Origin of the sequence: Croceifilum oryzae (assembly GCF_030814315.1) — a bacterium.
GTDB classification, from domain to species: Bacteria; Bacillota; Bacilli; order Thermoactinomycetales; family Thermoactinomycetaceae; genus Baia; species Baia oryzae.
Window position 1 is genome coordinate 1 of record NZ_JAUSUV010000017.1, and the last position, 56,918, is coordinate 56,918.

Genomic DNA, 56,918 nt, shown 5'->3' on the forward strand with positions numbered 1-56,918 from the left:
TCTGCCTTTGGCTTATCGCCTTCTGGCTTGTCTGCCTTTGGCTTATCGCCTTCTGGCTTGTCTGCCTTTGGTTTATCGCCTTCCGGCTTGTCTGCCTTTGGCTTATCGCCTTCTGGCTTGTCTGCCTTTGGCTTATCGCCTTCTGGCTTGTCTGCCTTTGGTTTATCGCCTTCCGGCTTGTCTGCCTTTGGCTTATCGCCTTCTGGCTTGTCTGCCTTTGGCTTATCGCCTTCTGGCTTGTCTGCCTTTGGCTTATCGCCTTCCGGCTTGTCTGCCTTTGGCTTATCGCCTTCCGGCTTGTCTGCCTTTGGCTTATCTGCCTTTGGCTTATCGCCTTCCGGCTTGTCTGCTGGCTTCGTAATTGGAATGAATGGTAATTCTGGATCTGGTTTCATAACCACAATCGGTTCACGATCTGGCTTTGTAACTACAACCGCTGGTTTTGGATCTTGCTTAACTGGCGGTTCTGGAGTTACAGGTGGTTTGTGTTCAACTGGTACTGGTTTTGGTTCCGGCTTAATTGGTGCTGCTACTGGAGTCACAGGTTTAGGTTCAACTGGTACTGGTTGCTGAGGATCAAAAAAACCTGCTTCAACATTACCTGTGTTAGCTCCTTCTCTACCACTACCACCAATAAATGCCAATATATCGTCCTGTGAGCCTGTATTAGCTTTCGAAGGCACTTGAGCTACTTCGATATCTTTGCTTGGATTGCTGTGGTTTCCATCCGTTTCCATCTTTCCTAATGCAATAGCTACCTTGCTCGATGAATCCGATTTTGAGTGGTCTACACGATCTTCAATTTGCCGAAAATCATCCTCGTTCAATTTACTATTATCATCAGTTGTAACGGGTGTAGTTCCAGTTTCGGTATTCGTATCAGTTGGAGTTGTTTGAGCAACAGTTGTTTTTTCCTGATCTTTGTTTGGATTCGGAACACCAGCTGCATCCTTGCTACCCGAACAACCAGCAAGTGCAATCAAAGACACCGCTGCAACAGATATGGTTCCTAATTTTTTGTAGGACTTCCGAAACTCTTCTTGAAACCGTATCATTTCATTATTTTTCTCCAAGAAACTCCATCTCCCTTTGTCTCTAAAATAACTTTCAATATCTCTTTGAAAATCCACTATCACCTCCCTGGTAAACTACCTGAGAGATTTCCATCATTTCACTACCCATCTTTAGAAACAAGCTTTTGCCAACAGGAAGATAACAGAGAGATTGATGGTTTTTATCAGTCTCAATCCATTTACCCTCGCTATTCTGATATACATATACCCCGATTAGACTCTTATACAACTGAATCTCCTCCTGAGTACCCACCAATCCAGTAATAACATGATTCTGCAAGTTACTAAGTAGCGCTTCTACTTTATCTTTTGATAGATTAACATGCAATTGACTAAGGTTTTGAATCACCAAGCTAACTTGGATCTTATGCGAAGCACATAACGGCAACATATCTGATAGTTGACTGTAGTCTATATAGTAAGGACTCTCATCAAAAATCAAATGAATAGAGTTCCTTCTTACGGGTACGTCTTCGCTTAAAACTTCCATAAGAAGACTTGATATAGCCTCTTTGAGATAAGAGCTCTCTATTCTGTTCATAGGTATTCCGATGTAATAGAACACCTTATCGTTCCTTGACTGTCTAAAGATCTCTTCAAGGATTTCCTTCACTTGATTAGGATTTTCAAATTGGTAACCATCATGAAAATCAAATGAGATGACTTGATAGCCTTGTTTTTCCTTGATTTCTTTGGTTATATCAAATATTTCTCCATGACCAAAAACAATGAGGGAACGCTTCTGTTCAAATACGATATTAGGAATCACATATGTAGTCGTCTTACCAGAACCCGGACCGCCGTTTACTAATGTATGCCCTTGATGATTCCCATCCAATGTGATCAATCTAGAGCTTATTTCATCCCATCCTAAAATCAATCCTGATGCACCCGTATCTGCAAAGTCATCTTGATCCACTTGAGCTATATCGCCTAATAGTCTCAAGGTAACGGAGAGATTTGTCCAAACCGTTTTCTTAACTCGATCATCCATCACATTGAAAGCGTCTGATGGAAAAAACAGTAGTTGATCAATATTGTCAGGTTTACTCCATTCGTATAATGCAACCTTCATATCTTCAAAGGTACCGATCTCTCCACGTTTTGACAGATGATCCATCACCTCTGACAACAACATTTTTTCATTTACAATCCAAAAACTATTATTGTCTCTATCATCAGAGGCATAAATCATATCAATCCAATTTTGATATGTACTCATCCGGTGTCTCCTCCCCGATCCAGTAGCTGAAATGGACAAAGCTTAGATTCCTGGCCATTCCCCAAATCACCTATTATGATTTCATTCTCTGGGAATTCATTTACACTCCAAAAGGAGTTTGATTCCGTCTCGTCCATAAATTACACACCTCTCTTTATATAAATACATTGTAAATCAATAACGTAAGAGTTTCAATTATATATTAACTTTTGTTTCTTCTTCATCTTCTTCCAATTCAAGTAAGTACTTATCTAGATCTTCGCTGTCATAAAACTTTTCATCCTCATCTTGATCAAGCTCTAAAACCTCTCCATCACCATCATCCTCTGCTTCTAACGCCTCTTCTTGTTTGGGGGCAATGGAAAGCTGATTCTGTAATTGATCCATGTGTTCGTCCAGCTGCTGTTGCTCTGGACTCATTACTTCCTCTATTTCCTCATTTTGATCATCATCTTCGCTTGAAATGTTCGATAAATCCGTAACTAGAGTATCTACAGCCGATAGTACTTGTTGAATATCTGTTGTATCTCCTATTATCCGGTCAACCTTTTCCATATTTTGAGTGATTTGATCGAACAATGAAAGCGGCTCAACTGATTCCCCAAAACCAATCATGTCTTCTAAAGTCAACTTTTGATCTTCTTGTAGCGGTAAACCATCACGTTCTCGTAAAAATTCAAAGCGACTAACCTGCATATCCTCGGTCAATATACCTTGAAAAAATTCAAATTGAAACGCCTTATTAAGTTTCATAGGGTACTTTCCACTAACTAATAATATTCCTTCCTTTTCGTCCATACGTTCCAGCTCATCTGCGGTGAATAGGCTACGTCCACTATAGTTTTGTGAAGTAGAGTCGCTTCCACCCTGATTGCTCTTTGATGAAGAAGTAGATCGTGTTTCAACCGTTGTCTGTCCAATCAGCTTCGAAAAATAGTTGGCTGTCAGGTGATCTCCAACCCCTAGTAGATAGCGCAGCGAACAGTTCCCAATGATTGACTCTGCTTTTTCCTTGTTATACTTATCAATCAATTGCCCTAACGATTGGACAATCGTGCTCGCACTAATACCATAGCTCCGACATGTAGCAAGTATTTCTTCATAGTTTGGTATTCTACCTAAGTTTGGAAACTCATCTAGGAATAGATTTACTTTGACGGGAAGCTTGTTAAAGTTGAGATCTGCCACTTCGTACAAACGTTGGAACAATTGTGAGAAAAATGTACTGATTAGTGGTTCCCATGTTGAATCGGCCACGGGCAAGATACAATATACAATCATTTTTTCTTTACCAATGTCATCAAGCAAAAAATCACTGGTCTTCATAAAACTACGTACATCAGGACCATTAAACTTAGATAGAGTCATTGCTAGAGAAACAAAAATACTGCCTCTCACTTTATCCTCGGCCATCTTAACATCTAGGTATGATTGGTAGGCCGCATGGTCTTCACCTTCTGGATGATTTTCAGCCAATTCATCAAAAAAGGCATCCATTTCTTCTCTGGTTTGTCCATGTGTCGTTAAGATTTTTCTTACATTTGCCATATTTGCATCCTCTGGACATTCCTTTTTCACGTATAAGAGAAGCGTTTTTAGTAATGCAACTTCTGCTTTTATCCAAAAAGGATCTCCTCCATTTCGACTTTCAGAAGAGTTCTTTACGACAGTATTAGCAACTTGTTCTGCCTGAATCTCCCTATCTAGATAGTCCAACGGATTATATCGGTCTGAATACAACATGTTTTTGAAGTTGATAACCTTTACTTTATAACCTTGGGCCATTTTTAGCCGGGCTGTGTCCTCCATGATTTCGCCTTTGGGGTCCGTGACTACTATACTTCGTTCCTTCTCATGAATGATATTTGTCAAAATATAGGACTGTGTCTTCCCTGCTCCAGGAGAACCCACAATAAAAACATTCCGATTTGGTATTTTCGTTTTCTCGTGAAGGATTACTGGCTTGTTATCTATTAGACCAAATATTAAACCGGGTTTATTCTCTAAATTCTTCTGTGGAGTTTGATTCCAAGTCCGTTTGACAAAAGCTCTATTGTTAAAAACTTCGTTAGGGTAGGCTAATCTAGCTGTACCAAAAGCACCATAGGCGGCATCAGTACGATATTTCCCCTTACCCGTTAACACCTTATAGAGTTTGACTACACAGAGAACATATAGGATAGGAGTTACGTACTGCAATGATACAAACACAGGTTCTTTCAATGCTGATTGGATGATATCAATGGGATGTTTCATCTCCAACAAAACGTTATCAATCGACTCAATTTCATTGATACGAGGAACCCAAACAATGATCGTTCCTATAACCCATTCAAATACAGCTAGGAATATTAACCCGATCAGGGAAGCTCCTACTACCTGCTTTTTTGTTTCTTTCAAACGAGTTAGCATTCTCCATTCAGCTCCTTCTTCAAATCATCTTTACTCCTCTGGTCTAGCGACCACGCCCGTACCCCTTGCCTCTTCTTTCCGATCTACGTTTCTGTTCTTCCGCAGCTCGATCCAACTCTGACTTTCCATGTCTGGTATCTGACATGAGAGTACGGATCCCTTGCGACAACTCATTGACTAGTACATCAGATGTGATCGTCATTGGTTGATATGATGAGTCCTTAGAAGATGAATCATTTGAGGTTCGATCCAAAATCTCTTGTGGAGATACAACACGTCCCTCTTGTTCGTTCAGGGTCAATAGTTGATGAGCGGTCTTAGGTTCAATCGAATCCGCCCAAGTCTCACCAGGGTACTGTTTTCTAATCTCTTCGATCATTGCTTTCTCCACAACAGAAAGTGTCGTTTTGAGCTTCTTCATCCGTTCTACAATAACACCACGCTCTTTCGTGATCTCACTCATACCTCTTGCAAATTCCTTGGGATCACTCACTTTGATTGAAGCTAACTCCTGTTCATGACGATTTAATTTTCTGATCCAGTTGACTAAGAAGCGGTTGTCCTTGAGCAATTTTTGATACTGTTCCAAAACTGGAACAGGCGAGGCTTTTTCCGATTCTGTCCTATCTTTCAAGAAAGACTCTATCTGATCTACAGGCACTATCACCCCGGTTCGGCGATACTCATTCACCAGTAAGTGGACCTCTAGTGGCTTATAGTCACTTAGACGAGCATGAGCATCATGCGAATAGATCACTTTTGCTTCGTCTAAAGTCATGTCCTCCAGCATTTTAATGGCTATATTTGTCTTCTCAAGCCCTTCTTGGATATAACCTTTTTGCTTTTCTATCTTTTCTTTTCCTTGTTTAGCTGCCATTGCACGTTGCTTAAACTCTTCTTTGAAATCGCCTGTTGTAAAGCCAAGTTTGGCCAGCTGATCAACAGTGTCCTCTCCAGCTTGGTACTGCTTGTATAGTTCTCTTGCTGATTTTAGCTGAGATATCTCTTGCTTCAATTCAGCTTCTGTCTTATTAAGCACTTTCCCCCAACGCTCAACGGATGAACGGCATTCTATTGCCACACCTAAATCAACATTAGTTGTTTTCATTCGTTTTTGAATGAAGACGACTGATGTCTTTTCTACATCATTGAGCTGGTCCCACGTTCCGGATCTCTCTAGTTGATAGCGGATATTAGACTTGCGCTCCTCGATCTTTTTCTCCAAGGAAATGATAGTTGCTTCGCCTTGCTGAATCTCTTTCGCTATCTTCCGATTAAGCTTCTGAATCCCGGCATTTATGCGGCCGTACTTCGTCACAGGACGATATTTTTCCCCTGACATAGATGATTCCTCTAAAGCCTTTTTCTCCATCAAATGATCGGATGAGCCTATGTGCTTAGTCGGGACTAGATCCAGTCCTTGCTTCGAATAGCTTCTATGGTCAATGCGTGTTGCTACATGGCCAGCAAGTCCCAAAGCACGATTCGCATAGATCGCCCATTGTCCACGAACATCAACTAGTGAGTCTGAATCTTTTACAAAACCTCTGCCATTGAAGGAATGTGATTTTCCTCTATTGGCGAATTGCGGATTCCAACTCCGATTTTTCAGACCAAACCCACTTTCAGAAACATCTCGCATCGTAAGCATCACATGAAAATGAGGGTTATTAAGATCGTCCCGATGGATCGCTACATCAGCGATCATTCCTTGCGAAACAAACGTATCCGTGACAAACTCTTCAACAAGAATTCTTTGTTCTTCATTAGTCAGTTCTCTAGGTAGAGCAATGTTCATTTCTCTAGCGAGTTGTGAGTCTACTCTCTTCTCAACCCGTTCAACTTCATTCCAAAGTTGCTCTCTATCATACGCCCAAATAGGAGCATGTTTTGGAGCAAGGATAAAGGCTTCGGGAGGTGTGAGTCGTTGGTAGTTTTTCACCTCTCCAGAGTCCTCATCTAATAGCTTCTCACCTGAACGATATGCAGCCATAGCGACTGCATTTTGTCCTTTTCCTCTAGACACTATTTGCATTGATAAATGATAGATAGCCAACTTTCACACCTCCCATATTTTCAAATTCGAATCTGCAAACTTTACACGATCATGCTAACCCCTGTGGGAAAAACAAATTTCTAAAATGGCATGTAGCGAATAGCGAAAATGGATATTTTAGAAACCACCGATCCAGAGATCGGTTCGCACGACATTGCATAGCAATGTATAAGTGCGCCCTGTCGAAGTTCTACAGGGAAATTATACCCCGAAAACTCTTCTTTGTCACTTAGCTTGACCTTGAAGTTATTTTTTTCTATTATCATCTTAAGGATACTGGACTTCGGTTACTTGGGGGACGAAAAATATGGATGAACGTGTCGAGGAAAAGAAACAAAAACCAAGCAAAATTCAACAACTAGAAAAACAGCTAGAGGATAACTTTAAAGAACTTGATGATGCGAAAAAAAAAGTTGTTACTGCTAAGAAGCAGGTTAAAAAAACACAGCATTTAATTTCCGAAGAAAAAAGAAAGCAAGAGACTAAACTTAAAATTGAAGTGGGAGCAATCCTGATGAAATCGTTAGGGGTAAAAACGAAAGATGATGCCCTCAAAGTAGGATATAAATATGGTCCAGTTGTCAAAAATGATGAATCATTAAATCTCCCCTCTTCCGATGAATGATCAAAAAAAATAGAGATCCCTGACAGCATTCAAGTGCCAGGAATCTCTATTTTTTATCGTGAGAAAACTTCTCTATCTATCGTTTCTTCTACTACAATTTCAACTTCCTTTGTTGATTTTTCCAAGGCTTGTAATAGATCATCCATCTTATTATTTGACGCAAAGTCTCTTAGTTTATCGATTCCTTTTTCTGTTACAGTCTCGGCAGCTAGTCCAATACTAACCGCTTCCGCTAGAGATAGCTTCTTCATGTCCATACTGGGATATTGAGCTTTTAGATCCGTCTTTACTTGTGCTTCCAGCTTCTTCTCTGCACCCTCTATCTGCATCAATCGATCCTTTACGATCCCTTTACGACCCTCTAGGTTAGCTTTCAGCTGCTTATACTCCTCTGGATTAACCTCACCATTCGATCTGCCTTTCTCTAGCTTTGCAAAATTCTTATTGATCTCGTTTTCTGCCTCTCTCAATTCCATCTTGATCTCTTTGATATCCTCGGAAGTGATCTCAGCTTGTTTCAATAGCGACCCTCTAGAGAGTGTGACCGATCGCTCTATTTTTATCTGTAATCTCTCCCGGTACACTTCCTCTACAGGTCTCCCTTCCCGTTTTGCAACTTTTTGAACTTCTTTTAGCGTTTTAAGGACATCGTCCGGGCTGAGAGAACGATAATACTGTAATGCCTCCAATCGACCACGCATTTCTAAGCCAACATTAAGATCCTTTGGCTCAATTACCACATCTTTTGTTTGCTCCGGGTTCGAAAAGACAATGTTCCCTTCTTGGATTTTCTTAAAGCTAAAGACCTCTCCCTCTCTCTCAAACGAAAGGTTTTGGTGATGGAAATCTCGCTCCAAACCATCTTTCATTTCTGCAACAGCTTGCGTATGTGTAGACTCTCCATTACTATGAAGTGAGGTATTTTCTGCTCCTACTTCTACTACTTTATCTGGCTCTTTTTCTTTTGGTACTGTTGGTGATACTTCTACTTGCGGATCCGCTGGCACTAAGCTATGACCTTCCAATTCCTTTGCTAGTTGTTTTTCAAGAGCATCAAGTGCTTGATTATGAAGTTGTATCAAATCCTTTTCATTCTGAATAGCCTTCTCGCCACGTTGATAAAATGCTTTTGCAAGCTCATCTATCACTCCTGAAATACCTTGTCCTAGCTGTTGACCTATTTTCGACATTATATTTCTCATCTCTCTTTCTCTTTATATATTTATAATGTAATTACATAATACTTTGAGGTGTAAAGGGATTCAATCCCCAGATATCGTAATATTTGAAGTTGGATAAACATGTCACAACTTAAAATAAAATAAAGGAGAATCCATTCAATGGCCACCACCACACTTGTTTCTTTTAGGCTAACAGAAGATGCCTATGCCGTTCTGGTACGATTTTCACAGCAACTAGGTACATCAAAAGCCAAGATTGTTTCCTTTATCTTATACGATGCATTAATGAAAAAAAAACTATCTCCAGAGGAACTACTAGAAATGGTTAACATCATGAGAGATAAGCCTTTTAGGAAAGGAAATACACCCTATATGATTTCTACAGAGGTTCTTAAAGTAGTAGAAGACCTCCGAAAAATAGATGAAAAAGCAGGAAAGAACAGAAATCAATTCATTGGATGGATTCTTTCATATCACCTTGAGCTACTTTACGAAAAATCAAAAAAAAAAAGTGATGGTCAACTCTTATCAAAGGAAGACCTCACTCCAGTATCACTTTCACCCCATCTAAGTAAATCGTTAAAGTCACGTATGTACCAATATATCAAAAAGTATAATCTGACTATACATCTACTACTCATTGATATTTTACATATTGAGAAAATACAAGCAAATTTCGACTTAGATATTTTCTTTCAAGAGATTTTGATGAAAAAAAACGAAGTAGAAGATCCTCCTCCAGCCAGAGAACAGTGCACAACAAAACTTCCATTTTTCCTCAACAAAGAATTGAATGATTCGCCACTTTCTCTATCAGGAATGATAGAAATCTATATTGAGAGATATTTGGAAATGTTTTCTGACCTCCAATAAAAAATCAACCCCCTGCCCCCAATCATGGGGGGACTATCGCTCGCCGCTTGGCACCCCTTCCCATTAGAGGGAAGGTGAGGCATGAGCTTTTTTGGCTGATTCTACTTTGGAAAGGGTCTGCGCCAAGGGAAACCGCCTTGCCTTGATCGCTATTGCGAGGCTCCAGGAGAATTTTTGAGTAAATACATCTCAAAATTTCCCCTTTCACCCCCTTCTCCAAATAAGGAAACTCCCCTTACTAACTGTTGAAATTCACATTTCCATTGATTAACCACCATCCTCATCAGTTTCTTCATCAACATATCTCCAAAACAAGGGAAATTGCCGCCTTTGCTTCCTTCTCTTAACTCCGTATTTCTCAACCCTAGAAAGTTGCTTGCTGATCAACTCTTGGTTTGTATTTTGAGTATTTAGTGCAGCTGCTAGTTGCGCTTGTACCTCACTGAACTGTTGTTGCAGAGACTGAATCTCTTGTTGCGACTGTTGCTTATAGGACTCAATCTCTTGTTGTGACTGTTGCTTATAGGACTCAATCTCTTGATTTTGATGTTCTTTCAAAAGCTCGATCTCTTGTCTATAAAAGCGCTCTTGTCTTTCTTGGGAATTGTCTATTCTACTGTTTACATCCATAAAGGCGGTATCTAAATAGGTCCGAAGTCCTTGCATTGATTGAGCAAGTGTCACAAGTGTACCTTTTCTTTCATCTGGTAAAGTCAGGAACATCTCATGATTTTCGGACAAATAATTTTGAACTTGTTCTCTAGTACATCTATTGCCATCACTGGAAGAATACATGTTTTTGATAATTTCCAAAACAAAGATTGCTGATTCATGCACATAGATCCGATTGTTGCCTGTGCCCTCCCTCTTATGCTTAATATAGATACCATGCCATGATATGTAATTAGTAAGAGTTCGAGAAGTCACTCCACATCGCATTGTCACCTTTGTCGAATTCAACCATTCACTCTCCAAGCAAAAAACCTCCTCCTTTTTCATCACATCGACTATTGATATAATTCTCAATTCGAAGTCAATTCTCCTTTGTAGAGTTATAGATTGTTTCGAACTCGGTTCTCTGATTCCACCCGGTTTTCTGCTTCTTTTCCAGAATTCCACCCCGTTCGTTTCTTGGTCATTTCGTCTGAGTGATACAATTTTTATTTCCCCCTTTTTTCTAAAGGGGTATAGGCAGTTTCGAACTCGGTTCTCTGATTCCACCCAGTTTTCTGCTTCTTTTCCAGAATTCCACCGTTCGTTTCTTAGTAATTTCGCCTGAGTCGTACAATCTTCATTTTACCCTTTGTTTTCAAGGGATATAGACCAGTTTCGAATTCATTTCTCCATTTCCACTCGCTTAACTGCTTCAATTCCATAATTCCACTATTCATTTCTTAGTTATTTCGCATGAGTGGTACTTGTTGACTTAATTACTATAGGTCGTTTCTTAGTCATTTCTCAAAGCGGAAACGAGCTATTTTTCCCCTTTTATTTGCAATGGATGTAGACGGTTTCGAATTCGGTTCTTCGTTTCCACTTATCTTTTTCTTAACTTATCAAATCTCTAAAATATCTAGGTTTTATCTACGTTTACATTTTTGTATACAAATATATTGCATTTGTAAACATTTTTGTATACAATGAATTTTAGTAAGGAAAATCGAAGCTAAGGGGATTTGAAACATGTTTAAATCTATATTTAAAGAAGATTCCAACTTCAAAGCAATGAATGTTGATTCCCTACGAATTCCATTTTTGCCTGTAACAGCTGACTTGGGTTTCAACACTAGCAAATTCATTTTTGAAGGGGATCGTTATCGTGATCTTCCAAGTTTGATAGCTACATACGACAAACCCATTGGAGACGATGGTCTTTCTTCTCCAACAGGGAGTATATGGGACTGGTTGAAAGTTCAGGTGTATTCACCTGCAATCGATAAAAAGTTGGCCGGAAAAGGCATTGCTATTGGAAAAGCTGCGTATGGGTTTGATTCAACACACGATCCTCAACCATACGGCAACAAGTACAAGGATGACAATCATACTGTCATTTTACTAGCAAGTATTGCAGCGGATGCTCTTGAACATGGCGCTGCTTATCATAGTGGAGAAGTAAAACAGAAAGACGCTACAGGCACAGAAAGAAAGTATCAGAAATACGAAGTGAAAGCATTCCTAAGTACATTTCTTCCTATGCGTGAATTTAAAGACATAGCAAAGCGTGAGTCATTCATTAAAAAATTCACTACCGGAGTTCACAGGGTACAGTTCTTCAATACTGTTTCGTCCCATTCCGACAAGATAGTAGAAATCATGTTTCTAGACCATGTGGAACTGAATCCAGAAGGATTAGGGAATCATGTTAGATTGAAATTCAACATGGACGGATCAGAGACAGATAATCATTATGTGAATAATATTCATGTCATTGGTGATTTAGGTGGCGGAACATTAGATGAAGCCTATATGCGTGGCAGTTATTGTGATCCGGACAAATCAGAGGGAAGAGACATTGGAGTCAATGAATTGCTGAAAATCATTAGAAAAGAGATTGAAACCAGCGAGAAGTTTCGGCGCTTTAAATTCAGTAATTTATCAGAGGTCAACGACATGATTCTTGCTGGTCTTGGGATTACAAAGAAATCAATAGCTGATCTAGATGAGAACTACTTATTTGTAAACAAAAAGCAAGAAAACCTTTTACAAAAAAGTATGCAACATCTAAAAAATGAGTTTAGCAAGAAACTGCCCCAACAAGAAGTAGGTAAATACTTTATTAGTTGGTATGGAGAGCCCCACGATGTAACTCCAATTGTGGAAAAGGAATTGACCAAGTTCTGCGAATTCCGGTTATTCCCGATTATTCGAGACCGTTTAATTCACAGTCCAGAAGTGGTCGCCTATACTCTAAGTGGCGGAACTGCTGTTTTGGTACAAGAAGAATTAACCAAGATCAATAATGAACTCGAAAAAGCGTTCCCTATCTACTTTACAGATCGTCATACCAGTTACTGGGGTCTTGTTGAGGCCGGAGATATCTTGGGGGCTACATATCGAGCAGAAAATAATTTGCTACTCCCAGAAGAGATGGAAGAGGATTAGGAAAAGTTTAATACAAGAAAAGCCCCCGTAATGGGGTTTTTCGCTTCCAAGGAGGGTGGAAACGTGTCAGGAGAGACGAAGCAATACAGCCCTGGTGATGTCATCACTATCCGAACAAAAAAAGACACACCCACATTTATTATGTCCCTCATCAACGATACTAAAGCACAGGGAGGGACCGGGGCGTTATTAGATCATCTGATTTCTTCTATGAAACAAACGGGAGTAAATCAAAAGAAAGGAATCTATCTTCCGCTTCCTCCGGGAGTAACACAAGAAGAAATAGGGCAAATTGAAGACAATGAGCCACTAATGAACCTGATTGCTAACATCATCAAAACTTCAATCTCATTAGATAGCCCACTTCAATTCCCTATCAATCATGCGATTAAAGGCAATGAAGAAGCTACTACTAAGTTAATAGCAGTAGAGGGAGAGGCGACAGCTCCTTCGCCACCCCCTTCATTACCTATGCAACAAGAGGCCGCAAAGAAGCCACCTAGAGCTAAAGCTAAACGAATGTCCGCTTTGAAATCTAGCGGACTAACCGATTTAAAGAATTCCTTTAATCAACCATCTCCATAGGAAACAGATGAATGGGAAACGCTAAGGTAGAGACATTTTATGATCTCCTAACCATTAGCGTTTTTCTGTTTTTACATTGGGTGAGAAAAAAGAAAGCTAAACATTGACACCCAAATTAAAAAGAATACTAGAATACTATGGTATACTCTAGTAATATCAATGGGTATACTTTATACTATAGAAAACCCCTTGAAAATAAAGGAGTATACTAAAGTATACCAGTATTCTAAAGTATACTTTACGAAATTGGAGGGTCTATAATGGATAAAAACCAAAACAATGATATTGATAACGGAACAAAGGTTGTTCCACATTCAACGAAAGTTTACGAGAAGGATAAAACATATTTTGATAATCTCCATGTAACAGAAGGGGGAACTCATGCAGGTACGCTTGAAGTCCTAGTGAATGCCCATAAAGAAGCACAAAGAAAGGATGCACTCTCTAAGATTAAAAATCTCTCTACGGTTAAACATCATTTGAAACGGCTAGAGGAGATTTATATTTCTAGTGCAGAAGAACTTCTCGATAAAGACCAGATGCATCAAGTGGAGTTGGAACTTCTCAAAGAGCAACTGAAAGATGCAAAGCTCCGCTCTCAAGAAGCTATAGAAAGTAGAGATCAGGTGCTAGAAGAAACAAAATTGGAGATAGATAGAGTACGAACCGAAGCTATGGAACAAATCGAATTAGCCGAAAAAACGGTTGAGGATACAATAGCTACAACCGGAAAAACAGTTGCTGAAACTCAACAACAACTGGATCGAATGGAACGATTAGCCCAACTCCAGGAACAAGAAGCCAATCGTGCCAAGGAAAAAGCAGATTCCCTAGAAAAGAAAGCTCTTCAAGCTGATCAGCTTGAAGAAGAACTGGAGCAAGCAAAGCTTCATATCATCCAATTAAACCAAGATCTACAGGCCTTACAATTGGAGAAAGATAGAGAGATTTCTGATATTACACGCCAATTCGAGGCAGAAAAGGAACTCTCTCAAGAGAGATGCCGTTTGGCTACAGAAGGAGCCAAACTTGAAGCAGAACAAAAGGCATCAAGTGATATTGATCATCTACGCAACGAAATTGCCCAACTCAAAGAAGAAAAATCAGTCCTGTCCTATCGTGTTATGGAATTAGAACATAGAGGTAAAGAAAAATAAACAAAAGAAGGTAAGCGACACCTGGAGAGTTTTTTTCGCAGCTCGTCGCTTACCTCTTTATTTGTTTTTTGGTTTCCGACAAATGACTTGATCCAACTCCAAGTCATATAACGCCATAATCTTTTCAAAAACACTGGTTTGGATAGGAAAAGTATCAGTCCAGATTTGTTCCACTACCTTTTCAGAAGAGCCTTTGATTTCTCCACTTTCAAGGCTGTTATCCATTTCCTCTGGCATTTTCTTTCGAATCACCTGACTTAACTTCAACTTAAATCCTAAGCTTTCTGCATATAGTAATAACTTCTCTATTACATCCGATCTAATAGGAAAGTTATCATCTCGAATCTTATGGATCGTCGTCCAGGAAAGCGATGCTTTCTCCAGAAGATCTTTCTTAGTCACTCCACAGTCTTCCATCCAAGTACGAAATGGTTCGAAAGTCAGTTGAGTTACAGGACCAATTTCACTTTCCATATCAAGCCTTTGTAATGCTTGGATTTCTTGCTCATTTTCATTTGGATATTGATCCATTGACCACTTACGAAACGGCTCAAAAGTCAACTCGGAACCTATTTTCCTAGTAACATTAATTGGTTTAGGTGGTGGCGGACCAAAAGATTCTAAAAGCATTTTTCTGTCTAACTGATCTCTAAATTGAACGACTTGGTCTAACTCCAAATCGAACATGATCATCAATTTTTCTAAGATATCTGTTCTAATCGGAAATACATCATTCCAAATCTTTTCGATCGGATTTTTACCTATTTTGGTGATTTTATCTTCATTACCTAGTCGATAAGAAGTGGCAGCTATTTCTTCTGGTGTTTTTTTTCGTACTATCTGACTCAAATTGAGGTTAGATCCTCTTCCTTTTGCAAAGAGATATAATTTATCAATCGTATCAGATTTAAACGGAAAATCGTCCGATCCAATCTTCTCTAACGTTGTCCACGAAAATCCCACTTCCTGTTGAATATCCGTCATAGTCAAATTACAACTTTTCAACCAACTACGAAACGGCTCAAAAGTCAATTGCGACTCGAGTAAAAATCCGCTTTCCCTTATTATATCTTGCTTATTTATCCTATTGAGAGGATGTTGTTTTTGCCATTCAAACCAAAGACGGAACGGTTCAAATGTAAGCTGCGAGTCGTATATATTTCTTCCTTTTATTCTTCCTGTTACTTTATCATCTATCATCTAAGGTTCTTCCTTTGTATTTATCATTTTTTGGATCGATCAAAAATACGTGGACTTTAATAACAATATACTATAATCCACCATAGAGAAGGAAGAGGTAGAGGGATGACAGCCCCTCCTACCTCTTCTGTTAATAAACATATTAAACTCATCCTTCAATCCCTGTACATATAGTAGATACCACTCAACCAGTGGCTCTAGTTGCCTCTAGTTCGTCTTTTATCGGTTGTACCCATATCTCCTCACTAGACATCAGCCAATCTGTCTGTCTAGTTGCCAACAGCGTCCTCAACATTGTTTCTGCTATCGCCCTAGCAGCAGCTGGCGGTACCGCATTCCCGATTCTTTCTCGCCAGCGCTGCTCACTTTTTCCCGAAAGCTCTAATGGTCTCCCATTGATACTAGTAGGGAATCCCTGTAGTGCCGCAAGCTCCAAGGTTGTGAGGGGTCTGTGCCAATTCCCATCCTCACTCAAGATGATCCAGTTCCCACTCTCGTTTAACCGGGGAATCCTTGGATCAGCCACTGCACAAGTTGATGCGTGAACGTCAGCTGATCCTGTCACCGTACTAGCCACTTGGTCCCATGCCAGAACACCATATGTTCCAGACCTTGGTCGACATCCTAACCTTGGGTCATTGATACAAATTGCCCCATTGTTTGGTCGGAATGATCCAGTAACCGTATTAGCAGGCTCATTCCATCTCGAAACTTTGTAGATAGTTCCATGTGTACCAGACTTGAACCCTGTAGATAGTGGGACAAGCCCATATTTTTCATAATCCACACTCTCTAAATCTCGCCAATCCTTACCGGGGCGGATGAGGGCCAGTCTTATCCAAGTTTTCAATTGAAGTCTTGGAACTTTGTGCATCTTACCACCGGCTACACCATCGGGAATTGGCAGGCTTTCTAATACATCTCCCACAGCTTTCATTGGCTTTGAAGGGGGATGGTACACAAAACTATCTACTTTTCTCGCATTACGTGCAATCAATAGATAACGTTTCCTAGTCTGTGCTAATCCTCCAATACTACCACAATCATGAAAGCCATCGGATACCTCATAGCCATGTCTTTTTAATAGTTTTTTGATCTTATCCAACAGATCTTTCCCACGAGTCGTAATTCGAGGCACATTTTCAAATAAGATCAAGCTAGGTAAATCATCCTCAAATGCTTCTAAGGTTAGCTTAATCCCCCTAATCGTCAGCTTTGATAAAGCTCGATATTTTCGGGTTTTAGCTCTGTCTTTACCAAGCAGTCCCGAAAAAGACTTGCACGGGGCCGAGGTAAATACGATATCGGGGTACACACCGTCTGTTGCATCCAGTAGATCGGACGGTTTTACCTCATTCCAGTCGGTTCCCGGTTCCTCTCCATGAAAATCTACATACTGGCCTTTTGAAAACAAATCCATTTGAACACTTGGCGCACCTGTGATTATCTCAAAATCCTCACATGCTTCTGGATCATTATCAATGCCCACAATGGTTTCGATCCGCCCAACGACTCCCCTATATTCCTCCCTAGCTTCCTGGAAACCAAGAGCTCCGCCTCCGATTCCGCAAAAGAGGTGCAGCGCTTTATATGTTGTGGTCATTTTATGTGCTCCTCCTATTTACCACCGATCATCATCCTCGATGCTATCCACAATTCCACTGTCTAGATATGCCCAAAAATCCCTTGGCTTTTCTAGTCCAATCATCTCTTTTGAAGAAAGAGAAATCAGCCTACCACGTTCATTGATCAGCTTCATGGCCTGACCTTTTTTTCTGGTTCGAGAATAAATTTGATCATAGTGGACTCCATTTTTCCAAACAAATAGCTGAGGTTTGTACTTTTTAGATAGAAAAAAGCCCAAGGGATACCATTCCATTCGTTGCGCTCGTTGCGCCTCTTCAATCAAAACCGACCGACGACGAGCGCATACATCGCAGAATCCCCGTAGATTTATGACCTTTGTATATTTGTTTGGACACCGACAGCAATACTCACTGTCATGATTGTGAATCAAATATACGTGATGATTAATCCGTAATTTGTGCGTGGATCCATCACTCCACTCCTCATAGAATGGAATAGGCGGCGGCTCCTGGTCTTCTTCCTCATCTTCTGACGCAACCCACTTTTGTAATCCTCTTTCAATCAATGGGAATCGCTCAATCATCATCATAAGCCACTTCATATTCTCTTTCGGACTCCTCCACCTTAATAATAAGATCGGCTGGATAGTACTTATCTTGTTCCTGTATGCCTTTCACTTTCATGCATACTCCTCGTTTTCTAAAACGCTCAACAAGCTTCATATAGTTAACCTTGGGATCCCAAATAAAAGGGATTACTTTTCCATTTTTTAAATACAGATATCCAATTGACTCGCCGGATTTGACGGCCCGTTTGATTTCTTGCTCATAGATGTTTTGCTTTATGAAGCACTCCGTACAAAGATTCTTTGTTCCTCGACGAACTCTGCCTATACGTTCTCGGCAGCGGCATAACGCCTCTTCACGATCATAAACAAGTGGCGGTTCTGTCTCTTGCTTCGGTCTACTGATCTCAACACTTTCGAAATTATCTAAGTACTCATCGGCTTCCTTTTCGTCTTGGAGGTATTCATGCATTGCCTTGGACTGACTACCGTAGTTCAATCACTTCACGCTCCAATACTTGCTTGATGATCTTGGAATCTACGTCCAGCATCTTAGAAAGAGAAGGGATTCCGAATTCCCTAGATCGAGGACGATAGGCCCACCGGATGAACTCAATATCACTAGAAGACAAGGGGAAGGAATCCTCTGTCAATTCCTCTCGTAGCCTTCGTTCCTTGATCGGACTCCAGATGAAATCTTGATGATGGAGATAAAAAGATAAATTATCAATACGATTGTTACTTCGATCACCATCAACATGTCTCACGGGGCGATCTGGATCTTGAATAGCCTCTGGAAAAAAACTAAACGCAACAAGCCGATTCACATAATGCCTTTTTCCTTTTCCGTTTTTATGTAGAGTGATGTACTCTGTACCATTTTTGCGTATGGGGTTTGGTTTGAGAAACATCTCCGGAAAAGCTCGACGATTGCCATAACGATCTGTTCCCACTCGTTTTTTTCTCATGATATCTCCCCAACTACTGACCTGGTATAGATCTTCATATTGAGGAATATCTCTCCAAATTTCTCTCATATTTTTTACTAGACTCATTGAAAATTCTATCAAGATGAAGGCCCCCTCTCTCTTAACTCAACCTCCCCTGATTTACAGGAGATTCTTCCATTTGAAAGGTAGTGTAGGCAGAGGAGGTAAGTTGAATTCTCATAGATATTAAAACTTACAAAAAGTAAGTCGAGGGGACCCAATACGCATAGGGGACCTCCCCACCGACGGTTTTTTATGAAAAAAAGCAATTATTTAGCAAAAAATTGAAAAAACGACCATAGCTTGGGTGTTGATCATATATTCTCTTACTCATCCTGTGGTAGTATAGAAGGGTGATCTGGTGGGCAAACCAGATCACTATTTTGGGATATCCAATCTTCGAGGGTTTCTGGAGTGGCTTCGGCCGCACACAGAAACTCTTTTATTTTATCGGCTGTCTCAAAATCTAGTTGAACGACGTTCCTCATCTCTTTTCCTCGCTTCCCGTGCAGTATTCAATTCACAAAAGCGATAGGGACACACCCATACACTCCAATAGATCTGATACAGATCTGTTCCGCAAGATGAACATTTCCTATCGTTCACATCATTTCCCCCATTCCATCATTGGCTAGTGGGCCCAGAATACATGATCCAATTAAGTTCCCACAATTCTTACACCGAAAATCAATCCCACCATCTGATCTAACTTCTTCTTGCCATTTGTAATCTTTCGGAGCATGACGACGACAGATCTGGCATATAGCTGGATTGACTTTCCTTCCATCTGCTAGACATCTGATCGTCTGGCCCGTGTAATCATGATAAGGCTTTAGACAGCTCCAACAGACAAGGGCCTTCCGCCGTAAACCTGACTCGCTGACTTCTTTGGAATGCGTGGCCTTATTCGTCTGACACTCCTCACATATTTTCATGTAGGCTCTCCTTCTCAATGGTCTCGATCAATTTATCAAGAGCATCGTTGGTTAACCATGCAACTTCGTAGCAAAAATCAAGGAAATTATTCCATTCTGCTGATTCTTTCGAATGCACATATGCCCTTTTTCCAAGTCGCCTTGCTTGGTAGTATGGAACGGTACCATTCAGTTCATCTAAATTCTCTGATTTACAACACGGACAGGTTGCATACTCTACAGGTTCCCATCTTGCCCAGTCTTCCAAGTCATTCATTTTTGCTCCTACGACATACTTCATTTCATAGGATTCACATTCAATTGAAATCTCACGATATATCATCTTCACTGCCATAATTAACAACCTCCTAAGCGACACTCTTGATCCGACGGGCGTTCTTTTGTTGAGTGCGTTCGGCACAATCTTTTAATCTCTCCATCTTTTCTTCATCGCTCATCATCAACCATTCACTAGCTACTTTAATAACCATGTTTTCAACCTCCTTATATCTTAATTCTACATTATAAAGGGTAATAAGTCAACTATATTATAAAATAAATTGTAGTATATGAACCTGGCTCCTAAATTAAAAAGCCAGGCTTTAAAGTCATGGTATTCATGGGTTAGAAACTGCCTTCCATTTTTAAGCACCTTTAGAGTAATCTTTAGAATAATTAGACATATACTCGCAATCTATTTCGCTTTGTGGCTTTTCAATAACTAGTAGACGAGAGTTAACCCCGGTTGGCCTATCAGACGCTCTAAATGTGTTAGGGGGTAAGGGGACCGAATACCCTTCATTTTGTTCTAAGAATTCCCTGAACTCTCTTGATATGTTATCTTGTCGGAAAAAAGGTCCTTCGCTTGATAGAGCAACTATTTTTCCGCCTTGCTTCAAAAGTTTATATGCGTGTCTGATATGTTGCACATCTAATCCACTTTCAAAAGGGGGGTTCATGATGATCCGATCATATATGTTCTTCTCTTGGAACTGGAGGAAGTCTTGTCCAACTAGTCTATGTCCCTTCTGTTCTAGAAGGTCACGCAGTCTATAGTTGATTTCAATGACATCAATCTCTGCACCCGTCTCAAGTAAATCGTCAGCAATATGACCAGATCCAGCAGACGGCTCCAGAACCCTCATAGAAGGCTCAATATCCGCTTCTTCTATCATTTGATTCACGATCGTTTTTGGAGTTGGAAAATAACTAGGTATTTTAGTTTGGGCTACTTCCTTTTCTTTCATCTTGATTTGATCTATTCGCCTTTGTTCAACGCTCTTTTGAGTACCGTTCACATGGGCCATAAACTCGATTAATACATTTCTATAATCCTCATCCGTTTGTATCCCCAACGACTCTAAACGCTTCCTTTCCATGAGAAAGCCGTGGATCCGTTCAGATACATATTTAGACTCTCTATGTTTCTTCCCTAGAGAAAGCAATCTTGCCATCTGGCTCCGCACTGGTAACAAGTCAATATAGTCCTGGTTGCTTAATCCTACATAGTAGGACATGACTTTATCATAATCTTCTCTGCTATTATTACTCCCTAACACCTTATCCAAATCGCCCAAGAAGTCCCTTAGGATATAAGAACAGCACTCAAAACTAGGCATTTTTGTATATGTCATAATTTCTTCCATCATCAATTCTCTTTCTTCCGTGTCCCTATAGCTATTGTGTTGCTCACTGTAGTAATATGAACTCTTTTTTTGATCCATCAAACGTTTGATCCTATTCCCCTCTCTAATCAAGGTTTCTACTTGAGTTCGGTTTTTGATCTTTTTCAAGTAGATTGCTGTTCCATCTTCAATAGATTCCGCAATTGACAGTGTGACCTTCTTTAGACGTTCAAAACGATCTGCTTCTACTAACATGCCAGCAGCTATAGTCAATCTTCTATGTGTATTTGTCATGCGATCCGGTGAGCGTAGATGCTGTATCTTTTCATTCAGGCTTTCGGCTAAATTCCTAAGTTTTTGTGTTTGCTTTGTACTTGTCAACTTACAACACCTCTTCTGTAACATCTTTATATTGTTTGTTTCTATATTCTTATTCTACACTAAAGAGGGTAATATGTCAACCATAAATAAAGATTATGCCATATAATATAAAAGATCACCTATTCAGAATAGGTGATCTTAGGGTCTATAATCACAGCCCCACAACTAGTTTATTTAGAACTTGACTGGCTTTTCTTTCCATCTCCGTGCGAGAGTCTGCATTGAGGGTCTGCGATGCTAAGGTAAGAGCCTGAACCACATGGAATGCCGTGTTTCCCCGTTCTCTATCGAATGATTCATGAATGATTCCCGTAAGCTTTTGACTATATTTGTTATCTTTTGCTATTTGATCAATAACATCATATGGATTTTCGATCTCGGTTTCCTTTGCTTTCAATAAATCGTTAATCATATTGTCACCCAATTTTAAAGCTTTTCCGATTGCTCCAGTTACTCTATTACTGATTTCATCATGATTTAAATAAATATGACGTTGCTGGAATACATCACCGTTCGTATCCCAACCCATCAAACCATTAGTACAAATCATCCTGTACACCATTGGAGTAATCCTAATCGAGCTTTTCCCTACCTCTGAGTTCATCATATGAAAGCCAACTCTATGAATATCAGGTGCTCCATTTGTTAGCTTTCCTACGCTTGTAGTGAGATCGGGAAACGTAACTCGTAGATGACAGCCCGTATCCCCTCTGTTCCACATCTCGATTTCGTAATCCTTATTAAACTTGGCTAACACATCATCCAAAATGTTTAAAATCTCTATATCATCAAACGGTACATATTTATCACTCATGATGCCTCTGACGACTCCAGGCGATCCATCCCTAGACCTCATCGTTCTGAGCATCCAATCTTCATCAGAAGAAAGCTCCTTGATCCAGTGATTCGCATTAACCGCTTTCAGTTCTGGTGGACACTGTCTAAAGTATTTAGATGGTATGTTTGTCTTTTGAGCAAATTGTCCAGTCGCCCATTCATTTAAAACATATCCGTCAATCTTATTGCTGGATCTATCATATATAAAACCATCTTCATGAAACATGAGATTCCTTGCTGGAATAATTAAATCTTCTTTTCTAGTTGACTCGTTTTCTAACCTAGTTAAAATGTGATGAAGTTCATTTGTGTTGTTCTTTACTTGTAGTTGAGTATTCATGATTAAAATCATCTCCTCTGTTGTCTATACCCTTATTCTACACTATAGAGGGTAAAATATCAACTCTTTAATTAATGTTATGCTATTCAGAAATAAATAACCTACTTATATAAAGGAAAAGAAATATCTATAGTAATAAAAGAAATATCGTTTTTAAGTTGACTAATTACCCTCTATAGTGTAGAATAAGGGTATAAGGATGACACGATGCTTTGAGCGGAGTGAGCCATGACCCCAACGGGCGAGCCACCTAGATCCGAAAGGTACGCCAAGACGAGCGATGCATCACACACTTAGGAGATGATATATATGGATACTACATTCACACTTGATAAAAACAATAAATTGGTTGTTATAACGTTTCCGGAAGGGGCTGTGCTTGGGAATGCGTCATCATATGAGGTGACACACTGGAGGAATGGAGAGGTCTGTTATGACCACACCAGGGGGACGGCTGCACGTTTCGATTCCATTACCCAAGTAATTGATTTTGCTATCTACTTCAATAATACATTCAGGGGAGACAATGAGATGGAGTACAAAACATATGATGGTTGGATGGCCTCGTCACACGATTTGCAAGAATATCTCAAGGTGGGGGACCTTGTTGATGAAAAGATGGAGGACCATTTCACAGACATATTACCACCAGCCTTTATGTCCTCCTTTATTATTCAAATGGGCGAGCCTTATTCTTGGGTTAGTGGTGAAAATACATATTCAACCCTCAAATGGACTCTAAACGGTTGGATGTACTGCGGACACTGCCACATAGGAAAAACAGAAGAGCCAAGTTAACGGCTCTCCTGGGCTTTGGACGATGTACTATCTGAACTAAAAGAGGACGTAAAGGCATGACAGGAAGAGAGCTGTTATTAATTAGCAGCTCTCTCTTATTTTATTTCATATAAAAAATGCCGGCTGAATTAATAATAAAGTTGACTAATTACCCTTTATAGTGTAGAATAAGGATATAAGGTAATACATATGAAAGGGTGATTAGGTTGAAAGAAATACAACAATTTTACAACAACGGTAGCATTTCCTACGACATACCTAGACTTGGTACAAAATTTAACGACGAATTGTATTTCGAGAGATACGAGGTCACAGGTTCTGTGAAAATTACGATTCCAACTAAATTAAAGGGACGTAAAGGAACATTTGTCGGTAGACACTTAGAATACGAATCCCGTAATTGTTTTTACTTTGGTTGGTACGTTTATTGGGTTAAAGCAAGTACATTTGAAAAAATATGTAGGGAGGTTTCCTGATGAATGAGTACGGTGACGTGAATTACGTGAAATGGCAGGAATCGGAGAAAAAAGCGTATATACAGGAATTAGCCAAATCAAGAATCGGGCTGTATTTATGGCAACGTAGGAGAGAAGACCCTGATTGTACAAAACGTCTAGTTGAGTATGCAACACATCTAGAAAAATCAATCATCAAGAGCCAAATACAGGCAGAAGATATGCGCTATGCAAGTGAACAAAAAATGAGGGAGCTTGAACGTGACGATACCTTAGTGACAAAGGTTTTAGATGAGGTGGAGGCAATTTTTAAAAGGAGGTATAAATTTTGAACTATTTAGCGGAAAAGGAAACGTACCGGATTCTACAATCTGACAAAGGGAATGTATTTGTAGATGTACGTTCCTATGGAGAATTTCACAGAGTAGCCATCGTTTTTAAAACACTTGAAGAAGCTCAGACACATGTGGATGACATAAAAGATAGTGGGTTTATGGATGAACCTTATGAGAAACTTGTAAAAGAGTTTGCTGAATCTGAAATAGCACAGAAGATGTACAGAAAAGCCAAACGGGATAAGTTTAAAAAACGTTTCGTATGGTATGTAGGATCATTTGACGAACACGACAAGATTAAATATTTCATTCAGGAAAACCATGCTGTACGTCCTGAACTACTTGCAATACCTGAATACATGGAACTAGACGAAGCGAATCAAAAGGAATACAGGTACTGTGAATTCTTAGATGATGTACGGAAGGAGCTAACGAAATGACAGAGGATACGAAGGTTCTGATTTGTACCGATGACGATAAGTGCCAAACGCACAATTACCGTATAACGTACACTAGACGCGAACGTTGGGGAAACAGAAAAACCATTACCTATTATGGGCGTGTTTGGCGTGATTCTGATTGTTCAAACCTTGATTCGTACTATGAAGACGGTAACGAAGAAGATGTATTATCTTACGTATACGATTTGTTGGAAGAAATGTGTTATATGGACACAGAACATGAAGACACAACCGTTATTGACATCGAAAAGGTGGAGCTCCCTATCATGTACGACATTGAGTACTCTTTACGAGAAGAGAAATATATTGTACATACAAAATCAGATGGTAATTGGCACAAGTTAGAAGATACATTTACAACGTTTGCAGAGGCGAGAGAACGCATAAAAAAGATGGGTATTGTTTGAGTCTCATAAAGAAGGAACCATACATGACAGATCACACTAGGGAGAGCTGTTAATTAACATGCTCTCTCCTGTTTATTTTATATAAAAATGCTAATTAAATTAATTATATAGTTGACATTTTACCCTTTATACTATAGAATAAAGATATAAGATAACACTTAGGAGGAACAAAAACATGAACCATACAAACAAAACTTTTATCCAAACTGGAAGCTCATCTGATGCACAGGAATTAGGTTATGCCGTTTATAGCGGAAAATCCGAGCATACATGTATTGACCTGAGCCAAAAACCGAATCACACATTATCGGTGAAGCTATCAAATGGAGAGTTTGTTACTCTTTCATTTACTCAACCGCATCTGAACGGCGGTAATCTTGATATTATGTATCATGGAGATCTGAATTTAAATACAGTTACTTTTCGTGATGATAACGATGGAGTCAAACATCCAAAGTATGTGGCAGACAAAGGTAATACTTGTTTGGTTAGCTTTGAAGCTGCTGAAAGAGAGTAAAGGAGGAGCTGTTGGAAGATGATTCTAGCACGAAAAATCAGGATGAAACCTAATGAATTCCAACTTCAACAACTCTGGCAATCCGTTGGAACGGCAAGATGGGTATATAACTGGGCACTAACCAGACAAGAAGAGAATTATCAGCAAGGTGGAAAGTTCTTGTTAGATGGTTTTCTCCGTAAGGAGATCACCCTGATGAAGCAGACAGAGGAGTTTGCTTGGTTGAAACAGGTGTCTAACAATGTTGCCAAGCAAGCAGTTAAAGATCTCTGCATCGCCTATAAGAAGTTTTTTGACAGACTGGCAGACAAACCTAGATTTAAAAATCGTAGACATTCCAAACCATCTTTCTACCATGATACAGATAAGATCAAATTCAAACATGATTCTGTGAAAATCGAGAAAATCGGTTGGATTTCGTTAGCAGAACATGGGAGAATCCCAAACGATGCGAAGGTTAGTAATCCTCGAATTAGCTTTGACGGCAAGTATTGGTACTTGTCTGTTGGGATCGAAGAGCCAGAGCAAACGATAGAGCTTACCGAGAGTTTGGGTATTGATGTGGGCATCAAAGACCTAGCGGTCTGCTCCAATGGGATGATATTTAAGAACATCAATAAGACTCACACAGTACGTAAGGCAGAGAAACACCTTCGGCGGTTGCAACGTAAAGTTTCTCGCAAATATGAGATGAACAAGGAGGGAAGCCGTTTCGTCAAAACGTGCAACATACAAAAACTTGAGAAAAGAATCCGCATCCTACATCGGCGATTAACTGGTATACGAGATAATCACATCCATCAAACGACCACTTCGATTGTGAAAACCAAGCCTTCGAGGATCGTAATGGAAACCTTGAACATCAAAGGCATGATGAAAAATCGGCACTTATCAAAGGCGATTGCAAACCAGAAACTAGCTGAATTCATTCGTCAAATCGCTTATAAATGTGCGAAATACGGCATTGAATTCATTCAGGCTGATAAGTGGTTTCCATCATCGAAAACCTGTTCATCTTGTGGTTGTAAGAAAGCAAAGCTATCTTTATCGGAACGAGTTTTCCATTGTGATTATTGTGGAGAATCCGTAGATAGAGACCTTAACGCTTCTATCAATCTATCTTGTTATGAATTCGCACATGTCACCTAACGACTATGCGAATATGTAGGATTCGTTGCATCCGAATTTACGCCTGTGGAGTGTTATAGCAAACGAAAGTAGCTTCGGCGAAATCGGACACATTGAATCAGGAAGCAAACAGAATTTTATAGAGTTTTGGCAACGGAGAAGATGATTTCTCTCAAAATGAGCTAGACTATTTTAACCAATGCAAAGAAAAATTGAATATCGAAAGAAATTTAACCCTTCGATCTATACATCTATTAAAGCCGAGTCAAAAAGATAGCTAACATTTTGGAGAAGGGGGTGAAAGGGGAAATTTTGAGATGCTTTTACTCAAAAATTCTCCTTTCGCCTCGTAGATCAAGCCAAGGTGTTTTTCCTGGGCGCAGACCCTTTTCAAAGTAGAACCAGCCAAAAAAGCTCATGCCTCACCTTCCCTCTAATGGGAAGGGGTGCCAAGCGGCGAGCGATAGTCCCCCCATGATTGGGGGCTAGGGGGCTGATCTTTTATCTTTTCTCTATTCCTTTTGTTGGTATACTTGTTGAATAATCTAAATTAAGGAGCGTATCAAAATGATCACCATTCTCGCCGAAAAACCCGATCAAGGACGGAAATTAGCCGCTCCATTTCGCCATAAAAAAGAGCAATCGTTTATCCAGATAGAACCATGTTCACAGTTCCCTAAAGGCGCTAAGGTCATCTGGGCAATTGGCCACCTATGCAAGTTGCAAGATCCTAAAAAATACAACCCTGATTGGGAGAAATGGAATCTAGAATCGCTACCTATTATTCCAGAGAAATTTCAATACCAAATGGCAGAAGGAAAAAGTAGCCACTTCAAAGCAATCAAGGACCATCTAAAAACTGCTCAAGAGATCATTATAGCTACGGATCCGGCCCGTGAAGGGGAGTACATTGCAAGAGTCATCATCCAGATGGCCGGAGTTCCTAAAACAACATCTATTAAGCGATTTTGGTGTTCCAGTCTTACAGAGAGTGCCATCAAAAAGGGATTTGAAAACCTGCGTCCTGGTGAGGAGACAAAACCTCTTTATTACGAAGCCAAGGCCCGATCTGAAAGTGATTGGATAGTCGGGATTAATAGTAGTCGTGTGTATACGCTTCTAATGAGGAGAAGAGGCATTCCTGAAGCGTTTTCTACAGGCCGGGTACAAACACCCCTCTTAACACTCATTCGGGGCAGAGAAGAGGAAATAGAGCGCTTTAAAGCAGAACCTTTCTGGGAATTAGAAGCCATCTTTGCTTTCAGTCAACACAAGTTCAAAGGGAAGCACCAAACACGTTTTTCTGAAAAAGAAAAGGCAGCAACCATCCTACACGAAATCCAAGGAAAGAACGGCATTGTAACGAGTGTAAATACTGAGCTCAAAACTACCAAACCGCCTATGTTTCATAGTCTTTCTACTCTACAAACAAAGCTTAATAGAAAACATAAGTTAGCACCTGCTAAGGTACTAGAGTTAGCCCAATCCTTATATGAGAGAGGATACATTTCATACCCACGTTCTGACTCACAACATGTTACTGTGGCTGAGGCTTCTACTTTTCCAGGGATCCTTAACAGCCTAAAATCATGCTACAAATCCCTACTGAATAGTAACTTGAAGGACATCAGTGGCGAGAAACGATATGTAGATGAAAAGAAAGTGAGCGATCACTATGCCATTATTCCGACAGACCAGATTCCTGATCTAGACAAGCTTTCTCCAGATGAGAAAAAAACATATGATGAAATCGCTCGCTCATTGATTGCTGCTCATTATCCAGATCACAAATTCAACCAGACCACAGTCATTACCAATATTGAAAAATACGAGTTTAAGACAACAGGAAAGCAAGTCGTGGTGAATGGTTGGAAAGATGTCTATCAGGATGAAAAATCAGATGACCAGGATAAAGAGAATCAACAACAACTTCCTCCCCTCCAGCAAGGTCAACAGGTAGAAGCTGCTCCTTCGCTTAAAGAAGGCATGACTCAACCACCTAAACGGTATACAGAGGGTGATCTCATCTCGCTTATGAAGACGGCTGGAAAACATATTGAAGATGAAGAGCTCTCCAGCATGAAAAGTATGGGCCTTGGAACGGAAGCTACCAGATCTGGTATGATTCAAACGCTGAAAGATCGTGAGTACATTGTTGTAACAAAAAACACGGTTTGGGTCACAGAAAAAGGCAAACTCTTAGTCATGGCTGTCCAAGGATCAGCGCTGGCCAAACCAGATCTAACAGCAAAATGGGAACAATATCTCTACCAAATTGGCCAAGGTCAAAAGCCATCTGCTCCCTTCATTGAGACATCAAAAAAACTAGCGAAAACCATTGTCGACCAAGCGAAACTGAATGCGGAGAATTGGGATGTGTCAGCAGCTGCACAGGAGATCAAGGCAAAGTTACATGTAGGGAAGTGTCCTCTTTGTGGTGAAGATGTTGCGGCTCGAAAGAGCTTCTATGGATGCAATGGCTATCAAAAGGGGTGCAAGTTCACTATACCCGGAGCCATACTAGGGAAGAAAATATCAGAAGCCAATATACGTAAACTATTAGAGGGAAAGAAGTCTGGGATCATCAAAGGATTGAAATCGAAAGCTGGAAAGACTTTCGATGCAGCTTTAAAACTAGAGAATCAGGAGATAAAGTTTGTATTTGCAAAAAAATAGCATCCAAGGGGGAATAGGCATGACGCACAAATGTAAAAAATGTGGTTTGAGCGAATATGAGCACTGGATAGTGGGTTGGGAGATAAGAAAACGAACAAAATTTGGAGATGAAGTTTGCAAGTACTGTGAGTTTAAAGAAGGGTATCCATTACTCACAAATCATGAGAAGGATTTGATCGAACATATCATAAGAGGTTGGATTGTTAATCAAATTTATTCAGTTCTCACTCGTGGTAAGGGATACGGTGTACCAATAGTAGATGATCAGACTTGTAAAAAAATGTTAGATGAAACCATAAACCCTCTCTTGAAGCTCATACCGCATACAAAAGAAAGCCTAGTAGATGAGGCAGTAGATATGATCGGTGAAGACGGTGAAATGCTTAGAAAGAAATTTCAATATTGATCACTGGTGCCTTTCACACCAATGTGGGAGCTAAAATGAGACAGTTTACAAAGTAAATCATCGTATGATTATGAGATCGAGGCTCCTGTGGATCTGGAAGACAGCGAGTTACCTTTCTAGGCTTCATTAAGAGGATGTTAATAATGATATTTGATAAGAAGAAATTTGTTTTTCCAAAAAAATAATGAGGTGAACCTATGAATAAAAAGAAATATGTCATGTTAGAATTTGATGAGGAAACAGGACGTGTTGATATAGAGCTAGGAAATATGCATGTGAAAAATCCGGATGACATCTTTATGATTCATCAAGCAATGAAAGAATACACAGAGCGAACAGAGAGACTACTAAAAGTCCTGATTCAGATGGATAATATAAAAGCTCCACAACAGAATCTGCAATGATTGTCGCAATCCTAAGCGTTGCTATCGCCGTCCTAGTAAGTACCTCGCTCATCTCGGCTCTATTCGGAAAAACAACATTGCTTAAACTATTGTTTCAAGTTACTGGTACTCTATTGATACTGGGATTGCTGTTCTCCTTTTTGCTCATTCTAACCTTTGTTTTGACGAAAAAATAGCGAAACACAATACCACAATACATAGTTAGAAAGGATGGTAAGAGATATGGTTGTAAACAAAAACATACTGACGTACTCCATAATTAGTATTGTTATCATCATAACCGGGTTGGCAATCTCCTGTAATCGTGGATCTTCCCTCGATGGAAGTTGGAGTTTGTCTGATAAACAGCCTGCATGTGCTAAGAAGTTCTCTTTTTTGAACAAAAATACTATATCGTTTGTAACAAGTGATTCTAGTAGCTCGTTGGCTGGAACATACAAAGAAATCGAAAACAACAAGTATAAGCTAGACTTCAAGGTCTACTCAAAAGTCACTCTTATCAAACAATCCGGGAATACCATGACAGTTCAAGATGAAGGAGATTCCGGTGTTTGTACATACAAAAGAGACTAAAAAAAGCACCTCCAATAACTGAACTGGAGGTGCTTTTTTATGGCCAATCAACGAAACCTTGGGATTTCCAGGCTACCTGTCATAGTTTATTACCCAACCTTTTTTCGAACTACGCTTCTCATTATTGTAGAAGCAGCTCCGACTACAGCTCCAGAGGCAGCACGGCCAGATCCTGTTGAGTACATCCACTCTTTTAGGAAGGATGGGGCTTTGACAATCAGAAACATGAAGCCAATTGCGAAAACAAAGTTCTCTAAATTTGCTGTCCTAGTTTCTGTAAAGAAGGTCATCATTAAAACGATCATAAGCACTTGAAGAGCTTGAGTATAGATAGTGCTTAATAGATGCCGCCACCAAACAGAAAATAGATTGTATTCCTGATTCAAGTTGGTTGCAATGCAGAACGGTCCCAGAATCAAAAGCAATATTAATTCTGCGCTCCGGATCGCCATTTGAAAACAGACAACTAATAGCATTACCGCAAGCAAAAGGAGACAAATAATCAAAACGGCTCCCTCTAAAGCAGCTTCACCAAACGTTTTTTGAAACATATCTATCTTCAGACCACCATTTGCCAACCCTACGACAATCCAGTTGTTCAGATCGAGCAAATAACGAAATATCGTAGGGAGTGAGCCGATCATAAAAGCAGAAAAAATAAGTTTCCGTACTAATAACTTTAACTCTGCGGGATTCTCATCGACATTGAGCATCACAATAAATCTTATAGACTGATATACCAAAAACAGAGTAAGGAAAGTCCATGAAAATTGCTCAAAATAACCGTAATACTTTTTCACAGTTGTATTTTCTAGTATGGTCGCTGGTTGTATAGTAAACTTCCCCACTAGTGCGAGGGCATTATCCATAAGCCACTTGGCGCTTTGATATAACCATTTCTCAAAGTAACAAGCCGGATTAACACCACACCATTTATCCATAGACTCTTCAGCTTTCTCTTTGGCTACTTCTTCATCTGTCTTTGGTTTCATCCCCCAGGCACCACTACTATTCTTCGGATCGAGACTTTTAGGTGCTGGTTGCTCTGCAACCACCATATTAGAGATAGCTGGAAAAGCCAAAGTCACAATAAAAATGATGAACAGTGCAAGCTTCAACCACTTCTTTACTTTCAACCATTTATTTATCTTTTCCATTTGTTCTTGGCTCAATGGTTATCGTCACCTTCCTTTGAAAGCGGCTCAACCGACTCCAAATGGTACTGATTCACTTTCAAGCTCTTACCATCTTGAATGATATCAACAAGCATTTCGTAGTCATTGCCCATGATCTTCTTATCTACATTAAAAGAGATTTTATACCGTACTAACACCTGATATTTCTTGGATTCATCTGACGTATTCTTTCTTAAAAACGTAGATGTTATTGAGAAGTTTTCCTTCACGCCCTTGGCGAGTTCTTCTCCCTCGTGTTCTTCATCATTATCTTCGTCATGGGGAACCAAGATTGTTTTTTGTACTTGAGGGGTTGTAATCGCTCCTATTTTCTCTCCATTGCCCTCTGCCTTGATGTTCGTGAGTAGCTTAACAAAATCATTTGCTACATCCATCGCTTTTTCTTTCTGATCTGCTTTCTCCACTTGTTTCTCTAGGGTCCCAATTCGTGAATTTTGATTCAGTATCCACGCCAGAGAAGCTATTAAAACTAGGGAAGAAAGTACTAAACCTACTAAATATCTATTCAAATGCCCACCTCATTTCGATCAACGTAAGTTAACATACTTCTCGGAATCCACCTTCGTAGCACTCTGCACGGGTTTTCCCAAACGGATTTCCAAATGAAGATGCGGCCCAGTACTGTGTCCAGTGGAACCACATTTCCCAATGACTTGTCCCTGCTTGACAGTCTGACCAACTTGTACTCCTCTACTGGATAAATGTCCATATAGAGAGGAGGTGTTTCCTCCGTGGTCGATTACAATGACGTTTCCATATCCCCCGTACCCGTCACCTTTTACGGCTGATTGAGAAACAACAACGACTCCATCCTTTGCCGCATATATAGGTGGAGATTGCTTATTGCATGAAATATCCGTCCCTTGGTGTGGTTTTCCACCACGCATTTTTCCGAATGGAGAAGATATCCGGTATTGCTTGTCCAACGGACGAATGAATCCTCCTGGTGAAATCGGTCCCGTATTTCCAATTTCGCCGGGATCTGCATCACAGTGGTAGGAAAGCCCTCCCAAACTATTTATGTACTTCTTTACCGTCGGGATCCAGTGTCTATTTAGGTTGGTAGGATCGTTCGCCGCTCCCAGAGGGGCGTACTTAGGTCCAATCGTTTCCGGGATCGTTAACCCTTGTTTGACATACAATCGATATAGATTGCTTGTCATTTTGTCAATCCCTTCATCCAAGCTGGAAAAGGTCATAAGGCCGCCCTTCCCCATCATACCTCCCGGATTATTTTTAGATCGGACGGCTTTAGAAGTCCCATTACCGGTCTCGTGGAAGGCGATGGCTGCTACGAGTACTGGATCGACTCCGTACCGCTGGCCAGCTGAGATAAACGCCTCCGCCTTGCCTTCAAATACACCTTTTCCTTGAAGCTTCTGTTGTAACTCACTCACTGAAATGAGGCTACCACTAGGTCTGCAACTTGCAGCACTTGCAGTTGGAGTCGTTTGAGGCATGGTAGAAGCACCACCAAAGATGAAAACCCCGGCTACCAGTAGACTAATCACAAAATAACTACCGTACTTGATGAGCTCCGCCGTTAGTCTAGCCTTTAACATTATCCGTTAATAGCCTTTCTTCTGTACGTCTTCTCGTATCTCTCTGGATCCCATATACGAAGTTCTTCCGGACTCAACTCGATCTGGATACTAACTTTTTTGGATCCGCTCACATAGATCCCTTTCCCGGCATTCTTGTTTCGATCTGCATCCCGTACTACGATCAACTTCTCTTCTTCTTCTGAGAAGTTCTCTGCTGTACGATTTTTGATGGCGTTCATTTCCTCCTGCAACATTGGGAGGTATAGCTTCGAAATCGAATTCAAAATGACTGCTTCGCCATAATTTCGGCTCCCATCAACAGCACTGAGAAAATCCCCCACCTGTTGGGTTGCCGAAGTCACTCCTCCTCGGAAACCCCTAATCAACTTATACATACTAGCCAAAAATTTCATGGCTAGGGGATTGTTTGGATCCGCTAAAATGTGCGCCTCATCCACATATATTTGTTTAATGTTTTTATCCTTTAACGCGTCATCTTGTAAAAAAGTAAGGATATTAAACATCGCCACTTGTTGTAATTCCCCCTCGTCTCGAAGGTCGAATATATCGAACACGATGAGGTCATTTGAAAGATCTACATTCGTGTGGCCGTTGAAAACTCTGGAATATGATCCTTTAACGTAAGGGTATAAAACTTGATATAATCTATCCAGCTGCTTATATCTCTCTTCTTTTTTCATCAACGTTTCTAGCATTTCATATAGGTCTTGGAGGATCGGATAATCTTTACTTGTGAGCTTAGAAAAATCAGTCCGCCAGTTAATGTTCTTACTATCATACAAATCGACTAAAACCTGCTCTAGTAAAGCCATCTCAACTTGACTATCCTTCAAATCTCGATATATAAGGGTGAACAAAGTCTTTAGACGAGTAATTTTTTGGTGCAACAGAGAAGATTCACTTTCATTTTTATTCCGGGTTTCGTCTTTGGGAATCGTTGAATTCATGATCTCCAGCAAGTTTATCTTGTTTTCGCCCATTGGGGATATCTTGATCCATTCCCCACCTAACTCTTGGACTTTATCCCCGAACTCTCCCTTTGGACAGATAATCCGAACCACGGTTCCTTGGATCCATCTTCGAACTATATCTCCCCAAAGGTAAGTAGACTTTCCTCCTCCTGCCATCCCGATCACTACTTCGTTACGATTTAAGAGAGCGTTATGGTCCACCATGACGATAGAGTTTGTTTTAAGGTTCTTTCCTTTAATTACTCCTCTTTCGGAGAAGATCTCGCACTCATCGAAAGGAAACAGAGCTGACAAAGATTCCGCATCAAAATTCCGTTTTGTCATCTCGCTGACTTTGTGAGATTGCACAGGAAGGGCGCTGAAAAACGCTTCCATCATACGGCAATTTGGCTCTTTGACTTGGAGATATTGGCTCGTTTGTGTCTTGATGCTATGTGTGATCATATCTAGTTCTTCTAAGCTAGTTGCTTGGATATGAATGAGCATATGCTCATCAAACATCTCGGTCTTTCCTCTAACCAAATTTGTTAAGAGAACCTTTTGATTCTCGATATAGTTCGCAGCTTCAATCCTATCGATATCTCGTGCATAACGATCGTTGCCTTTTGTCCTATATTCTCTAATGGAATTGTTGAGGTATTTTTTCATTTCCTCAATTGAAGTAGGCTCAATGTGATGAATCACAGACACGTTATGGCTCATATTGTGTAACCTCTCTAAGAAGTTGGCCTCGATATCACTAGAAAACTTTGTAACCGCAAGGGTGCGGCAAAAATTCCCCCCAAAACGGACGTAATTTCGATGCTCCTCTATGCTGTCCGGAGAGATCATATTAAGGAGTCCTGAGTTATTCCCAATTAGATTCTCGATGCTTATTTTTTCTTTTTTCTTTGATTTCCAAAGAGGCATATTACCTCTCCCCTCCTAATCAATCAAATTCTCTTCTTTAAGCATGATCTGAGCTGTTTCCATCAAATTTCGTTTCCCGATCATGTATGGATATTCTCTAGCATCCGCTTCTGACATCCCTTGTAGTTGGGCATGTTCATAGTCAAAGAACATGTGTAAGCACTTCCGTAATTCCTCGTTCGTTAACTCCGATACTTCAAGTTTCTGACGATATAGCATCTCTTCAAGCTTGAACTTTAAATCCTGAACTCTCGTCTTTAAGACCTGAATAGCCTTATCTTTCGATCTATCGTCTGTAAATGGTTCACTAATCACTACATATCTACTTCGACGTATCATATTTCGGTCTTCCTGGAGCTGCTTGGCATATGCGATATAGTTCTGCATCATGCTCTTTTTATATGGATTTTCAATTTGCTTCAACTGTTTATTTAGATCAAATAAATAGCTCTTCAAATCAATAGGTTGGGAAACTCTTGCTATCTGTATCGGCTTGTCCAAAGACTTCAAAAAATTCTCATATGACTTTAAAATTTCTCTCTCTTCGGAATATGACATCAAATGAGTATTTACGGAAGTGACCGAAAGAATTTTCACTAACCGACGATCTGTCGTCTCTATCATTTCGCTGTAAATGGCCTTGATCGGGATTAGATCCTGAACCGATTTCTCTGCTTTCACCTGCTTACTCAACAAAAATCACCCTCCCATCCTTTTTTGTTTGAAATAGAATTTTTTTTGTCTTTGACGAAAGCGAACTATCCAAATTAAAAACTGGAGTAAGTTAATGTTCCTTCTTTCACGGATGGGGCGCATAACTATCATTGCCACACCAAGAGTCAGGGGAAGCAAAGCTAATATAAGCCTAATCTGTTGGTAAATAGCATCATCAACATCCGGGAATACCTCATAAATCAACCAGCCAAGACCAATCAGGGGAACCACCACTAATAGATAAACGAATTTAAATGAGCGAACGAGATAGATTGATTTATCTATCTCATCGGGAATTTTGAATTTTTTTCTTGCATTCATGCTGAATGCCCACCTCCACTACTTAGCTAAATCCTTTTTGTAGCCAAGACATGATCGGCTTGGCCATTAGACCAAATGCTATTGCTCCGACTACCCAGTAGAGCCAATTTTTGTACTTTTGACGTTGATGTTCATCATTAGAAACAGCCATCATGATCGAAATGACAATAAATGCTAACGTTCCAACAGTCGGTAATACAATTTGAAGTTTGTCGACTATCTGTGTTATCAACCAATCATTCCCTTTAACAATGGGGTTTCCTTCATCCTCCCCTTTCTTTTTTGGGTCTGCGGCTAACATCATTAAAGCGAAAAACTTTGAAGATAGAAAATTCATTCTTACACCTCTTTTTCTTTATGTAAACACATTATAATTCAATAATGCTTAATCTTCAAACCACAAAATACAAGTCAAATACCTTTACATTACTCAAAATACATAATGACCGATTATCTATGAAAGGTAATCGGTCATTTCTCATTGTCTTACACCTTTTTAGATACAGTTTTGTGGATATATGCAGTAGATCCATCTTTCAATTTTACTTGGTACCACTCGCTAGACACGCCGATAAGAGTTAATTTTGTCCCCTTACTAATTCGTTGGCGAATCTGAGCCGTAGTAGATGGGTTTGACCGCACGTTAACTAGGTTTTCAATCGTTACGATGGAACCCGTTGCCTTAGTAAAGGCGTTTGATGATGTCGTTGGTGATGTATGTGTGGATCCAGTAGAACCCGAAACAGAGGTAACAAAATCTTTTCGGATAAAGCCAGTCTTTCCACCAGATACTCTTACCTGGTACCAGTCTCCAGCCTTCCCAATTACATCGACCATAGTGCCATTGTTTAATTGAGTGACCACAAATGCCCCAGTTGATGGGCCTGTACGCACATTAACTTGATTGCCTTTGATTTTTAATTTTCCTGTGGAAGCTTGTACAGTTATAGAAGAATCTCCAGCCCATTTACTTTTTGAGCTACCACTGTGGATCCATACAGGTATTCCCTCTGGAATCAGACCATATAGCTCTAGTAGATTTGCTTCGTTCATGCGAATACAACCATTAGAAACGTATTTACCAATCGAATTCGGCTGATTTGTCCCGTGGATTCCGTAGACACGGCCATTGTCGCCTTTCACACTGAATCCGATCCATCTTTTCCCAAGTGGATTTTCAGGACTACCACCAGGAATCCCCTTCCAACCAGGCTGAACAATTTTGACTACCATCGGAAATGTTCCCTCTGGTGTGAGATCTTTAGTACGTCCAGTAGCAACAGGATACGTCTTTGTAACTTTTCCATCTTTGTATAGATAGAGTTTGTTGGTTTTTTTGTTGATTTCGATCTTGTAGTCTGGTGCTGCTGCTTTTGCATCAGACGTAAAACTACCTAATAAAACTGTGAATGCCACCATAAATACAAGTAGCCATTTTGTGTACTTCAAATTTTCCCCTCCCATTTATGTATGTATTTATTCTACATCAATTTTAATTCGTGTTGCTCAATAATATTATCAATTAAATACAGTACAAATATTGACAGTTGACCTTTAAAAAAGGAAAATAGGGATAGTTGCAAGTATTGCATTAAAGAAATCTCCTCTGTAATAATAAAAAGAAGCTATTCCTTGGAGCCGGTATTCTTTAGGAATAGCTTCTTTTATCATGTTTTCGATTTAAAGGTTGCCACAAAGATGATCCTATGATTAAAATAGGAGACAAGTGCAATTTCTTTCTCAAGGATCTTCTTTTTAGAAGATATATAATAAAAAGAAGCTATTTTCCTATGGCTCAGGGAAATAGCTTCTTTTTTATTCATTTTATTTCTGGGGAGCCGTTGTAGGTAAAAACACCTAAACTAATATGCTCCTCCGAACCTCTCTTACGTACATACTTACGTACATACTTACGTACATACAAGTGAGAGATTTCTGATCTCTCACTTGTATGATTGAATCTATTTTTTCATCCAGAACTTGATTAGGTCATAATTTTTCCCTGTGAATCGTGGGCCGTAGGCTATCGAATCACGATCACTCAAACTGTTCAAACTAATAGCGGCCACTACGCCAGCTTTCGAGTTCCACATAGGCCCACCGGACATGCCACCTTCGGTATATTGATTCGTCATCATGTACTGATTGTACAAGTCTGTCAGCTTGCCTAGAGAATTGTACTGATATAGTCCCTTGTTAAGAAATTCGGGGCTTTCAGCTGGATACCCGTGCGCTAATACTTGCTCACCAACAGCATGTTTAGTAGATCGGATAGCAAGCGATGAGTCAGATTTTTTATCAACCCGTATTGCGGCGACATCTACAGGGGGAACTTTCGTCGGATCAAGTTTCCCATTCGAATCCCTTTTTACCTTGGTGAAGTCGGAGTTAACCCAAAAAGCATCTGTATAGGAAGCTGGGTAGGGTTGATCAACTCCATTCAAGGCTCTAACAACCATGATAGAGTTTGCCGCCCTTATTCCCTCTGGCCTGTCAATATCCCATACACAATGAGAAGCTGTTAAAACCGTATCCTCGTCTACATGGAATCCTGTACAGAGATAATAATTGCTTGGATCGTCAGGATTATGACCATTGTCAAAACTCATCATGAGTGTGGCAATTGAGTTGTTCGGATGCAATGAGGTATTAGTGATTTTGCTCAAGTCCTTTGAGCTTCCTTGAGTAATAATTTTAGGTGATGGTTGCAGACTTTCTGATTCATCCTTAGCGGTCTCTTGAGAGTGTGGTACCTGTTCGATTGATCCATCGCTACCTATACTGGCACCTGATGGCAAGGACTGCAACGTCTCTTGAGAAATAGAGTTGATATCTGGCTTCCCACTTGTTTTTAAAGTAAACTTCTTTTGTTTTCTCGCTTCTTGAGCAATTTTAAGTAGCTGCTCTTGTTGTGCTTTTGGGAGATCTTCTAGGCTCACTCTAGAGAAATCAGCCGAGCTACTATTTGGAGTTGCTTTCGGTTGTTCTGATAGCACAAAAATAGATACGCTCACAAGACTACCTATTAGTATTGTTTTGAATATGGTTTTGATCATCATAGTATCCCCCTTACTAATATAAATGTAATTGTATTTTTCTAATTAATAGAAATCAATGAATTTTTTTGATAATATAAAGAGGATATTGGAGGGAGAATCTATGATACCAAAAAAACGCTGGATTCCTGCTTTGATTCTATTTGGATTACTTATTGCCGGAGGGAGAATCTATGATACCAAAAAAACGCTGGATTCCTGCTTTGATTCTATTTGGATTACTTATTGCCGGAGGTGGCTTCTGGTATCTATATGATGATCGGGTTGATGTAACAATTGAAATTGTTGACGAAGAAAATGTGCCACAAAAAGTAGATCTTTTCGTTGTTGAATCAGGGGAAATGTATCCTTTCAGGCCGTCCAGTACAGATGCCAGTGGAAAGCTTCGTTTGAAGTTAGAGCCTAGTCTGTATAGGTTTGATGTTCTAACTGATTCCTCTTGGGAAGAGATTGATGAGAAAAAAGAAGTCAGCAAAGAAAATTCCAAGTTTCGCTTTGTTTTAAAAAAAAGATCGATAAACAAATAAAATAAGCTGGTTCCTAATAAGGACTAGGACAGCTACCCTATCACTAGGCCAGTATAAAACAAACAGATCTCGGCTAAAGTAAAATAGTAATACCATAGATTTACTAGTAGTCATTGTAACTTTCCCCTTTGAAAGCACCAGCACCTATAGTTATAGTAGGTGCTATTTTTGCATCCAGTCATAATACAACCGCTCTAAACAGACCTCAATACAAGTAATCAAGGTTTAGCTACAAACAATCCTAAAAATAACGTTACAAAACCCAAAAACCAATACATTCTCCCCCTACATGGTCCAAATACAGATCCAGCAACTGTGTCATATAGTGCAATTTCAGAAGAAAATGGAATAAATACCAAATTAAGCCTTTCTCTATTATCTTAGCGTAGTGAAAAACTACTTGGTATACACTGTTAAGCTCTTAACGTATACCTTATCTGCATAAAAAACTAGTCTGAAATACAGACAAACTACCGCCCTTCGGTTGCTGAATTCCTCTCTTCGAAAGGGAGAAGAACACTCCCTTCCTCAGAATCAGAATAGGATTCTCCTACAAAACAAATGACGATCCAGCATACAGGATAGAGTTAAGTGTTTACAAACATTATTACGCAGGCTCTAGATATACCCCTTCCCCATCAAATCTAATCTAGAAAAACCATAGCAGCTAGAGGAAGAAACCCAAAAACTATCAGAACGACCCATGCAGATATACAGTCGAATGCATAAAGATAAAGAAGAGAACAAAAGAAAAAACCCTCCAGCAAAAAGCTGAAGAGCAAATGATAAAAACCTAAAAACCAACCACCCAAGACCTAAACCAGTCCAATTATATATGTTTATAGTGACAACCATTTCACGGGAACATATGTTCTCAAAAACTACCTTGCCTAGAGGAGACCTTTTGCTTATAGTGACAACCATTTCACCCCTATAATGACACACTGTGGTCACTTAATTCCTTCTTCAATTGTTGCACCCTTCTTACTGTTACACCTAGCTTCTCGGCCAACTCTTTATTTGTAAAATTACCGATCTCTAGTAATTTTTGTAAATCTTCTAACTTACTTTCTGTTTTTTGACGTTCTTTCGTAACGTATTCCTCACGTGTAGTTGATCCACGCTTCTCTCTCTGATACCCTGTATTCCTTTGACGTTTGATCACTCTTCCAATCAAAACACGGAAATGCTCCATTTCATCGCTTGTGATATCCAGCTTTCGGATGATCGTACTGGACATCTCCGGCTTGATGAGCTTTGATGGTAGCCCTCGTACTTGGTATTCGTTTTCCGCAAAAGCTTTGAGAAACGCAGCTGCATCCTCATAAGCTGACTTAACAGTCTCCGTCACTTCTTTTACAAGCAATGGCTCTGTAAATCGCTCATTGATTTGTCTTGTAAAAGTAAGGGTACCCTTTTGATTTTTCAAGATGAGACCTACAGTAAATGCGTATGTATACAAAAAAGTGTTTCGATAATCGCTCATCTTGCCTTCACGTAGTCGAACAAGAAGCTCCAGATCGTCCTTCTTCTTGGTGTTCAGACTATAAAGGTTAACGACTCCATCAGGAGGCCGTAGGATCACTACATTTTGCTTCTGTTTCTTTCGGGACTTCCGTATCTCTTCAAGTGGTGTCACATATCCGTAGAGGATGTCCAAACTATATTCTTCTGGATTCCAAATATCCGCCGTAGCTTTAACCTGATTTTTCTGGTTTACCGTTCCAGGGAATCGCAAAACTCGTGTTGGATCTGTTGTTTGTGCATCCGCTCCAAGGAATGACAACTTGTCAATATATTGAGAGGTTATGTACCTGGTGAACCAGGACATTTGAGGAGCAGCTCCCCCCTCAATTGCATAGATTAACTGAATACCACGGCCAGAATGAATCAATAAATTCGGTTCGGGCAACATCTCGTCTAGAATCATACATTGAAGCTCGTCTCCAGCTTCTCTAGGTGTAGCTCCCACCCGATAAATATCAAGATCAATTCCGATATTCCGAATTTGCATCAAATCCGACTCTAAACGACTCCCCCACTTGAAAGCATTCAAAGAAAGGTACATATTGCTTTGTGAATGGGATTGAGCATATGTAAGCATCTTTTGTATATCGTTTAATCCCCACGATCTTTGTATCTTCTCCGGTAACTGTAAGGTGCTAACATAGCCAGTTTTCTTACTGGGTGACAAATAACAGTCTGTCCAATTCTCGATGGCGACTGCTTGTCTCATAGCATGAGAAACAGCAGGCATATTTTCCCCTTTCAAAAAAAGCCTGCCCTCCACCTCTTGCCTTTTTTCCTTAATCTGTATATACTTAAGGAAAGTAATTTGCTAAACGGCTTATCTCTATATCTTTGCTTTGGCGAAGAGTGGTGGTGAAGAGGCTATGATGTTCCCACAACATCATAGGCTTTTTCTTTTTTCTATTTAAGACTGTTTTTTAAAGCCTTTTTCTGGTAATAATACTATTTTATATGATTTGATAGGTTTCGTCTACTAGATTCGCAAAATAGCGATATCTAGTAATAGTTGACAAAAAAAGTATTTTTATGGCATATATAGCATCTTCTAACTAAACTAGACCTTTACGTCAAAACGTAATAGAGACGCTTTCGTTTGTCTCCATTCCCATATTTGTCACGGTTTTTACTTGCTTCGGGATACTTCCTTCTCGCACTCACTACCATCTCTATAAGTGCGCCTAGATCTTCTAGGACTATATCATCAGTCATGATCCGAATCTCCCATTCATGAATTGGATTTGGTTTCTGGTCAAATACATCGGATCTCTGTCCTCCACGTAGTTTCGAACTAGATATGTATCCTTGGCGTAACGCAAAGACTTGATGGATTATCTCTCTGAATTCATCATCATCAAAGTTCTCATGCAGAAAAATAGCAGCTTGATTAGTATCCATATACTTCCCCTCGATCATCATCTAGTAAATCAAACACCGTCAATTGATCCTCGTATACAAGAGTGATCTTCACTCCCTGCCAGTAATCATACCAAGACTCATGTGGCTCTGCTCCATTTTCTTCCTTTCGAATGCAATCCATATAGATTTCTACAGATTCCTCTCTATCCATTAGAGGAGCAATCGTTTCAGAAATATAGGCATGTACATAACCTATCTTCTCTGACTTCCCACTGATTGCTGCATAGATCGCCACCGCATTCGGATCATACTCATTACTTGGCTCTCTCTCTAAATGAAGTGATGTTTCTTCATTCATCTGTGCAATCAACTCTTGTCTCCCCTCGTACATAGGACCAGCTACTCTAGTTTCCTTCCTTCGACGAAATATTTTTTGTTTAGCTTGGATTTCTAGTCGGCCCTCATGTGATTCTTCCTGACTAAATTCGAAGATTCGTTTAAACCTATCTTTCTGTAACTGGTGGAATTCCCTAATAACCTGTGGATCCCCTTGATAAGTAATCTTCACTTGTCCTTCTCCTCCACAAAAATAAGTTCAATAGTAGCTTCCTTCCACTCTATCACTGACCCTCTACCTTGCATTCGATCTCCGGATTTTGCAAAAGTAAACCAAGAAATCTCTCCAATGACTTTGTTGTTCAAATCTAACTGTAAGCGGATAATATCCCTGACTCGATTGGGTAGACTGCCCAAAGTAACTTCTGCTCCATCCACTAAAGCAACCACTAGAACTTGTCCATTCTTTACTTGGAGCTCCAACTCTTGCTCCTCTTTCAATTGGCTCACAACATGTTGAACAGACTCAATACCTTGTATACGGGTTTGGATACTCTTTACCTTGCGATTACCCCGTTTAAATATCCGGAATGAAAGTCTTTCCTCTCCATCCAACCGCCACGAATCCAATCCGTCTTCCATATACTCTCCTAAAAAGGATCTAAGTGCCTTACCGTACTCACTTAATTCGTTTACAGAGCCTTCAAAAGTGGCATGTAAAATATCATCTGGATAGAACTTCTCGCACCAACGAATAGAGAAATCCATCTCTCTAACATGACACTGATTGTTTTTCTCTTTAATCTGACTCATGGATCCTTCAACTGATCCCCAAAAGCTTTCTTCTTCCCACCATATCTTCCACTTTTGATATTCCTCTCTCCGATCGTATAGACCATAATAATGATTACTGCCTATATTACGTATATAGATATATGCAACAGGCTTCTCATCAACAGAAGGTTCACGTAGTTTATTTCTGCGACAGAAAGACCAAGAAAGAAAGCCTTCAACACCATTGATATCCTCGTATCCATTGTAGCACCTACTACTACCCAAATAAGGTTGGCCACTCTCTTTTACTTCTGCTGCTGAATACCTTGTTTCTCCACTTGACAGCACCTTTGGCATTTACTCAATACCTCCCTTGAATTTCCTGTTTAACCACTGAAATAGTCTGGATCATCAAACTAAATGATGGTACTACATACAAGCTTATTAAAGAGAAGTAGAAAAGGCACAAAAGAAGCTATCTCCCTATAGATGACAACAGGTGGAGAGATAGCTTCTAAACCCCACGGCTAGTCACTAAATTATGGACTTTAAATACTTCACTCTTCTCCCCCAAGATCTTCAAAATCAACCAAATCATCCTGAACTGGGGCCCGAAGTTCATTTTCTTCTAGAAATTTATGTAAAGCCTCTAACTTGCGAATAATCACTTCATCTTTCATATCATTTAGAATATATCTGATATGCCAACCCTCCGATACACCCAAGATGATTCGATCAATCCATATTGGTCCCTCTTTACCTTTTTTCTTAATAGGTCTACCTACTTTGATATCCAGAAACTCATCTACTTCAAAGGCTAGAGCACTATCTGCCATGTTGTAACATTCCTCTCGATGTTTTATATCTTCTCTAAGCTTGGTACAATTTTTCATTCATGCGAATGACCTTCTCGATCTCTTGCTCTTGGGCCATCTTTTCGCCTTCCTCGACATCATCTATCGTCTCACAGTGGAGCGATCCCTCATCCATTTGCAGGTAGACAGCTCCATCTTGGAAGATCCCGATCGCCTCTTCACCATCCTTTAAACCGCCATACCTCGCTCCTATTTCAGAAAACAAGTTCATCATATCAATTTCCTCCTCTAGGTATTATTTAGCATTCATAGGGCTTTTCAGGTACTTTCCTTGTTGATTGTAAAGGACAGTTTTCATCATTCATCCCATCCACTCGTATCTATTACTACACTGCCATAACCAACTAGCATTCTTTCTACCTTTTTACTGGCTTCATTAATGGATTTGGCTCGGACAGCAATAATGTCCCCGGCCTTGCTCTCAAAAGTGTACCTATACCCACATTCAACTAAAGTCCATATAGTCATGGTTCGGCTTGATGTAAGACTATGTAAAAAAGATATTTGCTTCTCTATCCGCTCCAATTCATTTTCATTGTTGCGATAAACATCACGTACCCCATAGAGTATATCTAACTCTTTTTCGATCTTGTCCAATATCACGCCTAATCGCCTCCTATCTTCCTCGATCCACATCACAACTCTGATAGAATCTAGTCAAGCTTTTATCCGGCTGATGATTCGAAATACAAGAGAAGATGACTTCCTGTAGATCTTTTGTATCAGTAATAGATTTAATTGTTGCTTTCAAGATCGTTTCTTTGTCAAGATGCTTCCAGTTCAGCTCATATCCAGCGTTAAGCGCAAGTGTGCGGATGAATTCCCGTTGGGTACGTCCATTCCCTTCTCTGAACGGATGGAGCATATTGATCTCCGCATGGTAATGAGCAGCCCTCTGACAAAATTCATCTACCATTAAGCCTTTAAGATTCTTCTCTCCAGATAAGGATCGAAAGATATCTTTTGATACATTTTGGATAAAGAGAGTTCGGGCAAACATAGTCTCGCCCTTAAAGATATCCTCTTCTCGAATCTTGCCTGCCCATTCGTACACATCCTGAAATATGTACTTGTGCATTTTTTGCAGGTGTTGGAAGTTGAATCTTCCATAAATCGGAGAATTCTCTAGAGCAAATAAACGAAGACTCGTTGCTCTTTTTTCAAACTTCTCTAATTTCATTGGATCCATGATGTTCTCTTTGTTTTTGAACGTATTTGTTCCTGGATAAAAGTATCTTGATCTACCTGTCATCTCAATCGATCTCCATCGCACGCTTTAAATACTCTTCTTGAGTAATTTCACCTCTGAGCCTAGCCAACAACAACTCCAGCTCATTTTTTGTAAGATCTAGTGATTCAAATGACATAGTTGCCTGCACGTTTGGTAGTTTCGCTGCTATCTGTTCTTCGGTATATTTCCTCTTCATAGGTGTAATCTCTCCTATCCAAATGTTTTTTGTACAGCTTGCTCCAGCTCGTCATCCGATGGTTTTGAATATCGGCGTGTAACATTGATATCGCCATGACCAGCAAGCTCGGCAACGGTAGCAATATCTACACCGGAACCAACTAGCTCCCGGCAATATGTGTGACGCAATTGATGGGGATGGATATCATATTTTTGAAGCAATTTTTGTACCGCCCTCACCGTAATACGTGCAAAGCTCTTTCTGTAATAAGAAACAAATAAAGCCTCTATATTACTATTCCGATCCTGTAGATATCGTTTTAAGTGGAAACGGGCCTCCTGAGGTAATGGCACTATCCGCTCTATATCACCCTTTCCCCTGCCAACTATTACGGATCCTCTCCGTTCACTCATCATGATATCATCTTGATCCAAGTCGACTAGTTCAGAAACACGCAACCCCGTGTACAAAAACAAATATGAAATAGCAATATTTCGAAGGTTGCCACTCCTCTCAACTTCTCTTAGAACTCGATTTCGTTCATTTCGATCCAAGGATTTTGGTGCTCGGTGCATAGCTTTTCTGGTTTTCGGTCTACTAATCTGTTCTACCACATGAGGACGGCCTACATACTTTGAAAAGAGAGAAAGTACAGCAAACTTATTTTCAATAGTGGTTGCACTATTCCCAACAACATTAATCAGATGATTTATGTAATTTTGGACATCCACTCTAGTCAGATCATTTACATCTCCACCTTGCTTATCGACCCAAGATGAAAATTGCTGTAAGATAGAATTGTATTTTTTGACTGTCTCGATGCTCCGTCCTTTTTCCTTTTGATCGACTAGGAAATCATCAATGACTTTCACGTAAACTTTTTTCATACTTAGCAACCTTCCATCAAACGAATATATGCGGCTTCCATACTTCTATTTTACCCTAACTTTACGTGAAAGTCTACTTTCACGTAAATGTAGTGCCCTTAATTACGTCATTTAACAATAGTGATGATTTTTCAAAATAATAAAACTGTATTTAAGTCCATACATGCTAGAAATTGCCAAACCAGCTATTAACAAAATTTCACCCATATTAGTAGTTCTCGTCTTCATAATCATATGGATGCAATTCATCAATCCAAGTGCAAAACAAAATGCTAGACAAATAATGGAAGCAAAAAGTAGCATAAAGCCAACATATTCTTTTATGGTTGTTTTCATGGATTATTCCTCCTCTCTGTACACAAATGGAAGAAAGATATATTACAGTCGCTACTTAATCATCCATAAGTGAAATCCATTCCATACCTCTCTTCCTTATCGTTCTTATATTCATATTCTACATCATAAAGGGTAATTAGTCAACATAAACTTACTATTTTTTCTATCAACAAGCCCTAGTACAGACATTTTCCTTGTTCGAAGAATACAATAATAATACTTTGGTAATGATATAACATATATGTTATACTAGTTATATGAAATATCAAACGATTCCATACAGAACCCGAAACGGTTCTTGTCCAGTCAGAGAATTTATTTTTGATTTGAATCCCAAGGATAGGGAGAAACTGTTGAGAGCCTTAATGCTTTTAGAACACTTTGGACTTGGTGTAGGTGCTCCACTGATCAAACACTTAGATTCAGGTATTTTTGAAGTAAGGTCTCATGTAGGAAATAACCACCAACGAGTGTTGCTATTTCATTGGCATGAAAATTACCTAGTTCTGCTTCATGGATTTACGAAGAAAACTCAAAAGACACCACCGCTTGAAATCGAAAGGGCCAAGCGGTATCGAGCGGACTTTTTGATTCGTTACAGTACAGATCGGATACTGGAGATATTGGCGGAAGAAGAAAAGCAATCGTAGAGGAGGGAACATAATATGAGCTGGCTACAAGGTATCATCAAAGAAAACATGAAGGATCCTGAGTTTGCGAAAGAGTGGGAGAAGGGCGAAGCAGAATACCAGCTACGCTATAACATACTGGATCAACTCATTAAAGGTAGGAAGCGAAAGAATATGACACAATTAGAACTTGCTGAAAAGCTGGATATAGCTCAAAGCGCTATAGGACGTATTGAGTCGGGAAAACAAAATCTCACACTAGACTACATTTCAAATATTGCTGACGCTCTTGGTTATACCGTCAAGATCGAACTAGTAGACAAGGAAGAACTTGAACATGTATGAGAACCAACTCCCATCCTATTATTTAAGAAGGATGGGAGGATTACTTTTATTTTCTGATTGGAGAGGTATTAATTGAACAGCAGAAGTAGTATCGTTTTTCCCTTTATGCTCGTAATGTCATTTTTTTCACTTGTAGTACCACATACAATTGAAATATTAAAAGATATACTTCATCCATTGGATGGATATATTCATACATTTTTGCAATTGGCTATTCCGATTCTTATTGTAATTTGTGGAATCGGCTTTTATATAAGAATCGTAGGCAGTATACGGATTAAGAATGAAATTTGGTGGCAAATAGACGAGGTGCTTTCCCGATGGCATAAAATAGGAACTAAATGTGGGAATTTTGCGTTCACATGGTTGTTTGCCTTTGTAGTTGGAAGCTATATACTGGACTTTTTCGATGGAACAGAAGTTATACAAATGTTGTTTCAATCACATAGGGTAATACCAAATCTGCTTGTAGCAATCTCACTTATAGGTATCCCATCACTATTTGTTTATCAAACATTCATAGCTAGGAAATCACCATTGTCAACCCAATATAGAGGAGACTTATAATATGTCAAAAAAGGATTTAGCGTTAATCCCTATAGCAATACTTGCACCTTTTTTAGTTTTAGCTGCTTCATGGTACAGTACTAGCTACATATATCAAATATTCCATTTTCTAAAGTGGAATATACCGTTTCATTATTTCGAGTTCAAGACTTTCAGCATACCGGGTGTAATAGTATGTGCTGCCGCCATGATTGTGATGTATTATCTAGTGGTGGTTGTGCGAAGATCTAGGATAAAGCTTCAACAAGTAACAACAGTAATCGTTACTGTATTATTTCTAATTCCTTGGCTCGCATCCTTTTTAATTAATTACACGTTTAACAATTCGTTATATAAGGTGTATCATAATCACCAGCCTACAAATAAGGTATTGTTGGATATCCGTAAGGACCAGTATTTTGTTGGTACGTATGATAAAGGTGTTTTACTTCCATGTTTTTCGTTTGAAGAAACTGAGGGAACCTCTATAGGAGGAATAAGCAATAAAGAAGTGTTGAAGCCCTATGAAGGCAATGAAGAGAAATGTACCAACTAAAGTTAATGTCATCCTGTATTTCGAGGATGGCTTTTCTTGTTATATGTAGAGCTATTTTCGGAAACAATTATCTGTGACACTATTTTTTCTGTGACAGGTGGTTGATTGATTTGATTAGATCGAAAAAATGTCTTGTTTGTCTATCTCCCTTCGCATTCAAGCGTTGGGATGCAGAGTTCTGTTCCGCTACATGTCGACAGAGGGCCTCCCGTGATCGGCGTAAAGGAGTATTCGTGCCAGCATGGACAGACTTTGGAGTCGTCCACTTGCATGATCCATTTACTCTCCATTCTGAGATCCACAAATATAAACGGCGCACACTGATCGACAATATAAATGACACTGAATGGCGTGAACAAATCCGTGATAACATGAGTAGATGCCATTCTATCCTGTTCATTTGTTACGATCAGGACGACATGTATATAGTGGCTCAAGAGATCGAAAATCAACAAACCCAGTTTGCTACCAATGGACCTCTGTCTTAATTATTGGAAAACGAGTTGATACCATGCGAAAGCTTCCAGCATGAACAAAGTGGGAGATACTGATTGCCCACTCAAAATATATCGTCTCCCTATCCGAATATGTTTCATCCCATGAAAGAGTATGGGTACAATGCTTACGATGTGGCAAAGAATTTCAAGTAGCTCCACATAGGCTCTATCTAGGGATTAGTGATTGTGGCGGTTGTGCAATGAAAGATATGGAATCGGCAGCCAATAGATTCTATATGAAATGCCTCAAGAACTTCATATACTGTTCAGACGAGTATCAAGGAAAGAACACACATTTAACAGTTCAACATCTGACCTGTAAAACTGAATATAAAATCCAACCATCCCGATATATGTACGGAGAATATTCCAGGGCTAGGTGTCCGAAATGTTCCCCATATGTGAATAAATTACTCAGACATCATGCTAGAGGCAGGATTTCCTCACATGATTTACTTGGGATCGTCAAAAGTAATGGATGGGAAACCCGATTAGATGACCTAGAGTATGAACTGCTGGATAGAGATTTCAAAGTATACTCCAAAAACAAAAAAGCCCCTAATCGTTAAGGGCCTCATCTCTTTTTAACCTTGGGTCATGGTGACAAATCTGTTGATTTCTTCTCGTCGCCTTATTTTAGACATCTCCCAAAGTTCTTCTTCCGTATAAGGCGATGGATATAACTTGAAGTATAAAGCAATTTTTTCTTTTGTATAATTTTCGTCTGCATGGTCAATAAATCCATTTTCACTATTCTTAACCGTCCTTGCATGAAAATCGGCCATATCATCCAGTATCCAACGGAACATTGCGCTGGCAATATGATTATGTTCAGAATTAGATAGATTCCCCATTACATGCCTGCTATAACACCCTTCACACACAACCCTTTCACTATCTTCTCTTTTAATAACCTTAGATCCAAAAGGATTATCGCAATCGGCACAATGAATCTGTTCACCCTGCTCAAGTGTTTCCCTAAGCTTTTGTTGTAACCAACTCAATCAAATACACCCTCCTTTAAATGATTCGATTTATCTCGTGGCAGTTTTCCTCTGACATGTGCTTTCCAACTCCACCTTGTCATCCAACATATAGGGGGGCTGAAAAAGCCCCCATGATATCCCACCTATGATTAATCAGTTAGCTCACCATTTCTTGCTTAATAGCTTTTGTTACTCTTCTGTTTTCACTCATGCGATCCTTGAATTCCTCAATCTCTCCTTGCAGAAATTCCATATAGTCAGTACCGTTTTCATTTGAACCTAGTAACTCTTCTTTTCCTTCTAATAACTCTTCATCAGCGGCATATGAATTATCTAACTCATCCAATAGGATATAAATGTCTTTCTTTGATAATGTAATGTTGATTTCATCCTGTCTAATCATAAAACTTCCCCTCCTATCCTTGAACATCTTGTATGATTGATCAGTTAGTTCGCCTTTCTGTAAAGTACATATGGTGTATCGTCTCAACATCTTCCAATGTATGGTTCCACAAAAATTCATCCATGCTTTCCTCTCTACCAAGTTGATTCAATATAGAGACTAAATCCCTGTACAATATATCAAAACTACCAAAACGTCCAGTTAGCTTAACACAAGCCGCCATATCTTGATTTAGGATCTGAATCACTCGTTCTAATACAATCATTGGAACCTCTTGATAATTTGAGGTGATCGGGATAAGCTTATCTCCTTTTTTCTTACAAACAAATTCATACACTTTCCTTGGAGCTTTTTTTACAATTGATACGAGAGCAAATATGGACTCCTGAAATCGTATGTCTATCTCAAAGTCTTTCAATTCGTGTTTGACAAGCTTAATTGGTTCTTCTTCCATAATATCGTCAAAGTTAACTATGAGATAATTAATCCCATCCGGTACTACAGATTCTTCAACTTCACCTTCTGTTATGGATATAACTAGTGGTACTTCTTCAACAATTAATGGATTAAGTATGTTTGTCATTTCCCTTCCCCTCTCATTTCCTCTATCTGACTAATCCTTCCCTAGAAGCTAAATATTTCTATAAAACAAGCTCCACAGGTTCTAGAGATTATCAACTCACGATCATCTTCTGATAGATATGGAAAAGCGTTCTGAACCAATGCACCTGCTTCATATTGATCCAGACTAGATGGAAGAACCTCCAGTGAAAATGTTGTTTCACATTTAAAGCAAGTGACATCCAAACTAACTTTTTCTTCCGAAGCGTGTTTTTTCATACGTTTGCACTCTCCTAGTTATATTTTGCTTTCAAGAAGTGCAACAAGGCTTTCACAACGCTCTGTTGTCTCTTCCCTATCGTTCTTATATTCTTATTCTACATTATAAAGGGAATAATGTCAACTCTTTATAAAAGATATTTTCTATCATCCTACATATTTTTTCATTTTATATAAGTAGATAACTTAATTAAAAAGAAAATAATAAAGTTGATTAATTACCCTTTATAGTGTAGAATATAGATATAAAGAAGGTGGTAGATATTATGAGTAAATTCGTTGAAACGATTCAACCAACTGTTGTTTGTGTTGATGGTGGCAGTGCCTGGATCGGGGCTAAATCTCCAAATACTCCTTGTCCAGTGATTATTGATTACAGTGATATTGATGCAGATGAGACAGAAGATACAAAAGAAGAAGAGATACTTATTAATGGAAGCACCTTTTATATTGATGTTGAATTTAAAACTTCAACATGCTTCGCAATGATTTTCATTAGTAGAAGAGATGGCACTTGTTCACAGGAATATGATTTGATTTGCCAATGTGAAGGTGAGAAACTGGTTTATGTTTCGCCTAATTGTTTGGAGCATCCATTGCCAGAACCCATTTTAGAACGTGCTTATCAGATGGTACATGCATTCTGATGGATGAACTTATCGAAATGATTTCCATGTAAAACGAAGGGACTCTGATGAGTCTCCTTTTTATATCATCACAACATAAAATTATATAATATAGTTGACTAATTACCCTTTATGGTGTAGAATATAAATATAAACACGCTAAGGGGAGACATCAATGGAACACAACATCATCGTAGTAGGTAAACACCGATTCCTTCCAGAAAGCTACTCTCTACCCGTTACCATCAACATTTCAGATATTACGAATCAAGACCTAGTTAAGAGTGCTGTGGAGGATTCGCTCCCCTCCTACTATCAGAAGAATTATGATATCTCGTTTGATAGCAACTATATTTTTGAAACACCTGTTAAGGAGAGTTTCATAGAGCCAGATACTATACATCGGCTCACCATGAAGGAGAAGTACCTTCGTATCATCCGAAAAGCACTATCTCATTACCACCATGATCTAGACTTCGATGAGATAGACCCCGATGAGATACATGAGCAAGTTGAAATAGAGGATGTTGCAAAACTCCTCCACGACCTTAGTAACTAAATATTATTTATCAGGGGGAAGAAAATCCTTCCTCCTCCATCCCCTACTAACTAAAAAGGAGATAGTTAATATGAAAAAGCTTGCTTTGTGGAATGATTTATTGATTGATCAGAGAGAAATCGAAGAGGTATATGCATTGGATAAATCTTGTACCATCATTGAGGGTATTCCTTTCGATCATGTAACAGAATTGAATGAAAGATTGAAGGTTTATGAGGAACAACATGCGCACTACTCCATGTGTAATTCTGTTCCTCTAGATGTCGACGATTTTTTAAAATGGGAAGGTTTTGAGGAACATGAGTTTACTTTGAAAAAGCCAACCGTAAATGGAGAACCGCTTGATGATTTCCTCTTGTACTGTGATCTCGATTCAAAGTTTTACTACTCTGGAAAACTTGAAATATCATACGTGTATAGATGGTTCAATGGGGATGAATGGAAGTATGAGCTATATGACACCATAACCGAAGAAATCATGATGGAAACAAGTGAGGATTGCATCATCTTAGAAGGAAAAAACCAACAAGTATACAAGGTTTTTACAATGGATGAGGAAAATGTGAAGGTAAGGGATACGTACCTAATCACTTTTAAGAGTGATTGCCCAAGAGAGCATATATCTGGAAAGGTTTTAGAGAAAGGGGACTTAAAAAAGCATCTTACAGAATTGGGTTGCAACGTTGATGAGTATATGAAATCAATCTTTCGCTTGGGACGTGAGCAAGAAGATACACGTACACAACCGAGCCAGACTAAAATCATTTTAACTTCGTATGATCGTAATCTAAAGATAAATCATTGTGATTTACAACAAATAATTACTAAAAAACTTGATTATGCCACAATCAAAGACTTTCTGGATGAGTACACCTATGATGATGTTGAATACATCCGTTCTTGTGCAGAAGATGCAGAACTACACACAGAATGGATCAAGAATTAACAAAAACAACCACTCAATATGACAAGGAGAATCAAAATGGAATCAAAATCAACTCTATTAAATGGGCAACAAGTCGCCCAACTGCATAAGGAAATCCCTAAGGAAGATAAATATATATACAAAGTATTCAAGCTACCTAAGAGAGAGTTTTTAGAGCGATTAGGATCGAGGATCGACTCTGAGGGAGTCATGATTACAAAGGAAGATGCATTTGAGCATGTAGACAATGTAACTGGGTATGTGTTAGGCGATTGCATTGGTCATCAAATTGCTGATGAAGCCGAATTTTATGAAGATGATCTCATACGTGTATACAAAAGATAAAGCTATATAACATTTAAGCCGAGTGTTCCTTGGGATATCTTGGCTTAGATGTTGATAAAACAAGCTAAATAGAGGAGAATACATTATGCCAGCGGATAAATCACAAGAATTTATGCACATACAACACGATCTACAAATGCTAATTTTAGCTTGTACATGCATAGGTGAATCTCACTCGTTTTCGGTTGAATATCTATTCGATTGCACACAGTACGACGAATCCTTTGATGAACTAGCTTCAAGATACATAGCTTTAGGAAAAGAACTACATCAAGAGCTAACATTTTCTATACCGCATCCTACACAGAAACACTTATCATCTGTGGAAATCTATCACGATGAAGAATCCGATTATTGGTCTTACAAACTAATAGCTAGTAAAGCCACCTCATTTGGAGAAGGGGGTTAAAGGGGAAATTTTGAGATGCTTTTACTCAAAAATTCTCCTTTAACCTCGCAGATCAAGGCAAGGTGATTTCCCTTGGCGCAGACCCTTGCCAAATAGAACCAGTCCCGAAGCTTATGTCTCACCTTCCCTCTAACGGGAAGGGGTGCCTAGCGGCGAGCGTGAAATCCCCCATGATTGGGGGCTAGGGGGTTGATCTTGTTAAAGGGCCTGTGACAAAAATATTTTCATAAGTTATACTGATGTAGAGTTAATCACTCAAAACGAGAAGTGAGGTTTCAACCCCTCATTTCTCGTTTTGTTATTTTAGTAGCCTCCAACCTAAAAAAATAGACCCGGCCCATAATCGGCTGGAATCTATTCAGCTAACACTTGTACCTGCTGTTGCATTTGAATCTTTCTTCTCTTCTCTTTTTTTAATCAGCTCTATCAGGTCATTGTTCCCCGTAGTTCGTGCAAAATCATAAGCCCCTTCAAAATCTTTCTGACTTAGGAATGCCTCCAATACAACTTTTTCTCTTCGACCATCCAGACGCACTTTCCCTTTGAGTTCAATGATTTTTTTAGGATCTTTCTCTAGGATAGCCTTTTCAAATTGGATCACAGGTAGATTGGTTTTTAGATTTTTTACCTTGTTCAACTGGTTATGCGAGATGTAGTAACTAACCACAGATTCCGCAAATTTGGGTTCTAGCTGAATAGCCTTCTCCTCTTTGCCCGATAAGAGATAACTTAGCAAGACAACCTTCTGATCTTCTTTGTTAAGCTTTGCGAAATCCGTTTTCTCAAAGTAACGAGCTGCTTCATCGTACTGTTGCATACCTGCGGATCTCAAACCCTGTATCAATGGTGTTGATGAATCATTCGTTTTTTCTGCTTTCGGGGAGGATCCAGATGACCCTAGCACATAGCCAATTCCAATGGAAACTACAACTGTACCCGTAAGAATCAAAGACATAGACTTAGTTATCCATGATCTCTGGATATTTGGAGAGTCGGACTTTACAACCTTTTTAGGTTTATGTATTTTTTTCTCCCTAGCTTCTTTCTCCTTTGGCTTCTTCTCCCTAGCTTCTTCTTTCTTTGTTGGCAATATCTGATATATTTTCTTTTTAGGTGGAGCCATCTCTTCTGTAGCAGCTTCTCTTAGAGTATCTTCTGGTTTTAAAGCAACACCAATGATTTTTGTTAATTCCTCAAATCCTTCCTCGCATTCTGAGATACGCTTAACGATCTGACGATATTCAACATCTGCCTTTTTAAAGGCTAACTCATCACCTTGGACCCTCAACTGATCGAAATTGGCCGAAGAAAGAAGAAATACCACCAATCTCCTAACTTGCTTATATACGGTTTCTTCTTCATATCTCTGTGCTGGCATCACATGCCGTATGCCACGATATAAAACCCGGACTTCACCGTCTGGATTTGCAAAAATGTTGTTTGGATCTATGACAGTGTTAAGATTTGTATACTCTTCGAAAGATTTACCTATATCAATTAGTCCTAGAGCTATTTTCATCTTGATATCCCTAGATAAATCTAGATCTAGACGTGCTTTTTGAAGAGTTACAAAGCCTTCGTTCACATCCATTTGAAAATGGATCGC

At 39.4% G+C, this 56,918-nt stretch carries 66 protein-coding genes and 1 pseudogene (1 of these 67 running past the window's edge); 24 read left to right on the top strand and 43 right to left on the bottom strand.

Translation table 11 applies throughout. From position 1 onward, the window contains the following. From J2Z48_RS14310 to mobQ, 5 genes and pseudogenes are all read right to left on the bottom strand, one after another. A pseudogene (locus tag J2Z48_RS14310) lies at positions 1-1,073 on the bottom strand (hypothetical protein); the annotation flags it as partial. A gap of 34 nt (positions 1,074-1,107) precedes the next feature. Further along, positions 1,108-2,295, bottom strand: a complete 1,188-nt coding sequence (locus tag J2Z48_RS14315) for a type IV secretory system conjugative DNA transfer family protein (protein ID WP_307254627.1) — start codon at positions 2,293-2,295, stop codon at positions 1,108-1,110. Then, positions 2,292-2,432 (bottom strand): hypothetical protein, encoded by a 141-nt coding sequence (locus J2Z48_RS14320; protein WP_307254629.1) that lies wholly within the window; start codon positions 2,430-2,432, stop codon positions 2,292-2,294. Before J2Z48_RS14320 ends, J2Z48_RS14315 begins: the two co-directional genes overlap by 4 nt. A gap of 58 nt (positions 2,433-2,490) precedes the next feature. Continuing rightward, positions 2,491-4,707 carry a VirD4-like conjugal transfer protein, CD1115 family gene (locus tag J2Z48_RS14325; protein ID WP_307254630.1) on the bottom strand — a complete coding sequence of 739 codons (2,217 nt, stop codon included), beginning with the start codon at positions 4,705-4,707 and terminating at the stop codon, positions 2,491-2,493. 43 nt (positions 4,708-4,750) lie between these two features. Beyond that, positions 4,751-6,763 (bottom strand): MobQ family relaxase, encoded by a 2,013-nt coding sequence (mobQ, locus tag J2Z48_RS14330; protein ID WP_307254631.1) that lies wholly within the window; start codon positions 6,761-6,763, stop codon positions 4,751-4,753. A gap of 307 nt (positions 6,764-7,070) precedes the next feature. On the opposite strand from mobQ, the gene J2Z48_RS14335 reads away from it, so the two are divergent. Further along, positions 7,071-7,388, top strand: coding sequence for a hypothetical protein (locus tag J2Z48_RS14335; RefSeq protein ID WP_307254632.1), 318 nt, complete (start codon positions 7,071-7,073; stop codon positions 7,386-7,388). A gap of 53 nt (positions 7,389-7,441) precedes the next feature. On the opposite strand, the gene J2Z48_RS14340 is transcribed toward J2Z48_RS14335, so the two are convergent. Beyond that, on the bottom strand, positions 7,442-8,590 hold the full coding sequence (locus tag J2Z48_RS14340; RefSeq protein WP_307254633.1) for a hypothetical protein: 1,149 nt from the start codon (positions 8,588-8,590) through the stop codon (positions 7,442-7,444). Positions 8,591-8,854: 264 nt separating this feature from the next. On the opposite strand from J2Z48_RS14340, the gene J2Z48_RS14345 reads away from it, so the two are divergent. Continuing rightward, on the top strand, positions 8,855-9,442 hold the full coding sequence (locus J2Z48_RS14345) for a hypothetical protein (protein ID WP_307254634.1): 588 nt from the start codon (positions 8,855-8,857) through the stop codon (positions 9,440-9,442). Between the two features lie 267 nt (positions 9,443-9,709). On the opposite strand, the gene J2Z48_RS14350 is transcribed toward J2Z48_RS14345, so the two are convergent. Then, positions 9,710-10,417, bottom strand: a complete 708-nt coding sequence (locus J2Z48_RS14350; RefSeq protein WP_307254637.1) for a hypothetical protein — start codon at positions 10,415-10,417, stop codon at positions 9,710-9,712. Positions 10,418-11,125: 708 nt separating this feature from the next. Between J2Z48_RS14350 and J2Z48_RS14355 the strand changes: the two genes are divergently transcribed. The 3 genes from J2Z48_RS14355 (at position 11,126) to J2Z48_RS14365 (ending at position 14,286) form a co-directional block, all read left to right on the top strand. Next, positions 11,126-12,544, top strand: coding sequence for a hypothetical protein (locus J2Z48_RS14355; protein ID WP_307254639.1), 1,419 nt, complete (start codon positions 11,126-11,128; stop codon positions 12,542-12,544). A 63-nt stretch (positions 12,545-12,607) separates the two neighbouring features. Then, a complete protein-coding gene (locus J2Z48_RS14360; RefSeq protein ID WP_307254640.1) occupies positions 12,608-13,129 on the top strand; it encodes a hypothetical protein in 522 nt (173 codons plus the stop codon). A 260-nt stretch (positions 13,130-13,389) separates the two neighbouring features. Next, on the top strand, positions 13,390-14,286 hold the full coding sequence (locus tag J2Z48_RS14365) for a coiled-coil domain-containing protein (protein ID WP_307254642.1): 897 nt from the start codon (positions 13,390-13,392) through the stop codon (positions 14,284-14,286). A 57-nt stretch (positions 14,287-14,343) separates the two neighbouring features. Here the strand turns inward: J2Z48_RS14365 and J2Z48_RS14370 are convergent, their stop codons facing one another. The 11 genes from J2Z48_RS14370 to J2Z48_RS14420 form a co-directional block, all read right to left on the bottom strand. Beyond that, complete coding sequence (locus J2Z48_RS14370; protein ID WP_307254644.1) at positions 14,344-15,486, bottom strand: hypothetical protein; 1,143 nt, start codon at positions 15,484-15,486, stop codon at positions 14,344-14,346. Between the two features lie 184 nt (positions 15,487-15,670). Then, positions 15,671-17,089, bottom strand: coding sequence for a DNA cytosine methyltransferase (locus tag J2Z48_RS14375; protein WP_307254646.1), 1,419 nt, complete (start codon positions 17,087-17,089; stop codon positions 15,671-15,673). An 18-nt stretch (positions 17,090-17,107) separates the two neighbouring features. After that, on the bottom strand, positions 17,108-17,674 hold the full coding sequence (locus J2Z48_RS14380) for a hypothetical protein (RefSeq protein ID WP_307254648.1): 567 nt from the start codon (positions 17,672-17,674) through the stop codon (positions 17,108-17,110). Then, a complete protein-coding gene (locus J2Z48_RS14385) occupies positions 17,649-18,137 on the bottom strand; it encodes a hypothetical protein (protein WP_307254650.1) in 489 nt (162 codons plus the stop codon). Before J2Z48_RS14385 ends, J2Z48_RS14380 begins: the two co-directional genes overlap by 26 nt. Further along, positions 18,124-18,693, bottom strand: coding sequence for an NUMOD4 domain-containing protein (locus tag J2Z48_RS14390; protein ID WP_307254731.1), 570 nt, complete (start codon positions 18,691-18,693; stop codon positions 18,124-18,126). Before J2Z48_RS14390 ends, J2Z48_RS14385 begins: the two co-directional genes overlap by 14 nt. A gap of 260 nt (positions 18,694-18,953) precedes the next feature. Then, on the bottom strand, positions 18,954-19,115 hold the full coding sequence (locus J2Z48_RS14395; RefSeq protein WP_307254652.1) for a hypothetical protein: 162 nt from the start codon (positions 19,113-19,115) through the stop codon (positions 18,954-18,956). 114 nt (positions 19,116-19,229) lie between these two features. Continuing rightward, on the bottom strand, positions 19,230-19,562 hold the full coding sequence (locus J2Z48_RS14400) for a hypothetical protein (protein ID WP_307254654.1): 333 nt from the start codon (positions 19,560-19,562) through the stop codon (positions 19,230-19,232). Beyond that, positions 19,549-19,896: a hypothetical protein gene (locus tag J2Z48_RS14405; protein WP_307254656.1), complete on the bottom strand. Its 348-nt coding sequence runs from the start codon at positions 19,894-19,896 to the stop codon at positions 19,549-19,551. Before J2Z48_RS14405 ends, J2Z48_RS14400 begins: the two co-directional genes overlap by 14 nt. 13 nt (positions 19,897-19,909) lie before the next feature. Then, on the bottom strand, positions 19,910-20,032 hold the full coding sequence (locus tag J2Z48_RS14410; protein WP_307254658.1) for a hypothetical protein: 123 nt from the start codon (positions 20,030-20,032) through the stop codon (positions 19,910-19,912). Positions 20,033-20,185: 153 nt separating this feature from the next. Further along, the gene (locus J2Z48_RS14415; protein ID WP_307254660.1) at positions 20,186-21,547 is read right to left on the bottom strand and encodes an rRNA adenine N-6-methyltransferase family protein; all 1,362 of its coding nucleotides are present in this window, start codon (positions 21,545-21,547) and stop codon (positions 20,186-20,188) included. Positions 21,548-21,698: 151 nt separating this feature from the next. Further along, entirely contained in the window at positions 21,699-22,724 is a 1,026-nt protein-coding gene (locus tag J2Z48_RS14420; RefSeq protein WP_307254662.1) for a DUF932 domain-containing protein, read from the bottom strand. A 309-nt stretch (positions 22,725-23,033) separates the two neighbouring features. Here J2Z48_RS14420 and J2Z48_RS14425 point away from each other — a divergent pair, with 309 nt between their 5' ends. The 9 genes from J2Z48_RS14425 to J2Z48_RS14465 all read left to right on the top strand — a co-directional run bounded on the left by J2Z48_RS14425 (position 23,034) and on the right by J2Z48_RS14465 (position 30,311). Next, the gene (locus J2Z48_RS14425; protein WP_307254663.1) at positions 23,034-23,522 is read left to right on the top strand and encodes a hypothetical protein; all 489 of its coding nucleotides are present in this window, start codon (positions 23,034-23,036) and stop codon (positions 23,520-23,522) included. A 475-nt stretch (positions 23,523-23,997) separates the two neighbouring features. Beyond that, positions 23,998-24,309 carry a hypothetical protein gene (locus tag J2Z48_RS14430; protein WP_307254665.1) on the top strand — a complete coding sequence of 104 codons (312 nt, stop codon included), beginning with the start codon at positions 23,998-24,000 and terminating at the stop codon, positions 24,307-24,309. Continuing rightward, entirely contained in the window at positions 24,306-24,752 is a 447-nt protein-coding gene (locus tag J2Z48_RS14435; protein WP_307254666.1) for a hypothetical protein, read from the top strand. Before J2Z48_RS14430 ends, J2Z48_RS14435 begins: the two co-directional genes overlap by 4 nt. Then, positions 24,749-25,180: a hypothetical protein gene (locus J2Z48_RS14440; protein ID WP_307254668.1), complete on the top strand. Its 432-nt coding sequence runs from the start codon at positions 24,749-24,751 to the stop codon at positions 25,178-25,180. Before J2Z48_RS14435 ends, J2Z48_RS14440 begins: the two co-directional genes overlap by 4 nt. Positions 25,181-25,355: 175 nt before the next feature. Next, complete coding sequence (locus tag J2Z48_RS14445) at positions 25,356-25,697, top strand: hypothetical protein (RefSeq protein ID WP_307254670.1); 342 nt, start codon at positions 25,356-25,358, stop codon at positions 25,695-25,697. An 18-nt stretch (positions 25,698-25,715) separates the two neighbouring features. Then, a complete protein-coding gene (locus tag J2Z48_RS14450; protein ID WP_307254671.1) occupies positions 25,716-26,846 on the top strand; it encodes an RNA-guided endonuclease InsQ/TnpB family protein in 1,131 nt (376 codons plus the stop codon). Between the two features lie 546 nt (positions 26,847-27,392). Continuing rightward, positions 27,393-29,501: a type IA DNA topoisomerase gene (locus J2Z48_RS14455; protein WP_307254672.1), complete on the top strand. Its 2,109-nt coding sequence runs from the start codon at positions 27,393-27,395 to the stop codon at positions 29,499-29,501. Between the two features lie 19 nt (positions 29,502-29,520). After that, complete coding sequence (locus tag J2Z48_RS14460; RefSeq protein ID WP_307254673.1) at positions 29,521-29,907, top strand: hypothetical protein; 387 nt, start codon at positions 29,521-29,523, stop codon at positions 29,905-29,907. Positions 29,908-30,104: 197 nt separating this feature from the next. Then, a complete protein-coding gene (locus J2Z48_RS14465) occupies positions 30,105-30,311 on the top strand; it encodes a hypothetical protein (RefSeq protein WP_307254675.1) in 207 nt (68 codons plus the stop codon). A gap of 662 nt (positions 30,312-30,973) precedes the next feature. On the opposite strand, the gene J2Z48_RS14470 is transcribed toward J2Z48_RS14465, so the two are convergent. The 9 genes from J2Z48_RS14470 to J2Z48_RS14510 form a co-directional block, all read right to left on the bottom strand. Continuing rightward, entirely contained in the window at positions 30,974-32,056 is a 1,083-nt protein-coding gene (locus J2Z48_RS14470; protein ID WP_307254677.1) for a conjugal transfer protein TrbL family protein, read from the bottom strand. Continuing rightward, entirely contained in the window at positions 32,053-32,589 is a 537-nt protein-coding gene (locus J2Z48_RS14475; protein WP_307254679.1) for a hypothetical protein, read from the bottom strand. The genes J2Z48_RS14470 and J2Z48_RS14475 overlap by 4 nt, the downstream gene beginning before the upstream one ends. A gap of 18 nt (positions 32,590-32,607) precedes the next feature. Continuing rightward, positions 32,608-33,642 carry a M23 family metallopeptidase gene (locus J2Z48_RS14480; protein ID WP_307254680.1) on the bottom strand — a complete coding sequence of 345 codons (1,035 nt, stop codon included), beginning with the start codon at positions 33,640-33,642 and terminating at the stop codon, positions 32,608-32,610. Next, positions 33,642-35,525 carry a VirB4 family type IV secretion system protein gene (locus J2Z48_RS14485; RefSeq protein ID WP_307254681.1) on the bottom strand — a complete coding sequence of 628 codons (1,884 nt, stop codon included), beginning with the start codon at positions 35,523-35,525 and terminating at the stop codon, positions 33,642-33,644. The genes J2Z48_RS14480 and J2Z48_RS14485 overlap by 1 nt, the downstream gene beginning before the upstream one ends. Positions 35,526-35,540: 15 nt before the next feature. Further along, complete coding sequence (locus J2Z48_RS14490; protein ID WP_307254682.1) at positions 35,541-36,221, bottom strand: TraC-like domain-containing protein; 681 nt, start codon at positions 36,219-36,221, stop codon at positions 35,541-35,543. A 3-nt stretch (positions 36,222-36,224) separates the two neighbouring features. Beyond that, positions 36,225-36,560 carry a hypothetical protein gene (locus tag J2Z48_RS14495; RefSeq protein WP_307254684.1) on the bottom strand — a complete coding sequence of 112 codons (336 nt, stop codon included), beginning with the start codon at positions 36,558-36,560 and terminating at the stop codon, positions 36,225-36,227. 22 nt (positions 36,561-36,582) lie between these two features. After that, positions 36,583-36,897 carry a TrbC/VirB2 family protein gene (locus J2Z48_RS14500; RefSeq protein WP_307254685.1) on the bottom strand — a complete coding sequence of 105 codons (315 nt, stop codon included), beginning with the start codon at positions 36,895-36,897 and terminating at the stop codon, positions 36,583-36,585. 149 nt (positions 36,898-37,046) lie between these two features. Then, positions 37,047-38,009, bottom strand: coding sequence for an SH3 domain-containing protein (locus tag J2Z48_RS14505; protein ID WP_307254686.1), 963 nt, complete (start codon positions 38,007-38,009; stop codon positions 37,047-37,049). A gap of 512 nt (positions 38,010-38,521) precedes the next feature. Continuing rightward, entirely contained in the window at positions 38,522-39,619 is a 1,098-nt protein-coding gene (locus J2Z48_RS14510) for a trypsin-like serine peptidase (RefSeq protein ID WP_307254687.1), read from the bottom strand. 170 nt (positions 39,620-39,789) lie between these two features. Here J2Z48_RS14510 and J2Z48_RS14515 point away from each other — a divergent pair, with 170 nt between their 5' ends. Then, positions 39,790-40,143 carry a hypothetical protein gene (locus J2Z48_RS14515; protein ID WP_307254689.1) on the top strand — a complete coding sequence of 118 codons (354 nt, stop codon included), beginning with the start codon at positions 39,790-39,792 and terminating at the stop codon, positions 40,141-40,143. 931 nt (positions 40,144-41,074) lie between these two features. Here J2Z48_RS14515 and J2Z48_RS14520 read toward each other — a convergent pair. From J2Z48_RS14520 to J2Z48_RS14570, 11 genes are all read right to left on the bottom strand, one after another. Next, positions 41,075-42,415 carry an AsnC family protein gene (locus tag J2Z48_RS14520; RefSeq protein WP_307254691.1) on the bottom strand — a complete coding sequence of 447 codons (1,341 nt, stop codon included), beginning with the start codon at positions 42,413-42,415 and terminating at the stop codon, positions 41,075-41,077. Between the two features lie 320 nt (positions 42,416-42,735). Next, on the bottom strand, positions 42,736-43,068 hold the full coding sequence (locus J2Z48_RS14525; RefSeq protein ID WP_307254693.1) for a hypothetical protein: 333 nt from the start codon (positions 43,066-43,068) through the stop codon (positions 42,736-42,738). Continuing rightward, the gene (locus J2Z48_RS14530; RefSeq protein WP_307254695.1) at positions 43,058-43,597 is read right to left on the bottom strand and encodes an HIRAN domain-containing protein; all 540 of its coding nucleotides are present in this window, start codon (positions 43,595-43,597) and stop codon (positions 43,058-43,060) included. The genes J2Z48_RS14525 and J2Z48_RS14530 overlap by 11 nt, the downstream gene beginning before the upstream one ends. After that, positions 43,594-44,496: a hypothetical protein gene (locus tag J2Z48_RS14535; protein WP_307254696.1), complete on the bottom strand. Its 903-nt coding sequence runs from the start codon at positions 44,494-44,496 to the stop codon at positions 43,594-43,596. Before J2Z48_RS14535 ends, J2Z48_RS14530 begins: the two co-directional genes overlap by 4 nt. Before the next feature lie 200 nt (positions 44,497-44,696). Further along, positions 44,697-44,975 carry a hypothetical protein gene (locus J2Z48_RS14540; RefSeq protein WP_307254698.1) on the bottom strand — a complete coding sequence of 93 codons (279 nt, stop codon included), beginning with the start codon at positions 44,973-44,975 and terminating at the stop codon, positions 44,697-44,699. A 34-nt stretch (positions 44,976-45,009) separates the two neighbouring features. Next, positions 45,010-45,228 carry a hypothetical protein gene (locus J2Z48_RS14545; protein ID WP_307254700.1) on the bottom strand — a complete coding sequence of 73 codons (219 nt, stop codon included), beginning with the start codon at positions 45,226-45,228 and terminating at the stop codon, positions 45,010-45,012. A gap of 83 nt (positions 45,229-45,311) precedes the next feature. After that, positions 45,312-45,617, bottom strand: coding sequence for a hypothetical protein (locus J2Z48_RS14550; protein WP_307254702.1), 306 nt, complete (start codon positions 45,615-45,617; stop codon positions 45,312-45,314). A 13-nt stretch (positions 45,618-45,630) separates the two neighbouring features. After that, positions 45,631-46,203: a Fic/DOC family protein gene (locus J2Z48_RS14555; RefSeq protein ID WP_307254703.1), complete on the bottom strand. Its 573-nt coding sequence runs from the start codon at positions 46,201-46,203 to the stop codon at positions 45,631-45,633. 64 nt (positions 46,204-46,267) lie between these two features. Then, a complete protein-coding gene (locus tag J2Z48_RS14560) occupies positions 46,268-46,441 on the bottom strand; it encodes a hypothetical protein (protein WP_307254705.1) in 174 nt (57 codons plus the stop codon). Positions 46,442-46,455: 14 nt separating this feature from the next. Next, entirely contained in the window at positions 46,456-47,310 is an 855-nt protein-coding gene (locus J2Z48_RS14565; protein ID WP_307254707.1) for a tyrosine-type recombinase/integrase, read from the bottom strand. 111 nt (positions 47,311-47,421) lie between these two features. Next, positions 47,422-47,646: a hypothetical protein gene (locus J2Z48_RS14570; protein WP_307254708.1), complete on the bottom strand. Its 225-nt coding sequence runs from the start codon at positions 47,644-47,646 to the stop codon at positions 47,422-47,424. Between the two features lie 257 nt (positions 47,647-47,903). On the opposite strand from J2Z48_RS14570, the gene J2Z48_RS14575 reads away from it, so the two are divergent. The 4 genes from J2Z48_RS14575 to J2Z48_RS14590 all read left to right on the top strand — a co-directional run bounded on the left by J2Z48_RS14575 (position 47,904) and on the right by J2Z48_RS14590 (position 50,210). Then, positions 47,904-48,296 carry a type II toxin-antitoxin system RelE/ParE family toxin gene (locus tag J2Z48_RS14575; protein ID WP_307254710.1) on the top strand — a complete coding sequence of 131 codons (393 nt, stop codon included), beginning with the start codon at positions 47,904-47,906 and terminating at the stop codon, positions 48,294-48,296. A 15-nt stretch (positions 48,297-48,311) separates the two neighbouring features. Further along, positions 48,312-48,620, top strand: a complete 309-nt coding sequence (locus J2Z48_RS14580) for a helix-turn-helix domain-containing protein (protein ID WP_307254711.1) — start codon at positions 48,312-48,314, stop codon at positions 48,618-48,620. A gap of 568 nt (positions 48,621-49,188) precedes the next feature. Next, entirely contained in the window at positions 49,189-49,722 is a 534-nt protein-coding gene (locus J2Z48_RS14585; protein ID WP_307254713.1) for a hypothetical protein, read from the top strand. A gap of 233 nt (positions 49,723-49,955) precedes the next feature. Next, positions 49,956-50,210 carry a hypothetical protein gene (locus tag J2Z48_RS14590; RefSeq protein WP_307254714.1) on the top strand — a complete coding sequence of 85 codons (255 nt, stop codon included), beginning with the start codon at positions 49,956-49,958 and terminating at the stop codon, positions 50,208-50,210. 593 nt (positions 50,211-50,803) lie between these two features. Here J2Z48_RS14590 and J2Z48_RS14595 read toward each other — a convergent pair. From J2Z48_RS14595 to J2Z48_RS14610, 4 genes are all read right to left on the bottom strand, one after another. Then, positions 50,804-51,223: a hypothetical protein gene (locus J2Z48_RS14595; RefSeq protein WP_307254715.1), complete on the bottom strand. Its 420-nt coding sequence runs from the start codon at positions 51,221-51,223 to the stop codon at positions 50,804-50,806. 139 nt (positions 51,224-51,362) lie between these two features. Next, positions 51,363-51,608, bottom strand: a complete 246-nt coding sequence (locus J2Z48_RS14600) for a hypothetical protein (RefSeq protein WP_307254717.1) — start codon at positions 51,606-51,608, stop codon at positions 51,363-51,365. A 40-nt stretch (positions 51,609-51,648) separates the two neighbouring features. Then, entirely contained in the window at positions 51,649-52,191 is a 543-nt protein-coding gene (locus J2Z48_RS14605) for a hypothetical protein (RefSeq protein WP_307254718.1), read from the bottom strand. 41 nt (positions 52,192-52,232) lie between these two features. Continuing rightward, positions 52,233-52,448: a hypothetical protein gene (locus J2Z48_RS14610; protein ID WP_307254720.1), complete on the bottom strand. Its 216-nt coding sequence runs from the start codon at positions 52,446-52,448 to the stop codon at positions 52,233-52,235. A gap of 266 nt (positions 52,449-52,714) precedes the next feature. Here J2Z48_RS14610 and J2Z48_RS14615 point away from each other — a divergent pair, with 266 nt between their 5' ends. From J2Z48_RS14615 to J2Z48_RS14635, 5 genes are all read left to right on the top strand, one after another. Beyond that, entirely contained in the window at positions 52,715-53,095 is a 381-nt protein-coding gene (locus J2Z48_RS14615; RefSeq protein WP_307254721.1) for a hypothetical protein, read from the top strand. A gap of 154 nt (positions 53,096-53,249) precedes the next feature. After that, positions 53,250-53,633, top strand: coding sequence for a hypothetical protein (locus J2Z48_RS14620; protein ID WP_307254722.1), 384 nt, complete (start codon positions 53,250-53,252; stop codon positions 53,631-53,633). 70 nt (positions 53,634-53,703) lie between these two features. Then, positions 53,704-54,579, top strand: a complete 876-nt coding sequence (locus J2Z48_RS14625; protein WP_307254723.1) for a hypothetical protein — start codon at positions 53,704-53,706, stop codon at positions 54,577-54,579. Positions 54,580-54,615: 36 nt separating this feature from the next. Then, on the top strand, positions 54,616-54,903 hold the full coding sequence (locus J2Z48_RS14630; RefSeq protein WP_307254724.1) for a hypothetical protein: 288 nt from the start codon (positions 54,616-54,618) through the stop codon (positions 54,901-54,903). An 85-nt stretch (positions 54,904-54,988) separates the two neighbouring features. Next, the gene (locus tag J2Z48_RS14635; RefSeq protein ID WP_307254727.1) at positions 54,989-55,312 is read left to right on the top strand and encodes a hypothetical protein; all 324 of its coding nucleotides are present in this window, start codon (positions 54,989-54,991) and stop codon (positions 55,310-55,312) included. Positions 55,313-55,670: 358 nt separating this feature from the next. Here J2Z48_RS14635 and J2Z48_RS14640 read toward each other — a convergent pair whose 3' ends face one another. After that, on the bottom strand, positions 55,671-56,918 hold the 3' portion of the coding sequence (locus J2Z48_RS14640) for a type VII secretion protein EssB/YukC (protein ID WP_307254729.1). It continues 183 nt past the right edge of the window; only the last 1,248 of its 1,431 coding nucleotides appear in the window; its start codon lies off the right edge, out of view — the gene reads right to left on this strand; its stop codon occupies positions 55,671-55,673.

Excerpts from the sequence above, each read along its gene's own strand:
- J2Z48_RS14480 (WP_307254680.1), bottom strand. The coding sequence starts at position 33,642 with ATGTTAAAGGCTAGACTAACGGCGGAGCTCATCAAGTACGGTAGTTAT.
- J2Z48_RS14325 (WP_307254630.1), bottom strand. The coding sequence starts at position 4,707 with ATGCTAACTCGTTTGAAAGAAACAAAAAAGCAGGTAGTAGGAGCTTCC.
- J2Z48_RS14525 (WP_307254693.1), bottom strand. The coding sequence starts at position 43,068 with ATGGATACTAATCAAGCTGCTATTTTTCTGCATGAGAACTTTGATGAT.
- J2Z48_RS14625 (WP_307254723.1), top strand. The coding sequence starts at position 53,704 with ATGAAAAAGCTTGCTTTGTGGAATGATTTATTGATTGATCAGAGAGAA.
- J2Z48_RS14605 (WP_307254718.1), bottom strand. The coding sequence starts at position 52,191 with ATGACAAACATACTTAATCCATTAATTGTTGAAGAAGTACCACTAGTT.
- J2Z48_RS14395 (WP_307254652.1), bottom strand. The coding sequence starts at position 19,115 with ATGAGGAACGTCGTTCAACTAGATTTTGAGACAGCCGATAAAATAAAA.
- J2Z48_RS14315 (WP_307254627.1), bottom strand. The coding sequence starts at position 2,295 with ATGAGTACATATCAAAATTGGATTGATATGATTTATGCCTCTGATGAT.
- J2Z48_RS14500 (WP_307254685.1), bottom strand. The coding sequence starts at position 36,897 with ATGAATTTTCTATCTTCAAAGTTTTTCGCTTTAATGATGTTAGCCGCA.
- J2Z48_RS14580 (WP_307254711.1), top strand. The coding sequence starts at position 48,312 with ATGAGCTGGCTACAAGGTATCATCAAAGAAAACATGAAGGATCCTGAG.
- J2Z48_RS14510 (WP_307254687.1), bottom strand. The coding sequence starts at position 39,619 with ATGATGATCAAAACCATATTCAAAACAATACTAATAGGTAGTCTTGTG.
- J2Z48_RS14380 (WP_307254648.1), bottom strand. The coding sequence starts at position 17,674 with ATGAAGTGGCTTATGATGATGATTGAGCGATTCCCATTGATTGAAAGA.
- J2Z48_RS14610 (WP_307254720.1), bottom strand. The coding sequence starts at position 52,448 with ATGAAAAAACACGCTTCGGAAGAAAAAGTTAGTTTGGATGTCACTTGC.
- J2Z48_RS14535 (WP_307254696.1), bottom strand. The coding sequence starts at position 44,496 with ATGCCAAAGGTGCTGTCAAGTGGAGAAACAAGGTATTCAGCAGCAGAA.
- J2Z48_RS14460 (WP_307254673.1), top strand. The coding sequence starts at position 29,521 with ATGACGCACAAATGTAAAAAATGTGGTTTGAGCGAATATGAGCACTGG.
- J2Z48_RS14425 (WP_307254663.1), top strand. The coding sequence starts at position 23,034 with ATGGATACTACATTCACACTTGATAAAAACAATAAATTGGTTGTTATA.
- J2Z48_RS14375 (WP_307254646.1), bottom strand. The coding sequence starts at position 17,089 with ATGACCACAACATATAAAGCGCTGCACCTCTTTTGCGGAATCGGAGGC.
- J2Z48_RS14345 (WP_307254634.1), top strand. The coding sequence starts at position 8,855 with ATGAAAAAAAAACTATCTCCAGAGGAACTACTAGAAATGGTTAACATC.
- J2Z48_RS14620 (WP_307254722.1), top strand. The coding sequence starts at position 53,250 with ATGGAACACAACATCATCGTAGTAGGTAAACACCGATTCCTTCCAGAA.
- J2Z48_RS14370 (WP_307254644.1), bottom strand. The coding sequence starts at position 15,486 with ATGATAGATGATAAAGTAACAGGAAGAATAAAAGGAAGAAATATATAC.
- J2Z48_RS14400 (WP_307254654.1), bottom strand. The coding sequence starts at position 19,562 with ATGAAAATATGTGAGGAGTGTCAGACGAATAAGGCCACGCATTCCAAA.
- J2Z48_RS14630 (WP_307254724.1), top strand. The coding sequence starts at position 54,616 with ATGGAATCAAAATCAACTCTATTAAATGGGCAACAAGTCGCCCAACTG.
- J2Z48_RS14410 (WP_307254658.1), bottom strand. The coding sequence starts at position 20,032 with ATGGTTATTAAAGTAGCTAGTGAATGGTTGATGATGAGCGATGAAGAA.
- J2Z48_RS14540 (WP_307254698.1), bottom strand. The coding sequence starts at position 44,975 with ATGGCAGATAGTGCTCTAGCCTTTGAAGTAGATGAGTTTCTGGATATC.
- J2Z48_RS14585 (WP_307254713.1), top strand. The coding sequence starts at position 49,189 with ATGTCAAAAAAGGATTTAGCGTTAATCCCTATAGCAATACTTGCACCT.
- J2Z48_RS14615 (WP_307254721.1), top strand. The coding sequence starts at position 52,715 with ATGAGTAAATTCGTTGAAACGATTCAACCAACTGTTGTTTGTGTTGAT.
- J2Z48_RS14575 (WP_307254710.1), top strand. The coding sequence starts at position 47,904 with ATGAAATATCAAACGATTCCATACAGAACCCGAAACGGTTCTTGTCCA.
- J2Z48_RS14445 (WP_307254670.1), top strand. The coding sequence starts at position 25,356 with ATGAACCATACAAACAAAACTTTTATCCAAACTGGAAGCTCATCTGAT.
- J2Z48_RS14390 (WP_307254731.1), bottom strand. The coding sequence starts at position 18,693 with ATGAGTCTAGTAAAAAATATGAGAGAAATTTGGAGAGATATTCCTCAA.
- J2Z48_RS14420 (WP_307254662.1), bottom strand. The coding sequence starts at position 22,724 with ATGAATACTCAACTACAAGTAAAGAACAACACAAATGAACTTCATCAC.
- J2Z48_RS14545 (WP_307254700.1), bottom strand. The coding sequence starts at position 45,228 with ATGATGAACTTGTTTTCTGAAATAGGAGCGAGGTATGGCGGTTTAAAG.
- J2Z48_RS14340 (WP_307254633.1), bottom strand. The coding sequence starts at position 8,590 with ATGAGAAATATAATGTCGAAAATAGGTCAACAGCTAGGACAAGGTATT.
- J2Z48_RS14455 (WP_307254672.1), top strand. The coding sequence starts at position 27,393 with ATGATCACCATTCTCGCCGAAAAACCCGATCAAGGACGGAAATTAGCC.
- J2Z48_RS14560 (WP_307254705.1), bottom strand. The coding sequence starts at position 46,441 with ATGAAGAGGAAATATACCGAAGAACAGATAGCAGCGAAACTACCAAAC.
- J2Z48_RS14430 (WP_307254665.1), top strand. The coding sequence starts at position 23,998 with ATGAATGAGTACGGTGACGTGAATTACGTGAAATGGCAGGAATCGGAG.
- J2Z48_RS14320 (WP_307254629.1), bottom strand. The coding sequence starts at position 2,432 with ATGGACGAGACGGAATCAAACTCCTTTTGGAGTGTAAATGAATTCCCA.
- J2Z48_RS14600 (WP_307254717.1), bottom strand. The coding sequence starts at position 51,608 with ATGATTAGACAGGATGAAATCAACATTACATTATCAAAGAAAGACATT.
- J2Z48_RS14495 (WP_307254684.1), bottom strand. The coding sequence starts at position 36,560 with ATGAATGCAAGAAAAAAATTCAAAATTCCCGATGAGATAGATAAATCA.
- J2Z48_RS14335 (WP_307254632.1), top strand. The coding sequence starts at position 7,071 with ATGGATGAACGTGTCGAGGAAAAGAAACAAAAACCAAGCAAAATTCAA.
- J2Z48_RS14570 (WP_307254708.1), bottom strand. The coding sequence starts at position 47,646 with ATGAAAACAACCATAAAAGAATATGTTGGCTTTATGCTACTTTTTGCT.
- J2Z48_RS14565 (WP_307254707.1), bottom strand. The coding sequence starts at position 47,310 with ATGAAAAAAGTTTACGTGAAAGTCATTGATGATTTCCTAGTCGATCAA.
- J2Z48_RS14635 (WP_307254727.1), top strand. The coding sequence starts at position 54,989 with ATGCCAGCGGATAAATCACAAGAATTTATGCACATACAACACGATCTA.
- J2Z48_RS14355 (WP_307254639.1), top strand. The coding sequence starts at position 11,126 with ATGTTTAAATCTATATTTAAAGAAGATTCCAACTTCAAAGCAATGAAT.
- J2Z48_RS14555 (WP_307254703.1), bottom strand. The coding sequence starts at position 46,203 with ATGGATCCAATGAAATTAGAGAAGTTTGAAAAAAGAGCAACGAGTCTT.
- J2Z48_RS14365 (WP_307254642.1), top strand. The coding sequence starts at position 13,390 with ATGGATAAAAACCAAAACAATGATATTGATAACGGAACAAAGGTTGTT.
- J2Z48_RS14515 (WP_307254689.1), top strand. The coding sequence starts at position 39,790 with ATGATACCAAAAAAACGCTGGATTCCTGCTTTGATTCTATTTGGATTA.
- J2Z48_RS14440 (WP_307254668.1), top strand. The coding sequence starts at position 24,749 with ATGACAGAGGATACGAAGGTTCTGATTTGTACCGATGACGATAAGTGC.
- J2Z48_RS14485 (WP_307254681.1), bottom strand. The coding sequence starts at position 35,525 with ATGCCTCTTTGGAAATCAAAGAAAAAAGAAAAAATAAGCATCGAGAAT.
- J2Z48_RS14450 (WP_307254671.1), top strand. The coding sequence starts at position 25,716 with ATGATTCTAGCACGAAAAATCAGGATGAAACCTAATGAATTCCAACTT.
- J2Z48_RS14405 (WP_307254656.1), bottom strand. The coding sequence starts at position 19,896 with ATGGCAGTGAAGATGATATATCGTGAGATTTCAATTGAATGTGAATCC.
- J2Z48_RS14465 (WP_307254675.1), top strand. The coding sequence starts at position 30,105 with ATGAATAAAAAGAAATATGTCATGTTAGAATTTGATGAGGAAACAGGA.